The organism is Amycolatopsis sp. NPDC058340 (assembly GCF_042723975.1).
Lineage (GTDB): Bacteria > Actinomycetota > Actinomycetes > Mycobacteriales > Pseudonocardiaceae > Amycolatopsis.
On the sequence record NZ_JBHXIB010000025.1, the window covers coordinates 21,512 to 79,182 of the forward strand.

47 protein-coding genes (1 of these 47 cut by a window edge) are annotated in these 57,671 nt (G+C 70.1%); 26 read left to right on the forward strand and 21 right to left on the reverse strand.

Annotation, left to right across the window (positions count from 1 at the left end):
* The 6 genes from ACFWIW_RS25335 to ACFWIW_RS25360 form a co-directional block, all read right to left on the reverse strand.
* On the reverse strand, positions 1–503 hold a 503-nt coding region (locus ACFWIW_RS25335), incomplete at its 3' end, for a DUF6917 domain-containing protein (RefSeq protein ID WP_378370727.1).
* On the reverse strand, positions 436–1,380 hold the full coding sequence (locus ACFWIW_RS25340; protein ID WP_378370728.1) for a Gfo/Idh/MocA family protein: 945 nt from the start codon (positions 1,378–1,380) through the stop codon (positions 436–438). The genes ACFWIW_RS25340 and ACFWIW_RS25335, both read right to left, overlap by 68 nt.
* Entirely contained in the window at positions 1,377–2,426 is a 1,050-nt protein-coding gene (locus ACFWIW_RS25345; protein ID WP_378370729.1) for an Ldh family oxidoreductase, read from the reverse strand. Before ACFWIW_RS25345 ends, ACFWIW_RS25340 begins: the two co-directional genes overlap by 4 nt.
* The gene (locus tag ACFWIW_RS25350) at positions 2,423–3,643 is read right to left on the reverse strand and encodes a M20/M25/M40 family metallo-hydrolase (protein WP_378370730.1); all 1,221 of its coding nucleotides are present in this window, start codon (positions 3,641–3,643) and stop codon (positions 2,423–2,425) included. Before ACFWIW_RS25350 ends, ACFWIW_RS25345 begins: the two co-directional genes overlap by 4 nt.
* Positions 3,640–4,458 (reverse strand): sugar phosphate isomerase/epimerase family protein, encoded by an 819-nt coding sequence (locus tag ACFWIW_RS25355; protein WP_378370731.1) that lies wholly within the window; start codon positions 4,456–4,458, stop codon positions 3,640–3,642. The genes ACFWIW_RS25350 and ACFWIW_RS25355 overlap by 4 nt, the downstream gene beginning before the upstream one ends.
* Positions 4,448–5,467: a Gfo/Idh/MocA family oxidoreductase gene (locus tag ACFWIW_RS25360; protein ID WP_378370732.1), complete on the reverse strand. Its 1,020-nt coding sequence runs from the start codon at positions 5,465–5,467 to the stop codon at positions 4,448–4,450. Before ACFWIW_RS25360 ends, ACFWIW_RS25355 begins: the two co-directional genes overlap by 11 nt.
* A 154-nt stretch (positions 5,468–5,621) precedes the next feature.
* On the opposite strand from ACFWIW_RS25360, the gene ACFWIW_RS25365 reads away from it, so the two are divergent.
* From ACFWIW_RS25365 to ACFWIW_RS25405, 9 genes are read left to right on the forward strand one after another with little or no spacing between them, the layout of a single operon-like run.
* On the forward strand, positions 5,622–6,782 hold the full coding sequence (locus ACFWIW_RS25365) for a DegT/DnrJ/EryC1/StrS family aminotransferase (RefSeq protein ID WP_378370733.1): 1,161 nt from the start codon (positions 5,622–5,624) through the stop codon (positions 6,780–6,782).
* Positions 6,779–7,900 carry a DegT/DnrJ/EryC1/StrS family aminotransferase gene (locus tag ACFWIW_RS25370; protein ID WP_378370734.1) on the forward strand — a complete coding sequence of 374 codons (1,122 nt, stop codon included), beginning with the start codon at positions 6,779–6,781 and terminating at the stop codon, positions 7,898–7,900. The genes ACFWIW_RS25365 and ACFWIW_RS25370 overlap by 4 nt, the downstream gene beginning before the upstream one ends.
* On the forward strand, positions 7,900–8,541 hold the full coding sequence (locus ACFWIW_RS25375; RefSeq protein ID WP_378370735.1) for a class I SAM-dependent methyltransferase: 642 nt from the start codon (positions 7,900–7,902) through the stop codon (positions 8,539–8,541). Before ACFWIW_RS25370 ends, ACFWIW_RS25375 begins: the two co-directional genes overlap by 1 nt.
* A complete protein-coding gene (locus ACFWIW_RS25380; protein ID WP_378370736.1) occupies positions 8,538–9,461 on the forward strand; it encodes a UbiA family prenyltransferase in 924 nt (307 codons plus the stop codon). Before ACFWIW_RS25375 ends, ACFWIW_RS25380 begins: the two co-directional genes overlap by 4 nt.
* Positions 9,458–10,750, forward strand: a complete 1,293-nt coding sequence (locus tag ACFWIW_RS25385) for a protoporphyrinogen/coproporphyrinogen oxidase (protein WP_378370737.1) — start codon at positions 9,458–9,460, stop codon at positions 10,748–10,750. Before ACFWIW_RS25380 ends, ACFWIW_RS25385 begins: the two co-directional genes overlap by 4 nt.
* Positions 10,747–12,240 carry a class I adenylate-forming enzyme family protein gene (locus tag ACFWIW_RS25390; protein ID WP_378370738.1) on the forward strand — a complete coding sequence of 498 codons (1,494 nt, stop codon included), beginning with the start codon at positions 10,747–10,749 and terminating at the stop codon, positions 12,238–12,240. Before ACFWIW_RS25385 ends, ACFWIW_RS25390 begins: the two co-directional genes overlap by 4 nt.
* On the forward strand, positions 12,231–13,022 hold the full coding sequence (locus ACFWIW_RS25395; protein ID WP_378370739.1) for a class I SAM-dependent methyltransferase: 792 nt from the start codon (positions 12,231–12,233) through the stop codon (positions 13,020–13,022). The genes ACFWIW_RS25390 and ACFWIW_RS25395 overlap by 10 nt, the downstream gene beginning before the upstream one ends.
* Positions 13,019–14,392 (forward strand): CoA transferase, encoded by a 1,374-nt coding sequence (locus ACFWIW_RS25400; RefSeq protein WP_378370740.1) that lies wholly within the window; start codon positions 13,019–13,021, stop codon positions 14,390–14,392. Before ACFWIW_RS25395 ends, ACFWIW_RS25400 begins: the two co-directional genes overlap by 4 nt.
* On the forward strand, positions 14,389–15,843 hold the full coding sequence (locus tag ACFWIW_RS25405) for a class I adenylate-forming enzyme family protein (protein ID WP_378370741.1): 1,455 nt from the start codon (positions 14,389–14,391) through the stop codon (positions 15,841–15,843). Before ACFWIW_RS25400 ends, ACFWIW_RS25405 begins: the two co-directional genes overlap by 4 nt.
* Before the next feature lie 218 nt (positions 15,844–16,061).
* Here ACFWIW_RS25405 and ACFWIW_RS25410 read toward each other — a convergent pair whose 3' ends face one another.
* Positions 16,062–16,871, reverse strand: coding sequence for a S1 family peptidase (locus ACFWIW_RS25410; protein ID WP_378370742.1), 810 nt, complete (start codon positions 16,869–16,871; stop codon positions 16,062–16,064).
* A gap of 164 nt (positions 16,872–17,035) precedes the next feature.
* Between ACFWIW_RS25410 and ACFWIW_RS25415 the strand changes: the two genes are divergently transcribed.
* The 3 genes from ACFWIW_RS25415 to ACFWIW_RS25425 all read left to right on the forward strand — a co-directional run bounded on the left by ACFWIW_RS25415 (position 17,036) and on the right by ACFWIW_RS25425 (position 19,292).
* Positions 17,036–17,770 carry a helix-turn-helix domain-containing protein gene (locus ACFWIW_RS25415; protein ID WP_378370743.1) on the forward strand — a complete coding sequence of 245 codons (735 nt, stop codon included), beginning with the start codon at positions 17,036–17,038 and terminating at the stop codon, positions 17,768–17,770.
* 37 nt (positions 17,771–17,807) lie between these two features.
* Entirely contained in the window at positions 17,808–18,218 is a 411-nt protein-coding gene (locus ACFWIW_RS25420) for a VOC family protein (protein ID WP_378370744.1), read from the forward strand.
* 81 nt (positions 18,219–18,299) lie between these two features.
* The gene (locus ACFWIW_RS25425) at positions 18,300–19,292 is read left to right on the forward strand and encodes an RNA polymerase subunit sigma-70 (protein ID WP_378370745.1); all 993 of its coding nucleotides are present in this window, start codon (positions 18,300–18,302) and stop codon (positions 19,290–19,292) included.
* A 229-nt stretch (positions 19,293–19,521) separates the two neighbouring features.
* On the opposite strand, the gene ACFWIW_RS25430 is transcribed toward ACFWIW_RS25425, so the two are convergent.
* Entirely contained in the window at positions 19,522–20,106 is a 585-nt protein-coding gene (locus ACFWIW_RS25430; protein ID WP_378370746.1) for a dihydrofolate reductase family protein, read from the reverse strand.
* Positions 20,107–20,180: 74 nt separating this feature from the next.
* Positions 20,181–22,709, reverse strand: coding sequence for a tetratricopeptide repeat protein (locus ACFWIW_RS25435; RefSeq protein ID WP_378370747.1), 2,529 nt, complete (start codon positions 22,707–22,709; stop codon positions 20,181–20,183).
* 118 nt (positions 22,710–22,827) lie between these two features.
* Here ACFWIW_RS25435 and ACFWIW_RS25440 point away from each other — a divergent pair, with 118 nt between their 5' ends.
* Positions 22,828–25,323, forward strand: a complete 2,496-nt coding sequence (locus ACFWIW_RS25440) for a tetratricopeptide repeat protein (protein ID WP_378370748.1) — start codon at positions 22,828–22,830, stop codon at positions 25,321–25,323.
* A gap of 193 nt (positions 25,324–25,516) precedes the next feature.
* Here ACFWIW_RS25440 and ACFWIW_RS25445 read toward each other — a convergent pair whose 3' ends face one another.
* The 8 genes from ACFWIW_RS25445 to ACFWIW_RS25480 form a co-directional block, all read right to left on the reverse strand.
* Positions 25,517–26,062: a hypothetical protein gene (locus tag ACFWIW_RS25445; RefSeq protein WP_378370749.1), complete on the reverse strand. Its 546-nt coding sequence runs from the start codon at positions 26,060–26,062 to the stop codon at positions 25,517–25,519.
* Positions 26,063–26,323: 261 nt separating this feature from the next.
* A complete protein-coding gene (locus tag ACFWIW_RS25450) occupies positions 26,324–28,771 on the reverse strand; it encodes an ATP-binding protein (protein ID WP_378370750.1) in 2,448 nt (815 codons plus the stop codon).
* A gap of 87 nt (positions 28,772–28,858) precedes the next feature.
* Positions 28,859–32,281, reverse strand: a complete 3,423-nt coding sequence (locus tag ACFWIW_RS25455; RefSeq protein ID WP_378370751.1) for an ALF repeat-containing protein — start codon at positions 32,279–32,281, stop codon at positions 28,859–28,861.
* A gap of 215 nt (positions 32,282–32,496) precedes the next feature.
* Positions 32,497–34,350 (reverse strand): trypsin-like serine protease, encoded by a 1,854-nt coding sequence (locus tag ACFWIW_RS25460; protein WP_378370752.1) that lies wholly within the window; start codon positions 34,348–34,350, stop codon positions 32,497–32,499.
* Positions 34,351–34,388: 38 nt separating this feature from the next.
* A complete protein-coding gene (locus ACFWIW_RS25465) occupies positions 34,389–34,904 on the reverse strand; it encodes a hypothetical protein (RefSeq protein ID WP_378370753.1) in 516 nt (171 codons plus the stop codon).
* Positions 34,901–35,473, reverse strand: a complete 573-nt coding sequence (locus tag ACFWIW_RS25470; RefSeq protein ID WP_378370754.1) for a helix-turn-helix domain-containing protein — start codon at positions 35,471–35,473, stop codon at positions 34,901–34,903. Before ACFWIW_RS25470 ends, ACFWIW_RS25465 begins: the two co-directional genes overlap by 4 nt.
* A 162-nt stretch (positions 35,474–35,635) precedes the next feature.
* Positions 35,636–36,469 (reverse strand): peptidoglycan DD-metalloendopeptidase family protein, encoded by an 834-nt coding sequence (locus tag ACFWIW_RS25475; protein WP_378370775.1) that lies wholly within the window; start codon positions 36,467–36,469, stop codon positions 35,636–35,638.
* A gap of 141 nt (positions 36,470–36,610) precedes the next feature.
* A complete protein-coding gene (locus ACFWIW_RS25480) occupies positions 36,611–37,069 on the reverse strand; it encodes a hypothetical protein (RefSeq protein WP_378370755.1) in 459 nt (152 codons plus the stop codon).
* Between the two features lie 530 nt (positions 37,070–37,599).
* On the opposite strand from ACFWIW_RS25480, the gene ACFWIW_RS25485 reads away from it, so the two are divergent.
* From ACFWIW_RS25485 to ACFWIW_RS25500, 4 genes are all read left to right on the forward strand, one after another.
* Positions 37,600–38,142: a hypothetical protein gene (locus ACFWIW_RS25485; protein ID WP_378370756.1), complete on the forward strand. Its 543-nt coding sequence runs from the start codon at positions 37,600–37,602 to the stop codon at positions 38,140–38,142.
* The gene (locus ACFWIW_RS25490; RefSeq protein WP_378370757.1) at positions 38,139–39,248 is read left to right on the forward strand and encodes an MAB_1171c family putative transporter; all 1,110 of its coding nucleotides are present in this window, start codon (positions 38,139–38,141) and stop codon (positions 39,246–39,248) included. The genes ACFWIW_RS25485 and ACFWIW_RS25490 overlap by 4 nt, the downstream gene beginning before the upstream one ends.
* Positions 39,249–39,411: 163 nt before the next feature.
* Complete coding sequence (locus tag ACFWIW_RS25495; protein ID WP_378370758.1) at positions 39,412–39,873, forward strand: XRE family transcriptional regulator; 462 nt, start codon at positions 39,412–39,414, stop codon at positions 39,871–39,873.
* 209 nt (positions 39,874–40,082) lie between these two features.
* A complete protein-coding gene (locus tag ACFWIW_RS25500) occupies positions 40,083–42,893 on the forward strand; it encodes an AAA family ATPase (RefSeq protein ID WP_378370759.1) in 2,811 nt (936 codons plus the stop codon).
* Between the two features lie 213 nt (positions 42,894–43,106).
* On the opposite strand, the gene ACFWIW_RS25505 is transcribed toward ACFWIW_RS25500, so the two are convergent.
* Entirely contained in the window at positions 43,107–43,922 is an 816-nt protein-coding gene (locus ACFWIW_RS25505; protein ID WP_072026237.1) for a class I SAM-dependent methyltransferase, read from the reverse strand.
* Between the two features lie 184 nt (positions 43,923–44,106).
* Between ACFWIW_RS25505 and ACFWIW_RS25510 the strand changes: the two genes are divergently transcribed.
* Positions 44,107–44,796 carry a VC0807 family protein gene (locus tag ACFWIW_RS25510; RefSeq protein WP_378370760.1) on the forward strand — a complete coding sequence of 230 codons (690 nt, stop codon included), beginning with the start codon at positions 44,107–44,109 and terminating at the stop codon, positions 44,794–44,796.
* A 108-nt stretch (positions 44,797–44,904) separates the two neighbouring features.
* Positions 44,905–46,566, forward strand: coding sequence for a flavin monoamine oxidase family protein (locus ACFWIW_RS25515; protein ID WP_378370761.1), 1,662 nt, complete (start codon positions 44,905–44,907; stop codon positions 46,564–46,566).
* A gap of 63 nt (positions 46,567–46,629) precedes the next feature.
* Here the strand turns inward: ACFWIW_RS25515 and ACFWIW_RS25520 are convergent, their stop codons facing one another.
* A complete protein-coding gene (locus ACFWIW_RS25520) occupies positions 46,630–47,169 on the reverse strand; it encodes a DUF1453 family protein (protein WP_038510786.1) in 540 nt (179 codons plus the stop codon).
* A 177-nt stretch (positions 47,170–47,346) separates the two neighbouring features.
* On the opposite strand from ACFWIW_RS25520, the gene ACFWIW_RS25525 reads away from it, so the two are divergent.
* Positions 47,347–48,021, forward strand: coding sequence for a response regulator (locus tag ACFWIW_RS25525; protein WP_378370762.1), 675 nt, complete (start codon positions 47,347–47,349; stop codon positions 48,019–48,021).
* Between the two features lie 122 nt (positions 48,022–48,143).
* Here ACFWIW_RS25525 and ACFWIW_RS25530 read toward each other — a convergent pair whose 3' ends face one another.
* Positions 48,144–49,283: a sensor histidine kinase gene (locus ACFWIW_RS25530; RefSeq protein WP_378370763.1), complete on the reverse strand. Its 1,140-nt coding sequence runs from the start codon at positions 49,281–49,283 to the stop codon at positions 48,144–48,146.
* A gap of 199 nt (positions 49,284–49,482) precedes the next feature.
* On the opposite strand from ACFWIW_RS25530, the gene ACFWIW_RS25535 reads away from it, so the two are divergent.
* The gene (locus tag ACFWIW_RS25535) at positions 49,483–50,238 is read left to right on the forward strand and encodes a thioesterase II family protein (protein ID WP_378370764.1); all 756 of its coding nucleotides are present in this window, start codon (positions 49,483–49,485) and stop codon (positions 50,236–50,238) included.
* Between the two features lie 187 nt (positions 50,239–50,425).
* Here ACFWIW_RS25535 and ACFWIW_RS25540 read toward each other — a convergent pair whose 3' ends face one another.
* Complete coding sequence (locus tag ACFWIW_RS25540) at positions 50,426–50,917, reverse strand: hypothetical protein (RefSeq protein WP_378370765.1); 492 nt, start codon at positions 50,915–50,917, stop codon at positions 50,426–50,428.
* Between the two features lie 303 nt (positions 50,918–51,220).
* Here ACFWIW_RS25540 and ACFWIW_RS25545 point away from each other — a divergent pair, with 303 nt between their 5' ends.
* The 5 genes in view from ACFWIW_RS25545 to ACFWIW_RS25565 are tightly spaced (at most 35 nt apart) and all read left to right on the forward strand, a layout consistent with a single transcriptional unit that may run on beyond the window.
* Positions 51,221–52,561 carry a UDP-glucose dehydrogenase family protein gene (locus ACFWIW_RS25545; RefSeq protein WP_378370766.1) on the forward strand — a complete coding sequence of 447 codons (1,341 nt, stop codon included), beginning with the start codon at positions 51,221–51,223 and terminating at the stop codon, positions 52,559–52,561.
* A gap of 35 nt (positions 52,562–52,596) precedes the next feature.
* The gene (locus tag ACFWIW_RS25550) at positions 52,597–53,820 is read left to right on the forward strand and encodes a glycosyltransferase (protein ID WP_378370767.1); all 1,224 of its coding nucleotides are present in this window, start codon (positions 52,597–52,599) and stop codon (positions 53,818–53,820) included.
* Positions 53,821–53,824: 4 nt separating this feature from the next.
* Positions 53,825–55,390 (forward strand): AMP-binding protein, encoded by a 1,566-nt coding sequence (locus tag ACFWIW_RS25555; RefSeq protein WP_378370768.1) that lies wholly within the window; start codon positions 53,825–53,827, stop codon positions 55,388–55,390.
* Complete coding sequence (hemA, locus tag ACFWIW_RS25560) at positions 55,387–56,595, forward strand: 5-aminolevulinate synthase (protein WP_378370769.1); 1,209 nt, start codon at positions 55,387–55,389, stop codon at positions 56,593–56,595. The genes ACFWIW_RS25555 and hemA overlap by 4 nt, the downstream gene beginning before the upstream one ends.
* Before the next feature lie 12 nt (positions 56,596–56,607).
* A protein-coding gene (locus ACFWIW_RS25565) for a long-chain fatty acid--CoA ligase (RefSeq protein WP_378370770.1) crosses the window boundary here: on the forward strand, positions 56,608–57,671 show its 5' portion. The gene runs 472 nt beyond the window's last position; only the first 1,064 of its 1,536 coding nucleotides appear in the window; the start codon lies at positions 56,608–56,610; the stop codon falls past the right edge of the window.

Here is a 57,671-nt window from a genome sequence, read left to right on the forward strand (position 1 = left end):
CGTGCCGGGTTATGTATATAACCACCTCGCATTGTGTTCGGGGCCGGGGGGGGCAACGCCCCCGCGGGGGGGTGTGGGGCCCCCCGGCGCGGGGCCCCCACACCCCACCGGCCCCGGAAACAGACCTCCCGCTCCGGCTTCAAGCCGATCCCTTCACCGGTGACCGGCCGCTCGGTGTGGATGAGGATGTTGTAGTGGTTGGGGAAATGGCAGCCGTCGAAGCCGAGCACGGTGCCGACGAGTTCGCCGCCGATCCACACTTCGTCGCCCCTGTCGATCACGCCCGCGCGGGCTATTTCGGCGAAGCCGAGGAAGCCGACGTGGTCGATGCGTGCGCCCGGTTCCGTGTCGTCGTGGCTGGTCGTCACGAGCTCGTGCACCTCACCGGCGCGAACGCACCGGCTGGCGAACGGTTCGAGGCTCATGCCCCGGTCGTCACGCCGATGCACCAGCACCTTCACCACCGTGCCGGTGATCTCCCGTTTCGGCCCGTCTTCCCGCATCGTTCTCCCTCCGATAACAATCGTCCACAATGGACAGAGCGGTCAGGCCGTTGTCGCGCCAGGACCCGCCCTTGCGCACGGCCTCCTCGAACTCGTGCAGCAACCCGTCGTATTCGTGCCACAGCGATTCCTTGAACCCCGGGTAGCCGTCGAGCAGGTCGGCGTACCGGACCGTGCCGTCCGCCAGCCGGACCTCGACGTCCTTGACCTCGCCGGGAAACGACCAGTCGAGTTCGACGACCGCGCGTTCGAGCTCCAGCGTCGCCTGCCGGTCGATACCGTCCGGGTCGCGGCGGATCCGGACGTCGCGCGGCGTCAGCGTGCCGAGGAACAACTGGACGAGGTCGAGCGCGTTCGGTCCGTTGTCCGCCACGCATCCGCCGCCGCATCGCGTCGCGTCGAGGTACCAGCGATCACCGCCGACGTGCTCTTCGATCCGTTCCAGGTAGCGCACCCTCAGGGATTCGATCGGTGGCCCGCCCGCGATCTTCTCGCGCAACGCGCGCACGTTGCTGTTGTACCTGCGGTGGAAGGCCGTGAACAGCGCGACATCCCGCCGCGCCGCTCGCGCCACGAGGTCCTCGCCGTCGAGGAGGCTCGTGGCGATCGGCTTCTCCACGCACACGGGCAGACCCGCGTCCAGCACGTCCCGGCAGACGGCGGCGTGCACGTCGTTCGGCGCCGTGACGATCACCGCGTCGAGCCCTCCGGCGGCGAGCATCTCCCGATGGTCCCGGTAGCCGGGCACGGGGATTTTCGCAACGACCGCCGGATCGAGATCGCAGACGGCCGCGAGCCGGAACGACGGAGACCGTTCCACCGCGGAAAGGTAGAACCGCGAGATGACACCGAGCCCCACGACACCGACCCGGATCATCCCGCCGTCCTTTCCGCCGCCGTGCGGAGTTCCCGGTAGACCGCGTCGGCCACGGGCACGCCGTGCGCACGGTGGTGGGCCGCTCGCTCACCCTCGTGCCAGCCCGGATAGACGACCGGGGCCGCGGGATCGCGGGCGGGCCAGCCCCGCACCGCGGTGAAGAGGGCGGACGCGTCGGCGGCGAATCCGGTGCGCAGAACGTCCGGGGCGATCGCGAGCACCAGTACGCCGATGTCGTCGTCGCGGTTCCCGTCGGCGGATGTCGCGCCGAGCATCGCACCGGGTACCAGGGCGCCGAGTACCTCGACGAGCAGGCCGAGCCCGAATCCCTTGTAGGCGCCCGTTTCGGGAGCGCCGCCCAGCCATTGCAGATGGGCTTCGCCCCGGTCGAACGCGGCCGGATCGGTCACCGGCGAACCGTCGTCGCCCGCCAGCCAGCCCGGCGGGATCTCCCTGCCTTCCCGTGCCGCGGCGCGGATCCGGCCGGTCGGCACGACGGTGGTGCTCATGTCGAGGACGAACGGATGCGCGCCGCCGGCGGGACAGGCCAGCGCGAGCGGGTTCGTGCCGAGCATCGCGGCCGTACCGCCGGGCGGCGGGGCGATGCGCTGGCCGCCGCAGTTCGACGCGACGAGGCCGATCATGCCGTGGGTGACGGCACGCGCGGCATGATGACCGGCGCAGCCGATATGGGTCGCGCCGCGCAGCGAGACCATGCCGATGCCGTGCCGTGAAGCCCTGGCGCAGGCCAGTTCCATGGCCTGCGAGGCCGACCACAACCCGAGGGTGCGGCGGGCGTCGGCGAGGACGCACGCGCCGAGGTCGGTCTCGACGGCCATGTCCGCCTTCGGCTCGGCGCGTCCTTGGTCGAGCAGCGGCAGGTACAGCCTGGTCAGGTTCACGAGACCGTGCGAAGTCACCCCGGTCAGGTCGCCGTGGCACAACGCGGCCGCGGCGATCGCCGCCCGGTCTCCGGGAACGCCGCGGTCCTCGAAGACCCCGGCGACGAGCGAAAGCAGAACGGGATAGGGCACCAGCACGGTCATGCTCCTCCGTCGCGGCAGAACCGCACGACGATCTCTCGGACGAGATCGCCGAACCGGTCGAGTTCTCCGGCATCGGCGTATTCCCCGCGCGAATGCGCGTTGTTCGCTCCCAGCGAACCGGGACCGAGAACGGCCGTCTTGGTGCCGGGGACGCCGGTGAGCCACAGGGCGTCACACGTGAACCCGGGTTCGTCGTCCGGCCATCGGGGGACGAACGCGTCCAGCAGCGGGATGTCCTGCGCCGGTAGCGCCGGCAGGTCGCGTTTCAGCCAGCGCAGGCCGGTGATCGTCGCCGCGTCCGTCGCGGTGCGGGCGAAAACCGGGGACCGCCGGAACCGGGCGCCGAACGCGGTGACGCCGGTCCTCAGCCCGTCCTCCAGCGCCGAGGCCATCTTCGCCGCCGCTTCTCCGGAGTCGTAGGGAATGTTGAGCAGGAGTTCGCCACGGCCGTACACCCGGTTGTGCATTCGCCCCGTGTGCAGGCCCGCGACGCAGACCTGGCCGTGCTTCGGCAGGTCGTCCGCGAGGTGCTGGGCGAGGAAACCGAGCAGGACCGTCGCGTTGTGACCTCGGTGCGGCTCGTCGTCGATGGCGTCTTCGCCGTCCACCCGTACGCACGCGGTCATCGACGCCGAGCACCGGGGGAGGTACCGCAGTCCGGTCGGCTCGCAGAAGATGTTGAGTTCGCCGTGGAATCCCGCTTCGACGAGCGGCCTGGTCCCGAAGGTGCCCATCGCTCCGCCCTCCTCACCGGAGACGGCCTGGATGAGGACACCGACGTCCCGGCCCGCCGACGGCTCCGTCGCCAGTGCGGCCCGGACACCGGCCAGCAGGGCCACCGCCGGCCCTTTGGCGTCGATCGCGCCGCGGCCGACGAATCTGGTCCCGTCGAATCCGGCCGGTTCGAACGGGGCCACCGTGTCGAGGTGCACGTTGAACATGACGGCGGGGGAGGCGGGGCCGATCCGCAGCACGAGACTCGGCTGGCAGTCGAGGAATCCGGGCCCGGTATCGCGGAGCACGAGGGGAACACCCGGCCGGTCCAGCACCGACGGGTCCGGGGCGGCGAACCGCAGGACGTCGAAACCGATGTCGGTGGCGGCGTCGGCGTAGGTTCGCATCGCCTCCCACAGATGGACCTCACCGGCCGTCTCCAATGGCCCGGCCGTGGGGAGGCTGAGCAGCTTCAGCAGCAGGCTCCGATCCCCGGGAATCACCGGAGCAGCCCGGCCATCGCCCGGCCCGCCGCGACGAACGTGTCCGCCGCGCCGTCCGCCAGCACCCCTTGTTCGTGCGGTGTGATCGCGAGATGCGGTTCCAGTGCCCAGGCACCTCGGTATCCGTTGGCCCGCAAGAGTTTCACACAGTCGGCGACCCGCGCGGAGCCCTGGCCGGGGAGCGTGAAGCCGCGCTCGTCGGCGTCCTTGACGTGCACGTGTTCGACGTGGCCGACGATGTCGGCGAGCAGGTCGAACCCGTCGTAGCCATGGGCGACGCCGTTTCCGGTGTCGAACAACAGCTTCAGCGCCGGGCTCGCGACCTCGTCCAGCAGGTCGAGCATGCGCTCGGCCTTCGTGCCGGCCCAGCCCGAGCAGTTCTCGTGGAGCAGCGTCACCCCGTGCGCCGCGGCCCGTTCGGCGAGGACGGTGATCCTCTCGATGGCCAGTGCGCGCCAGGCGTGATCGCTCAGTCCGCCGTTGGGATAGGACATGATCCGCAGATAGCCGGTGCCGATCGCTCGTGCCCGCTTGGCGAGCACGTCGAGTTCCCTGAGGTCGTGCCGGAAATCGGTGCCCGCCGGACGGGACCAGCCACCGATCCGGGACGCCAGGCAGACCACGCGCACACCGCTGTCCGACAAGGCGGCCGCGACGGCGTCGAACCGTTCGTCGCTCAGGTCGGCGACGGCTTCCCTGTCGACCGTGCGCAGTTCGATCGCCTTCCAGCCCAGTGCGTCGAGCACCGCGAGCTGGCCACCGATGTCGTATGCCGCCTCGTCCGTGATGCCGGCGAGCACCGGGTCATCCGGCATGGCTCGCCACCGCGTCGGGTCCGGGGCTGGTGACCGGTTCCGCGCAGATGTTCTTGGCCACCGACAGCAGCCGCACCACCTCGGTGGCGAAGGTGAACCCCTGGGTCTGTTCCCCGTCCAGCTGGAACTTCCGGTATGCCTCGGACATCCATTCCGTCATGGCGTCGTCCCGCAGCACGACGTGCTCGGATCGCCCGTTCGCGCGCAGCGTCAGCTGCGAGTGATGGTCGTCGCCGCTCACCGCGAAATGCCCGACCGCGCCGCCGTGCTCGAACTCCACGGTGACCCGCCGCTCGCGGACGGGGGAGGTGAGATCCGAGCGGATCTCGGTGTGGACACCCGAGTTGTGCCGGAGACCGACGACGGCCCCGCCCATCCGCGGGCCGATGTTGCCCTCGACCTCGAGGTCGGTCCCGGACGCGTGGGTGACCCGCGCGGCGCCAGCGAGCCGCAACGCGAGCGCGACACCGTGCGGCAGTTCGACGTCGAAGGCGGTCGGGTGCCCCGGCCGCACGAGCGACCGGCGGAATCTCGGCTTGTTCTGCACGATGTCGATCGATTTCGCGGCGCCGAACCGGCCACCGCGGATGAGCCCGACCAGCCGCGCCGTGAGGCTGCTGGCGAGCCAGGGTTCGACGACCTCGACATGCAGTTTGTACTTGCGGCGCAGGCGGACGATCCTGGCGAGGTCGTCGATGTCGGTCGTGAGGGGTTTCTCCACGATCACCTTGCGAAAGCCCAGCGCGGCGAGATCGGAGAGCACCGCGAGACGCTGGGTCGGTGGCGTGCAGACGTGCACGATCGTGTCGGCGGGAGCCAGCCCGTCGGCCGCGGCGTGGAGGGTCGGCGCGACCACGAGACCCGGCCGCGAGACGACGGTCTCCCTCGGTTCGCAGGCCACGATGGGATCGTCGTCGAAGAGCTGTGGGGTCCGTTCACGGAGTTTGGCCAAGACGGGGAGATGCAGACCCGCGCCTGCCCTGCCGAGTCCCACGACGAATGATCGCACTGGCGAGCCCGCTCCTCGAGTTTCGCAATGAGAAATCCATTGAGAAACTGACATCGCCAAGATCAACTGTCAACAGTTCGGCCACGGGTTGACCAGGAAGTGCGAACGTGGGCGGACGAGCGGATTTCCTGTCCTACGCTCGGAAACGGTTCCTATGCCACCGGAGGTGGGTACGCTGTCGGTGTCTTTCTTCAATCAATCGGCCACATTCGAGCGAACGTGGGCCGGCACCAGGCGACATATTCTGGACGTCATCGAAAATGGCAAGTATTCGCACGGTGCCAAGGTGGCCGAACTCGAACGGGCGCTGGCCGCGTACACCGGTGCGAGGTTCGTCGTCGGGGTGAACAGCGGAACGGACGCGCTCGTCCTGCTGCTGAGGGCGGCGGGTCTGGAGCCCGGCGGGGAGGTGATCGTCCCCGCCTTCTCCTTCGGGGCATCGGCGACCTCGGTCGTGCTCGCGGGCGGCACACCGGTCTTCGCCGACATCGAGCCGGACGGGTACGGCATCGACCCCGCCGCGGTGGCGGACGCCGCCGGAGAGCGCACCCGGTTCGTCATGCCGACACATCTGTTCTCGCGGCTCGCGGATATCGACGGTGTGCTCGACGTCGCGCGACGTCTCGATCTCACGGTGGTCGAGGACAGCGCGGAGGCCATCGGCATGCGTCACCGCGGCACGCACGCCGGCCTGTTCGGCGCGGGCGGGGTGCTGTCGTTCTTCCCGACGAAGACGCTGGGCGCGCTCGGTGACGCAGGGGCCGTGCTCACCGGCGACGCCCGGATCGCCGCGACCGCCGACGCGCTCCGCCACCACGGCCGCTTCGGCGGCACGATCGCCGACTTCCCCGCGATCTCGACGGCGACCGGCCTGCCCGGCGTGAACAGCAAGATGGACGACATCCAGGCCGCCGTCCTGCTCTCGAAGCTCACCACGCTCGACGGCGACATCGCCCGGCGCGCGGAACTGGCGTCCCGCTACGGCGAAGCGCTCGCGGGCGTGGCCGGTGTGCGCAAGCTGCCGGAGATCCGGCCGGACAGCGTGTTCTACGTCTACGTGGTCGAGGTCGACGCGAGGGACGAGCTGGCGGCGCACCTGTCGGCGACGGGGGTGGAGACCGAGATCTACTACCCGGCCCCGCTGCATCTGCAGCCCTGCTTCGACGGCCTCGGCTATCGGGAGGGTGATTTCCCGAACGCCGAGAGCGCCTGCCGTCACACTCTCGCGCTACCGCTGTATCCGGACATGCCCGCCGGGGACTGCGACCGGGTCTGCGCCGCGATCCGCGGTTTCTACCACGGGCGGCGAGGATGACCCTGCCGTTCTTCCCGACGGATCTCTTCGACGACGACCGTGCCGAACTGCTGGACATCGTGCATCGGGTCGGCGTCGCACCGGAGCAGAAGTTCATCCTCGGCGAGCGCACGGCCCGCTTCGAAGCGGCCATCCGCGACTCGGTCGGCGCGGCGGACGCGGTCGCTTGCGGCAGCGGAACCTCGGCACTGACGCTGGTACTGCGCGCGATGGACGTCGGTGCCGGGGACGAGGTGATCGTGCCCGCCTTCGGATGCGCTCCGCTCGCGGCCGCACCCGCCCTGCTCGGCGCGACGCCGGTGTTCGCCGACATCGATCCGTGGACGATGGTCGTCGATCCCGCCGAGGTCGCCCGGCTGGTCACCCCGCGCACCAAGGTGATCATGCCGGCGCACATGTTCTCGGTCATGGCGGATATGCCGGAGCTGCGCCGGATCGCCACCGAAGCGGGCGCGCGGCTGCTGGAGGATTCCGCGGTCGCCCAAGGCGGGATGCTCGCGGGCACGCCCGCCGGGATGTGGGGCGACGCCGGTGTCTACTCGTTCGTGCAGGTCAAGACGTTCGGGATGCCGGGCGAAGGGGGAATGGTCGTCACCCGGGACGCCGGACTCGGCTCGGTGGTGCGGATGCTGCGCAACCACGGCCAGGACGGGAAGACCAGGTTCGTCTACCAGCGCATCGGCTACAACAGCCGGTTCGACGAGATCATGGCGGAATTCCAGCTGTACCGGCTCCCGGCGTTGCCCCAGCGGCTCGAACGCCGGGCACGGATCGGCGAGTACTACACCGGACGGTTCGCCGAACTGGCGGGCTGCGGTGTGCTCGCGCCTCCTCCCGCGCGTGACGGCCGGTGCTACTACGTCTATTCGCTCCTCAGCGAGCGCAGGGACGAACTCCGCGATCATCTCGCGGCGCGAGGGATCGGCTCGCATGTCTACTACCCGGCGCCGTTGCCGAGGCAACCCGCGTTCGCCCCCTACACCCGGCCGGGTGATACCTGGCCCGCGGCGGAGCTGGCCGCGCGGCGGACGCTGGCCATCCCGATCTACCCCCAGTTGACGGACGGGCAGGTGGAACGCATCGCGGACGCGGTGTGCCGATTCGCGAAGGAGCCGTGATGCAGCAGGTCACCCACACCCCCGCGCCGAGCGAGGTCGCCGACGAGTGGCGGAAACGCGCGGAGCGCGCCGGGCTGACCCGGGTCATGCGCGCCTCCCAGCCCGCCGAACTCGCGGCGGCGACGACCGCCCGCACCATCCGGCTCGTCACGGGGTTCCTGGAATCACTCGGCGAGGTGGGTTCCGCGCTGGAGATCGGCTGCGGGATGGGCAGGCTCACGCCGTCGATCGCGGCGCACGCCCGTGCGCTGACGGCGATCGACATGACCCCGCGGATGCTCGCGCTGGCCAGGGCGAACTGCGCACATCTGTCCACAGTGGACTTCGTGCGGACGACCGTCCAGCGGCTTCCCTGGAAGGACAAGCGGTTCGACGTCGCCGTCTGTGTGTGGGTACTGATGCACGTCCTGGACGACGACGAGATCGCCGAAGCGTGCCGGGCGATCGCCGCGGCGGCGCGGCATCTCGTCCTGATCGAGTACGAGGAAGCGGAGATCCCGGTCGGCCGGTTCTCGAGAGTGCGGACGGTGGAGGAGTACTTGGCCCTGCTCCCCGGCTCCCGCCTGCTCGAACGACGTGAGCTCGACTATGGCGGAGACCGGTCGTTCGCCGCGCTGATCGCCTTGGACGAACCGCGATGACCACCCTCGCCGTCTCCCGTGGCAAAGCGTATTTCAGGCTCGCGAAACTCGACATCGTCGACTACTACCTCGGCGTGGTCGTGGTGTGGACGTTGCTGGCATCGATGTCGAGGTTCGACCCGGGCGTCTTGGCGACCGTCGGGGTGTTCCTGCTCGGCGAGGTGTTCGTGATCGCGGCGATGGTCGCGCTGGACGATCTCACGGGTTACCGGGACGGCAGCGACATCACGAACTACTCGCCGGACGACGCGCGGCGAAAGCGGTACCGGAAGCCGCTGGTGGCGGGAACGCTGAACGAGAACCAGGTGCTGCGATTCGCGTGGGCGACCGGTGTCGTCGGTGCGGCGCTGTGGCTCGCGGCCGTCGCGATCGCGCCGCACCGTCCCTTGTGGACGGTCGGGCTGATCGTGGTCACCTACTTCTTCTCGTTGCAGTACTCGTGGGGGGTGAAGCTCAGCTACCACGGCTTCCAGGAGTTCTTCATCGCGGCGCTCGGCTGGGCGCTGGTCCTCGCGCCGTACGGTCTCGCGACCGGCGAGTTCACCGGGTTCGCCCTCGCCCAGGCACTGCTCTTCGGCCTGGGGCCGCTGCTGTTCGGCGTCTACTCCAACACCAACGACGTCGACGGTGATCGCCGGGTCGGCAGGCCGACCGTGGCCGCCTTGACTTCGGCGCGGGGCAACATGTTCTTCGTGATCGCCGTGTCGGCAGCCGAACTCGCCCTGATCCTCGCCGTCCCCGCGCTCGGTGGCCCGTGGTGGTTCCCTCTCGCGCTGGTGCCCACGATCGTGGCACGCGGATGGCAGGTGTGGCTCGGTTTCGCGCTGGGGGACATCCTGCGGGCGCGGATGCTCGGCATCCGGATCCACCGGCTCACCGTGCTGACGCTCGTCCTGGTGAACCTGGTGGTGATCACGTGACCGATGTCGACGTGGCGGTCGTGGGCGCGGGTGTCGCCGGGCTCACCGCCGCGTACGAGCTGGGCAAGGCCGGACGTGAAGCGCGGGTTTTCGAGGCGGCCGACGTGGTCGGCGGCCGGATGACGACCCTGCGCGAGGACGGCTACCTGATCGACACCTGTGCCGAGCAGATGGCCGAGCGGGGTTACGAGGAGACCTGGCGGCTGCTGGCGGAACTGGGCGTCGATCCCGCCGCCGCGCCCCCGATCGGACGGGGCATCGCGATGTGGCGAGGCAGGGCCAGGCCCGGCGTCGCGCAGACGCGGGGGCTGGTCACCGGAGCCGGGTTGTCCCTCCGGGCGCGGCTGGACGCGGCACGGCTGCTCAGGGGGACTTTCGACATCGAACGGCCGGAGCATTCGAGGCTCGGCGAGGCCACCGTCGCGGAGTTCGCCGCACCGCATCACCCGGATCTGCTGGATTACCTGCTGCAGCCGGTCGTCTCCGGCTTCTTCGGCTGGGATCCGGCCCGGTCCGCCGCGGCGCCCTTGCTGGCGCTGCTCACGGCGGTGGGGCCACCGCCGACGTGGCGGGCGTATCGCGACGGGATGGACACCTTCGCCCGTGCCCTCGCCGCTAAAACGGACGTCACCACGGGTTTTCCCGTCGACGAGATCGTCGACGACGGTTCCTCGGCGCGCGTTCGCGGCGGCGCGTGGGAGATCAGCGCCCGAGCGGTCGTACTGGCCGTACCGGCTCCGGTGGCGGCCCGGCTCCATCCCCGGCACGGTTCGGCCTTTCTCCGCGAGTGTTCGTTCACGCCGGTGGTCAAGGCGCATCTGCTGCTCGATCGCCCGCTCGGTGGGCCCGACTACGCCTTGGTGGTGCCGACCGCCGAGAACGGCACGGTGTCCACGGTCATCTTCGACCATCTGAAACATCCCGGCCGCGCGCCGGAAGGGCGCGGGCTGGTCACGCTCATGGCCCATCCGGCCGTGGTGCCGGAGCTGCTGGAAGCCTCCGACGAAGCCGTGGCGAGCCGGTTGACCGGCGCCGCCGAACCGCTCGTTCCCGGTCTGGGATCGGCGACCCGCCGCGCGATCGTCCGGCGGGTACGGCACGCGTTGCCCGAAGCGACGCCTCGGGCGCTGGCCTCGCGTTCCGGGTTCGAGGCAGGCCTCGGTCGCGGCGTCGTCGACTACGCGGGTGACTGGGTGTTCCTGAGCCCGTGCAGCGAGGCGGCCGTCCGCTCCGGTGTCCGGGCGGCGCTACGGCTGGCCGTTCGCCCGGCGAAGGAAAGGGCCCGATGAAGCCGCACGACATGGGCACGTTGTTCGACGAATGCGCGGGCTCCCGGACGTGGGTGTATCTCGACCGGCCGTTCGACATCGCCCCGGAGCGCGGGACGGCCTACCCGGTCGCCGGGCTCGCCAGGCTGGTCCGGGACGCCGCGGGATGGTTGTCCGAAGCCGGGGTGGGGCCGGGGGACCGGGTGGCCATCGTCAAACGCGGCCACTGGGACTACGACCTGCTCGCCTGCGCCGCGGTCCGGATCGGGGCCGTTCCGGCGAAGCTGTCCGGCGCGCTGCCGGACGACACCGTGGATCTCCTGCTGCGCCGTCTCGGCCCGGCGGTGCTGGTCACCGACCGGCCTTCCCTGCGGGCGGACCGGATCCTGCGCGTCGAAGACTTCGCCGCCGCGCCGCCGCCCCCGGTACACCGCAGGCACGCCGACGAGCCGCTGCTCGTGTGCCACACCTCGGGGACGACCGGGACACCGAAACTGGTGGTCCACACGACACGGACGATCATCGACCGGCTGGCGCGCCCGGAGGCGATCCGCTGGCCCGTCCTCGGTGTCCGGAGGGACGACGTGCTGGCCAACGCCAGCGCGTACGCGCACGGCCGGACCTTCTGCTGGACGGCGTCGGCGTTGTGCCTCGCGCCGCGGGAGATCGTGATCCTGAGCGACCCCGCCTCGGCACCGTCGATGTTCGGCCGTCATCGGCCGACCGTCATCGAAGCCCTCCCGTCGGCATACGTGCGCTGGCGGCCACTGGCGAACTCGCCGGGGAACCCGTTCCTCCGGGTGCGGAGATTCGTCAGCACGTACGACGCGGTGCACCCGCCGGTGATCCGGACGATGCTCCACGCCAGCGGCCGGAAGTGTCCACTGTGGATGCAGGGCTGGGGTCAATCGGAGACGGGGCCGCTGTCGTTCCGGTTCTTCACCAGGCGCACCGCGCACACCACCCGCGATCTCGGCAGGCCGTTGCCCGGCCTCGCCCGGCTGCGGGCCGTCGACCCGGAGACCGCCGAACCGGTGCCGCGCGGCACCGCCGGGCTGTTGCTGGCCCGCACGCGCGCGCGATGCGTGGCGTACGTGGGTGAACAGGACCGATGGGAGGCCAAGGCGTACGGGCGGTGGTGGAACACCGGTGATCTCGGCGTGGTGGACCGCGGTGGCGCGGTGACGCTGCTCGACCGCGAGGTCGACACCGTGCCGGGGATGAGCTGTCTCGCCGTGGAGGACGCGATCGAAGACCGTCTCCCGGACATCGCCGAGTGCGTGGTGCTCTCCGCGGCCGGGCGCGCGCCGATCCCGGTCGTCGTGACCGACACGGGGCTGGACGCGGCGGAGTGGAGGAAGGCGGTGCTCGGCCTGCCGCCGCTGGGGGAGCCCGTCGTGCTCTCGTGGGACGAAGTCCCGAGAACCGGGACGGGGAAGGTACGGCGCCTGGAACTGCTGGCGCGGCTGACCGGCACGGCCGAAACGAACGGTTCGGGAAGGTGGACGTGAGCACGGCCTACGCGTTCGACAACGACAGCGGGCACGCCGTCGAGCAGCATCGATGTCTTTCCGCGGCGTACGACCCCGTCACCTTCGCGCGGCTGGCGGGGACCGGCGTCGGGGCGGGCTGGTCCTGCCTCGAAGTCGGTGCGGGTGGCAGCGGCGTGGCACAGTGGCTCGCCGCGCGGGTGGCGCCGACCGGCACGGTACTGGCGACCGACATCAAACCCCACCACATCGCCCCGGCACCGGGATTGACCGTCCTCCGGCACGACGTCGTCCACGATCCCTTGCCACGGGCCGGGTTCGACCTCGTCCACACCCGGTTGGTGTTGCAGCATCTGCCGGAACGGGAGGCCGTACTCCGTAAGCTCGTCCGCGCGCTGAAACCGGGCGGGTGGATGCAGATCGACGAGTTCGACATCTCCTACGGTCCGGTGCTGCTCGCACCCGGCGTGCGGGCCGCGAACCTTTACGAGAAGTTCCTCGCGGCCAAGGAAAAGGCGTTCACCATGGCGGGCGGGGACGGCACGTGGGGCCGTCGCGCCGCCGCGTCCATGGCCGCCGCGGGTCTGGCCGACGTCGATCCGGTGCCGTCGGTCTTCCCGTGGCGGGCCGGTTCGCCCGGTCTGGAGCTGCTGATCCATCACACACACCACCTGCGGGACCGGTTGATCGCCGCGGGGATGACCGACGGCGAGCTCGCCGAAGTGCGTGCGGTCATGCGGGATCCGGGGTTCCGGGCGTCGTCGTGTGTCGTGTATTCGGTGCTGGGCAGGCGTCCGGAATGAGCACCGCGCTGGACACCGTGACCGTGGCGGGGCCACTCGACCTGCCGCTGGCCGGCGAGCTCGACGTCCAGGCCGCCTGCGGGATCATGCATGTGCACGGCCGGAGGTTCGGCGAGCCGACCCGGCTCGGTCTCGACTACGCGTCCATCGTCGCGGCCGAGCTGTCGGCACTGGGCGCCGTCGCGCTGAAGCTCGCGCGTGGCCGGGGCATCCCGCTGCGCGGTGTGTCCACTTCACTGGCGCAGGCGGCGTTGCTGGCGATCTCTCAGTATCTCGCGGCGGCGACGACCGGGGACGAACACCACGAGCCGTTCGTCCCCGGCGGGCCGCCTTTTCGTTCGGCCGACGGCGTCCCGTTCGAGATCGAGACACTCGAACCGGCGGTCTGGCAACGATTCTGGACGAAGCTCGGAGTCGGTACCCGAGCGATTTCGAGTGGCTGGCATCCGTTCATGCACCGCTTCGCGACCGCGACCTGCCCGCTGCCGCCACACCTGCCGGAGGCGCTTGCGGCACGGCCGATCGGAGAGCTCGAACAGATCGCCCTCCTGACGGGTATGACGCTGGTGCGGACGGCGGAGCGGCCGCTCGACCGGGCTCCCGCGTTCGTCGTGCGCGGGGAGGGCCGCGGGTACCGTCCGGTGCGGGCGGTGGAGCCGCTTCCGTTGTCGGGCTTGGTCGTACTCGAATCCTGCCGCCGGGTGCAGGGCCCGCTCGCGGGTCACCTGCTCCGCCTTCTCGGCGCGACGGTGCTGAGGATCGAGCCGCCGGGCGGCGATCCGCTGCGGTGGGTTCCGCCGATCGCAGGCCACACCTCGGCCAGGTTCCGTGCGTTCAACGACGGCAAGGAGGTCGTCGAAATCGACCTGGGCACACCGGACGGCAGGCGGCACCTGCTCGACCTCGCCGCCGCGGCCGACGTGTTCCTGCACAACTGGGCCCCGGGCAAGGCCGAACAGTGGTCGTTGAGCGCACTCGACCTCGCGCGTGCCCGGCCGGGGATCCTGTACGCGCACGCGTCGGGCTGGGGGACGGAACTGGGGCCGGAACCACCGGTTGGCACGGATTTCGTCGTACAGGCCTACGCCGGGGTCCCGCCGTCGCTGATGACGATCGTCGACGTCTTCGGCGGAGTCGTTTGCGCGCACGGGATCGTGACGGGTTTGGCCCAGGGTTCCACGCGGGTCGCGTCGTCGCTCCTGTCCGCGGCGTACCGGCTCAACGCGGGCGCCCGCCGCCGATGCGACCGTCCCTTGTCGGTGCCGGTATGCGACGACCTCGCGGCACTCGCCGCTGACCCTCGGTTTTCCCCCGCCCTCATCCGGGCCGACTGCGCGCTCGTCGCTTCACCGTGGGAATTCACGTCGTGATCTGGGTGTCGGAGACCGGAGTGGTCCTGCGTGACCTCGTGCCCGCCGGACTGCGCCGCGAGTGGGTCCACTGTGGACACTGCCCGGACCGCGACCTGTACTCGTTGTTCCGCGACCGGGTACGCGAACATCCGCTTCGGACGGCCGTGATCGACGACGAGGGCGTGCTCGACTACACGACGCTGGACGTCGCGGTGCGGGGGATGGCCGCCCGGTTGTCGGCCGCCGGATGCGGTTCGGTGGAGATCGTCGGGGTGCGGGAACCCGACGGACGGGACGCGGTGGTCGCCGAACTGGCGATCCTCGCGCTCGGTGCCGTGGTGCTGCCCTTGCCGCGCGGGGCGGACGGTCTCCTCGAACGCGCCGGCGTCCGGTTCGTCGTCGAGGGCGGAAGAGTGTCGGGTTCGGCGAAACCGAGCCGCGTCGCCGACGTCCACCCGGACGCTCCGGCCCGGATCCTGGTGTCGTCCGGCTCGGAATCTGAACCGAAGATGGTCGCCTACTCGCACAATGCCTTCGCGGGCGGCCGGGCCAACTACGTCCGTGCCGTCCACGGTCAGACTGCGGTCCCGCGTGACCTGGTCCTGGTGTCCCTGACCTCGGGGTTCGGCTCGTTCGGTGTCGCGGTGACGCTTTGCCGTCTCGGTGGCACGCTGATCTTGACCCGCCGGTTCGACGCGGGCGCGGCACTGCGGCTGATCACCGAGCACCGCCCGACCCACGTGTTCGGCGTGCCCGCGATGTGGCGGCGCATGGTCGAGCATCCTTCGGCCGCGGACACCTCCGGGCTCGTGGCGATCGTGTCGAGCGGCGACACCCTGCCGCCCTCGACGCGCGACGCCTGCCGACGGCGGTTCGGTGTGGAGATGATCGACGTCTACGGCTCCTCGGACGGGGTCAATTGCCATACGACGACACCGGAAAACGGTGTCGGCGTCCCGGATCCCGCGGTCTGCGACGTCCGCGTGGTCGACGGCGAGATCCGCGCGCGAGGCCCGATGACACCGCTGTGTTACGTGGGCGCGCCCGAACTGGACGCGGCGTATCGGCTCGACGGGGGCTGGGTGCGGACGGGGGACGACGGCCGGTTCGACGACCAGGGCAGGCTCCACGTCACCGGCAGGCGCAAACGGGTGGTGATCCGCGGCGGGTACACCATCAGCCCGGCCGAGGTGGAGCTCGCGCTGGGCGACCATCCCGCGATCCGCGAGGTCGCTTGCGTCCCGGTGCCGGACGGTGTTCTGGGAGAACGGCTCTGCGCGTGTGTGTCCGTCCGGAATGGACACTCGCCCGGTCTGCCGGAGATGCGGGCGTTCCTCGCCGCCAAGGGGCTCGCCGTCGCGAAGATGCCGGAATTCCTGGTCGCGCTTCCCGAGCTGCCGCTGGGGCGTACGGGGAAGGTGTGCCATCGCACGTTGACCGAGATCGCGGTGAGGCGATCAGGGTTATAGAGGGCAAGGCAAACGTGGCGTGTCGCGTGCCAGGGGGGTCGTGAGTGGCAATGGTCGTTCTAACCCTCTTTGCCACTCACGACCCCGCCGGGCCGCTGCGAGTCGCCCGTCCGGACACGCGTGTCGTCCATCTGATCACGCGTGTCGTCCCTGCAGTCACGCGAACCCGCCCGAACGCCATGCACGATCAGCCCACCTTCGGACCCGGCAATGAAGGATCAGCGGTGCCCGTAGATGGTGCGGTGGATCCACCCGGCGTAGGCGGGCACGCTCGTGTAGAGGCCGGGGCCGTTGGCGCAGGGCACGTCGTCGTCGCCGGGTCCGGAGGTGACGCCGATCAGTTCCCATCGGCCGCCCTTGCCGCGCTGGACCTGCGGTCCACCGGAGTCGCCCATGCACGCCATCGCGCCCGGCTTGCGGCTCACCGTGCACAGCCGGGTCGAATCCGCGTAACCGGGCGAGCATTCGGACTCGGCCCCGCGGCGGGTGTCGAGTTGCTGGAGCCGTTCGGGGAACGCCACTTCGGTGAGGTCGGCGGTGTCGACCGTGGTCCCGAAGCCCAGCAAGCGGGTCGGCGTGCCCGGGCGGCCGGGGCGGGCGGCGATGCGGATCGGCTTCTCCGAGACTGGGCGGTTCAGGCGTACCAGCGCGATGTCGTTCTCGTTCGGCGCGCCCGGCCGGTAGCCAGGGTGACGGACCCAGCGGTCGATCGTGCGGACGGTGCCGCCGGCCGTCCGCCGTTCGCTGCCGACGCGCACGGTTCCCTCCGGCCTGGCCGGGTTGCGTTCCGGGTCGACGCAGTGCGCCGCGGTCACCACCCACTGTGGATGCACCAGCACGGCCCCGCAGACGCCCTTGGCGTTGTTCAGCTCGGGCACGACCTCCGGGATCGAGGCCATGAACTCGTAGCGCTCGGTGGAGTTCTCGCCGTTCACCACCGCGCCTGCGCTGCCGGGCACCGCCATCGCGCAGAACACCCCGGCCAGCGTGACAGCGGCGGCACGAACCAGATTGCGTCGTAGGGTCATGCTTTTCCCTTGTTCGAGGACTTTCGGATCGATCGGGTCCAGCCTCGTCGTCCACCGGGCCCACGACCATCGGGCAGACCCCCGAGCCGCGGTGGTGGCGGCTCGACACCGGCCGGTAGCGCTGGTACCACCCGTGGCTCGCAGCCGGTGCTAGCTTTTTGGCCGTGAGCCTTGATGGCGTCGAGCAGCGGCAGTCCGATTCCCCGTACGTGGAGCGGATCTACCGTGCCGGTCAGGCTGCCGTGGTGCCGTCGCGGATGCGGTCGATCGCGAACTCGAACTGGGAGCTCGTGGTGTGGCGCGAGCGGGGTGAGACGCAGGTGGCGGTGCGCGGCCCCGAGACGAGCCCCACGGTGCTGGAGCTGGGCCCGGGTGAGGGCGAGACGATCGGGATCATCTTCCGGCACGGCGCGTATCTGGCGCCGATGCCGGTTCCGGGACTGGTCGACACCGCGGTGGCGAGCCCGCACACCACGGCCCGTTCCTTCGTCCTGCAGGGTGAGGAGTGGGAAACACCGGCCTACGACAACGCCGACGTCTTCGTGGACCGCCTCGTTCGTGCCGGATTGCTGATCCGCGACCCGCTGGTCACCGACGTGCTCCGCGGCGAAGTGCCCACTTTGGTCACACCGCGGTCGGTGCAGCGGCGGGTGGCCGCGGCGACCGGGCTGACCCAGGGCACGATCCGGCAGATCGAGCGGGCCAGGCAGGCCGTGATGCTGCTGGGGCAGGGGATGGCGGCGATCGAGGTCGCGCAGCGCGTCGGGTATCACGACCAGCCGCATCTGGCCCGCTCGCTGACGCGGTTCACCGGACGCACGGCCACCCAGCTCAGGCGGACCGGCGAAGACGAGGTGCTGTCGCTTCTGTACAAGACCGAGGTCGCGGTGCGCCCTTAGGTTCTTGGTGACGCACCGACCTACTGGAGGACATCCCATGGCAATCTCGCAGATCTACGTCAACCTGCCGGTCTCCGACCTCGAGGCGAGCACGAAGCTGTACACGGCGATGGGCGGAACGGTGAACCCGGACTTCAGCGGTGACACCTCCGTCCAGGTGGCGTTCTCCGAGACGATCCTGGTGCAGCTGATGACGCGCGAGACCTTCGCGTCCTTCACCAAACGGTCCATGACGGATGGCCCGATCGAGGTGATCAACGCGCTGGCCGCCGGGTCGCGTGAAGAGGTCGACCGGCTGGCCGACGCGGCGCTGGCCGCGGGTGCCACCGAGCCGCGCGCGGCCCAGGACATGGGCTGGCTGTACAACCGGGCGATCGACGACCCGGACGGCCACAGCTGGGAGCTGCTGGCCTACGACCCGGCCGCCATGGGCGACGGCCAGGAGTGATCTCGGGGTTCCACCGATCAGAAATCCTCCGCCACGTCGTCTCTTCTGGTGGCTCACTCACCGGTGGAAGGATCGACGACCATGACCGACGCCGGATCGCCGGGCGCGGACGAGACCACGTTCATCGAGGTGGTTCGCTCCGGCGATCCGGCGCGGTTCGCGCTCGTCACGGAACGTCACCGGCGTGAGCTGCAGGTGCACTGCTACCGGATGCTCGCGAACTACGAGGACGCCCAGGATCTGACACAGGAGACTTTCCTGCGGGCGTGGCGCAAGCGGGAGTCGTTCAAGGGCCATGCCGCGTTGCGGACCTGGCTGTACCGGATCGCGACGAACGCCTGCCTCGACTTCCTGGAGAAGCGCGAGGACCGCACCCCCGTACCGGCCGGGCTGGAGCACTCCGAGGTGCTCTACCTCCAGCCGTACCCCGACCGGATGCTCCCCGAGGACCCGCAGGAATCGGTGGTGGCGCGGGAGACGATCGAGCTGGCGTTCATCGTCGCCGTCCAGCACCTGCCGCCGCGGCAACGGGCGGTGTTCATCCTGCGCGACGTGCTCGGCTGGCCGGCGTCGAAGGCGGCCGACGCCCTCGAACTGACCGTCGCGTCGGTGACGAGCGCGCTGCAGCGGGCGCGCGTGACGATGCGCGGGCGGCTGCCCGGCCGCCGCCTCGACTGGCGGGGCGCGGAGCTGTCGAAGGACGAGCGCGGCGTGGTGAAGTCGTATATCGAGGCCCATGAACGCAACGACCTCGACGGGCTGGCGTCCTTGCTGCGCGAAGACCTGCGCTTCGCGATGCTGCCCGAGGCGGGCACCACGACCACGACGGCCAAGGACGCGGTGGACGGCTGGGTCTCCGGCGGGCTCTTCCGGCGAGGCCACGACGACTGGCGCGGTATCGCCACGACGGTCAACCGCATGCCGGCCGCCGCGCTGTACCTGCGCACTCCGGGCGACCCGGAGTACCGGCTGTTCGCCATCGCGGCCCTGCGCGTCGCCGACGGGAAGATCGCCGAGCTCACCGGCTTCGACGCCACCGGCAAACCATGGCTGGGCCTCCCGCCGACACTGTGATCACTCACGTGCCAGGGCCCGATCCGGGAGTTTCGCGTGACCGGCCGGACGGCACGCGTGATCAGACGGACGGCACGCGTGTCTGGAGGGACGACACACGTGTGCGGCCGGGTTTGCGGCGAGCCGTCCCCCTGGACACAAGTGTCGTCCGTCTGATCACGTGTGTCGTCCCTCCAGACACGCGAAACGACCTGGGGCACCAGCGCGATGGGGCCGAATCAGGCCCCCGTCAGCGCCTCGTCTCGTAGCGGGTCAGCACCACGCCGCCGGGAAACGTCCGGGTCTCCACCAGGGCCAGGTTCACCCAGCCGTCCAGCGCGGTGAAGAACGGCGTGCCGCCGCCCACCAGGACCGGCATGGTGACCAGCACGTACTCGTCGATCAGCCCGGCGCGCATGGCCGCACCGGCGAGGGTCGCGCCGCCGATGTCCATCGGGCCGCCGTCCTCCGCCTTGAGCCGGGTGATCTCGGCGACCGCGTCGCCGGTGACCAGCCGGGCGTTCCAGCCGACCGCGCCGGTCGCCGAGGAGAACACCACCTTCGGCATGTCCCGCCAGCGGCGGGCGAACTCGATCGCCGCCGGGGTGGCGCCGGGCCGCCGGTCGGCGGTCGGCCAGTGGGAACTCATCACCTCCCACAGTTTGCGCCCGTACAGCGCCAGGTCCGTCGCCGCCACCCGGTCGGACCACCACCCGAACAGCTCGTCGTTCGGCGACGAATCCGGTCCGTCGCCCGCGCTCCAGCCGAGGTCGTCGCCGGGCGCGGCGATGTAGCCGTCCAGGGTCACGTTCATGGCAAAGGTCAGTTTCCGCACGTCGGCCTCCGGTGAGTCGATCTCTCACCCGTACAGACGGGCGCGGCGCGAAAAACCGATCGGTCGGCAAGCCGTCAGAGGACGGCCGGACTCGCGACACGCTCACGGACTTCGCCGGCCTCCGGCACTCCCATCTCGGTGTACGCGGCGTGCGCGGTCTGCCAGTGTTTCCGCGCGGCGACCGGATCACCGTCGGCGAACAGCGCGTCGCCGAGTCCACTCTGGGCTCTGGCCAGCTCGTAGCGGCTGTCGGCCGCGGTGGCCGACTCGATCGCCGTCCGCAGGCAGCGCACGGCGTCGGCGGCCCGCCCGGCGGCGAGCAGGGTGGCCGCCATGTCGGTGCTCGCGGCCAGCGCTCCTTCCCGGCTGCCGATCTCCCTCGCCAGCTCGATGGCCTGCCGGTGATGCGCCAGCGCCTCGTCGAACCGCCCCGCGGCGACGAGCAGGACCCCGAGATGGTTGAGCACCTTGCCTTCGTCGGCCCGGTTGTGCGTCTGCCTCGCCACGGCGAGCGCCTGTTCGTAACAGGCCAAGGCGTCGGTGTCCTTGCCCATTCGCCGGAACGTGGTGCCGAGACCGTCGAGCGTCCGGCATTCGCAGAGGTGGTCACCGCTCGCCCTGGTCGCGTCGAGGGCCTCGGACAGATGATCGACGGCGGCGGAATGATTCCCCAGTCGCATCTCGGCGACGCCGATATTGCACAACTGCCGTGCCCGGAACGACTCGTTGTTCCTCTTGACGGCGAATTCCATGGCCCGCCGGAAACAGGGCAACGCGGCGCGATAGTCACCGAGACCGGCCAGCAGCAGGCCTACGTTCCCCGACAGGTTGAGGACGTAATCGGATTCGCCGGCGGCGTCGAACTCCTCGATCGCGTCCTGCAGGACGGCGAGCGATTCGGCCGCGTTCCCCCGTTGCCAATGGGTCATGGCCAGCCCGTTCAGCACATGCCCTCGGGTGGCGCCGGCCGCGACCCGGACGGCGTTGCCGAACAGGGCGAGCGCGTCACTCACGTGCACGCGGGCCTCGAAATAGCTCGTCATCACGCACGCGAGCCGTGTCACGTGGTCGTCACGTCCCTCGCTCAGCGCCCACCTGGACGCGACGACGAGGTTGACCCGCTCGGCGTCCAGCCAGGCCATCGCCTCGTCCGCGCCGTCGAACACGAGAGCCCGCGCCGCCGGGGTGGGCAGATCCTCCCAGCGCTCCGCCTCGTGCTGATAGCAGGTGACGAGCGCGGCACGGGCGGTGGCCAGCTGGAAGTCGAGCAGCCGGCCCGCCGCGGCCCGGCGCACCCGGGCCTGGACGCTCTCCCGGACGCGTTTCTCGGCGAACACCCGGACCAGATCGTGCAGTTCGAACCGGGCTCCGCGGGCGGTGACCATGTTCGCCGCCACCAGGTCGTCGAGCTGACGGCGGACGACGCCGACCTCGGCACCGGCCAGCGCCGCCGCCGCGTTGTCGTCGACATCGCGTCCCGGATACATGGCGAGCAAGCCGAGCAACACCCGGTCCGGCCCGGCCAGTTCGTCGTACGACGTGCGCAACGCGACTTCGACCCCGTCGTCCAGCCGCAGCATGGTCCGCAGGTCGGCGAGGCGGTCCCGGTGGTCGGCCATCGTCCACTCGTCCGCGGCGGCCAACCGGCGGGTCACCAAGGCGAGGGCGAGCGGCAGCCTGCCGACCAGTTCGACGATGTCGGCCGCTTCGCCCCGTTCCGCGTCGACACGTTCGTCGCCGATTCCGTCGCGGAGCAACTCGACCGACTCTTCCGGGGTGAACACGTCGAGCGCCACGTGCCGGGCCGCGTCCAGTTCGGCGAGGCGGCGCCTGCTGGTGATCAGCACCAGGCAGGACGGACCGGCGGGCAGCAGCGGCAGCACCTGGTCGACCGACGCCGCGTTGTCCAGCAGGATCAGCGCACGCCGTCCGTCGAGCAGCCGCCGGAACAAGGCGCTCCGGTCGGCGAGGGTGAGGCAGCCGATCTCGCTGCCGGACGCCCCGAGCCGTCGCAGGAAACCTTCGAGTACCGCGGCCGGGTCGGCGGCGGGCCGGTCCGCGTCGAAACCGCGCAGATTCACCACCAGCCGCACGTCGGTGAACCGGCCCCGCTCGGCCAGGAGCCGCGCGACCTCGCTCGCGAACCGGGTCTTGCCGACCCCGGCCATTCCGGAGATCGCCCACACCCCGGCGTCGTCCGGCCCGGCCTCCAGCACCCGGCGCAGCTGCGCCTGCCTGCCGACGAACCTGCCGTCCCCGGCGGGAAGGTGATCGGCCACGCTGATCACGGCCGCCTCGGTGGCGTCTCCGGTGATCACCCGGTGCGCCTGCCGCCATTCCGCCGCGACGTCCATCCCGAGCAGCACGGCCGCGATGTCGACGACCAGTTCGACGTCCAGCCGCTTGCGTCCCGGCAGCAGGCAGCGGTACACGGTGTTGTAGGCGGGTAGGTCGGCCGTGCCCCGGGCCGTGCGCAAGCGCCGCACCCGCCGGTGCAGTTCCCGGTGGGACAGCCCCGCCCAGGCCAACGCCTGCCTCAGCCGCTGGGAGAGCTCGTCGTACGACCGAGCTCCCACCGGACTCGGGCGCTGTTCCTCCGTCACGGGACCCCCTGGACACGCGAACCGAATGCCGAGCGACCATAGCCGAGAGCGACGACCGATGGGCGATCTCTCCCATTTGGACAGTGCCGAGCATCCACACGCACTACCCTTCCCGATCGTGACTCCCGACCGAACTCCGGCCGAGGGCGGAGCGCCGCCGGAGCCGCTCGGCGCCGGTTCGTTCGACGAGCTGGCGGCCCGGCTGAACACGCTGCGCGGCTGGAAAGGCGTGTCCTACCGGGAGCTGCACCGGCGGGTCGTGCGGGGGCGGCGGGCGGCGGGGAACCCTGATCTGCCGGTGTTCAACACGGTCTACCGCTGCCTGCGGCCGGGGCGGCGCCGGGTGGACGCGGACCTCGTCGCGGACATCGTGCGGGTGCTCACCGCCGACGAGGCGGTGGTGGCCAGGTGGCGACAGGCGTGCCAGGTGATCGCGGGGGTCACGGCCGATTCGTCGTGGGTGACCGTGGCGGGTGAGCTTCCCGCCGACGGCACGGACTTCGTCGGCAGGCACGCCGAGCTGGCCGCCATCACCGGGCGGTCACCGGTGGTGGTGATCGACGGTATGGCCGGTGTCGGCAAGACCAGTCTCGCCGTCCGCGCCGCGCACCGGCTCGCCAAGCGGGACGGCGCCGGCGTCCGGTTGTGGGCGGACCTGCGCGGCTACGACGCCGACCGCGCGCCCGCCGACCCGCTCGCGGTGCTGGACGAGTTCCTCCGGCGGCTCGGGGTGCCGGGCGGGGAGATCCACCGCCTCGGCCCCTCGGGCAGGCTGACGACCTATCGGCGACTGCTCGCGGACCGGCGGCCGGTCGTGGTGCTGGACAACGCGGCGGACGCCGACCAGGTGCGCCCGCTGCTGCCGGACCGGCCGGGCGGCATCGTGCTGATCACCAGCAGACGGCGCCTGACCGGTTTGGCCGGCGCGCGGCCCGTGCACCTGGAGGCGTTTCCGGGGACCGAGTCGCTCGACATGTTGCGCACGCTGGTCGGGGCGGACGAGGTCGCGGGGGATACCGAGGCCGCCGCTCGGATCGCCGAGCTGGTCGGTCATCTGCCGCTCGCGTTGACGGTGGTGGCGGGCCGGATCCGGAACCGGCCCGGCTGGACGCTGCGCGACCACGCCGCCCGGCTCGCGGAACGCCGGGACAGCCTGCGGGTCGAGGACGAGCTGGAGAACGCCATCGGCCTGTCCTACGCCGACCTGCCCGCCGAGGCGGCGCAGCTGCTGCGGCTCCTCGCGATCCATCCCGGCCGCGACGTCGACGCGCGCGCGGCGGCCGCGCTCGCCGGGGTGGACCTGCGCACGGCGGAAGAACTTCTGCGCGAACTGGTCGCCGTCAGCCTGGTGCAGCGGAGTGTCCAGGATCGGTTCGGCCTGCACGACGTGGTCCGCGTCTACGCGGCGGGACTGGCGCGTGACGTGGACGCCGCTTCCGCGCGGCGGGCCGCGCTCGGCCGGTTGTTCGGCTACTACCGGCACACCGCCTGCCGCGCCATGGACCACTACGCCCCGCACGAAAGCGACCGCAGGCCCGTCGTGTCCACTTCGGACATCCCGCCACCGGACTTCGCCTGCCTCGCGGCGGCGACGGCGTGGCTGGACGCCGAGCGGCACAACCTGGTGGGTATCACCGCGCTGACCGAGGAGCAGGGCGGACGCGAGGACGCGGCCATGATGTCGCCGATCCTGAACCGGTACCTGTACAACACGTTGCGCTTCGCCGACGCGGAGATCGTGCACGGCGTCGCGGTCCGCGCCGCCGACCCGCTGCTCCAGGCGAGCGCGCATATGAGCCTCGGTGCGGTGTACCTGCGCTCCAACCGCTACCAGGAGAGCATCGACCAGCTCAAGCAGGCGCTCACGCGATACGACGCGGCCGGTGACCGGGCCAGCTGGGCGCGGGCGCTGAACAATCTCGGGAACGCGTTCGACCGGCTCAGCGACTTCGCGGCGGCCGAGGACTGTTACCGGCGGGCGCTGCTCGTGCACCGGGCGACCGGCAACCGCACCAGCGAGAGCCGCGCGCTGGGCAACCTCGGCAACAGCGCGATGCGCGTCGGAGACTGGGACAAGGCCGAGACGTACCTGGACGAGGCATTGGCGATCATGCTGGAGGTGGGGGACCGCGTCGGGGAATGCCTGACCTACGGCAATCTCGGCACGGTGCACGAACAGCAGGGGCACTCCGCCGAGGCACTCGGCCATTACCGGCGGGCACTCGGCAAAGCACGCGAGTTCGGCTACCCGTTCCCGGAAACCGAGGCGTTGCTTCACATCGGCGTGCTGCTCGCGCGGCTGGGGGAGCACGACGACGCACTGGCGCACCTGACCGAAGCGCTGGACCTCGCGCGCCGGAACAGCTTGGGGGAGTTCGAGATCAAGGCGCTCAACGGTATCGGCACCGCGCTCGGCGGCCTGGGTGACGCGGCGGGCGCGATCGCCAGGCACCGTGAAGCGCTCGCGGTCGCCGAGAAACTTGGCGACCGCTATGAACAAGCACGGGCGCACAAGGGAATCGAACAAGGCGCGGCGGTCTCCGGTGACACCGGCATGGCCGACGAGCACGGACGGAAGGCGCGGGCCCTGCTCAGCGAGATCGGCCTGCGCTAAAGGTGGCGTGTCGCGAAAGCCACTTTCGAGACGTGTGATGTCCCGAAAGTGGCTTTCGCGACATGACGCCGACGACGGGGACGGCAAAGAGAGCCGCGCCGATTCGCCTTACCCACGGATCCGGGGCGCCGTCGAGGGGGAATGGCGGTTTCCCGGATCCGTGGTGGCCCTCGTCATGACTGCGCGAGCCGGCTCACTTCCAGCTGTACGCCGCGCCGCCGAAGCCCGGCTGGACCTTCGCCCGCACCCTGGGGGTCGAGGCGAGGCCGAGATAGCCGCCGCCCTTCTTCGGCGGGCCCGACCAGCGCACGACAACGGTGCCGCCGGTTCCGCAGCCCGCCGTCGTCCAGGTCGAGACGCTCTTCTTTTTCTTGGTGCTCCAGTAGTGGCCCTCCGCCTGGACGCAGACCCGGCCGTTGCTGCCGGCCGGGATCTTCCACGTGTAGCGGCGGTGCTGCGGGTTCTTCTTCGAATCCGGGCTGATGTAGCCGCAGCTCGCCTTGCTCACCGACCACTTGCCGTAGCCGGCCAGGGCGCGGCGCCAGTCACCGCAGTCGGCGGTGCCGGCTTCCGAAGCCTCTTCGGTCAGCGTGACCTCGGCCGTGCCGCCGTCGGCCTCCGAGGCGGCGACCGCGGCGGTGTCCGCCTCTTCTTCGGCCATCGCCGGCGCGCTCTGCGCGGCGAGTGCCATTCCCGCGACCACCAGGCCGGTCGTGACCCGTGTCGTCCATTTCTTCACTGGTGTTCTCTTTCTCGTCGTTCGGCTCGAACGCCACGGCGAATCGCGCCGGGCCTTCTTTCGAATTCGGCAAGTCGTCGGCCTTCTGAGTGTTTTCCGCAGGGTGAAGCCGCGTGCCGGAAGGAAGACGACTTGTCCGAGCGTTGATTTCTGTCGGCCGATCGTGGGGCCACGTCAGACATTAACGGCGACGCGGGAAACCGGACAGTGATCTTGTGCGGTGACTTTGATCGAGGTTGTTCGAAAACGCCGGATCGCCCGTCACGACGACACCATCGCGATCCCCATCGCGTCGTACAGCGACCGCGCGCGTTCGCGGTACGGCCTCGCCTTGTCCGTGGCACCGACGTCGTCGTGGGTCGCGGCGATACCGGTCAGCGCGCGGGCCTCCTCATGCGGTTCGCGGGTGAGCCGGGCGAGCTCGGCGGCGCGCGTGTAGTGCGCCAGCGCGGCCGTCCGGTCACCGCGCGCCAGCGCGCTGTCCGCGAGCCCGTTGTGCACGAGGGTTTCCAGCGGCCGGATACCGGTCGCCACTGCGATGTCGAGCGCCGCCTCCTGGTGCAGGCGGGCCGTCGCCACGTCGCCCTGCCGGAGGTGCACAAGCCCGAGATAGGCCAGTGCGTACCCTTCGGCTTCGCGGTGGCCCTCGGTCCTGCTGACCGTCAGCGACCGTTCGAGATGGTCGTGGGCTTCCGGCCACCGGCCCAGCGCGCGGTACACGTCGCCGAGATTGTGCAGCGCGATGGCCTCGCTCAGCCGGTCATCGATGCTCCGGGCGTTGGTGAGGCACTGCCGGTAGCAGTCGAGCGCGGCGTCCAGCTCGCCCCGGCGTTCGTGGACGAAGCCGAGGTTGGACAGCGAACGGCCCTCGTTGAGGCGGTCGCCGTTCTCCCGGGAAACGGTCACCGCCTTGCGCAAATGGTCCGCCGCGGCGGCGTACCGGCCCAGCTGCGCGTACACGGTGCCGAGGATGTTCAGCGCGCGTCCGGCGACGACCGGGCTCCCGTCGACGTCGAGGCAGCGGGTCAGATGCGTCACCGCCTCGTCGAAATGACCGAGCCTGGCGCAGGTCGAGGCCAGGTCGACGAGCGCCTGCTGGGTTCCGATGGCGTCGCCAGCCCGCTGTGCCTCGGTGAGCGCGAGACGGTGCAGTGTGCGCAGGACGCTGTAGTGACCGTGCACCCGCAACACGTGCCACAGCACGGTCGAGAGGTCGCGGGCGTAGGTGTCGCCGTCGGCCGACGACTGTTCCGCGATGGCGATCAGGGTGGGCAGCTCCGCCGCCAGCCAGGTCGCCGCGTCTTCGGCACCGGTGAACCTGACGTTCTCGGCGACCGGGGTGAGCAGCGGTCTTCGGTTGGGGTCGCCTGCCGCCATCGACCCGGCCGCGTCGGCCGCCCCGGCCACATAGTGTTCGGCGAGGCGGCGCAGGGCCGCCGATCTTCGCCGCACCGGTTCCTCGACGGCGCGGCCGCGCGCGTAGTCGCGGACCAGATCGTGGAATTCGAACCGGCCGTCCGCGCGGTGCGCGAGCAGCAGGTGGCTGTCGACGAGCGCGTCGAGGAGCCCGCGGGTCTCCGGCGGATCCGTGCCCAGCAGCGCCGCCGCGGCGGCGGTGTCCCAGTGCGGGCCGGGATGCAGCCCGAGCAGACGCAGCGCCGAGGCGACGTCGCCGGGCAGCGCGTCGTAGGACCAGGACAGCACGGAGGGCAGGGAGGTGGTCTTCTCTTCGGTGGTCAGCGCGGCGAGCCTGCCGCCGGCCGAACGCATCGAGGACGCCACGTTCGCCAGGTTCCTGTTGTGCGCGAGCCGTTCACCGACGATGCGCAGGGCGAGCGGCAGGCCGCCGCATCCCGACACCATGTCGGCCAGGGCGGTGCGGTCGGCGAACTTCCGTCGCTCGCCCGCCAGCCGGTCGAGCAACGAGAACGACTCCTGTTCGGTCAGCAGCGGCACCCGGACCCGGTGCGCGTCGGCGCTGATCGTCAGCCCGTGCAACGCCGCGCGGCTCGTCACCACCACGGCGCAGCCCGCGTGGCCGGGCAGCAGCGGCCGGACCTGGTCCGCCGAGCGGGCGTTGTCCAGCACGAGGAGCACCGAACGGCCGGCCAGCACACTGCGCAGCGACGCGGCCCGGTCGTCGAGGTCGGCGGGCACGTCCGCCACGGGAACGCCGAGCGCCCGCAGGAACGACCGCAGCACCTCACCCGGGTCGGCCGGCGCCCCCGGCCCGTACCCCCGCAGGTTCGCGAACAACTGCCCGTCGGGGAAGTCGTGTTTGACCCGGTGCGCCCACTGCACGGCCAGGGAGGTTTTGCCGACCCCGGCCATGCCTTCCAGCACCGCCACGACGACACCTCCGCCCGCCCCCTCGCCGTGGAGGGCGTCGAGCGTGTCGATCTCCCGCTGCCGCCCGATGAACGACGTGATACCGGCGGGCAGTTGCGCGGGCACCGAAACGACCGGCGTTCTCGTGGGCGACACCGCGTCCGGGCAGTAGTGCCGCACGAACCGGTTCGCCTGCTCGCCCTGGAGACCCAGGCCCAGCGCCAGCGCCTCCACCGAATGGCGGCGCGGCCGGGCGACCCGGCCGCGCTCGATGTTGCTGATACTTCGCACCGTCAGCCCGGTGCGTTCCGCCAACTCCTCCTGGGTGAGCCCGGCAGCCCGCCGTGACTCACCCAGCAACGAACCAGGCCGCCCGTCCATTTCGCGGATGTTAGAGCGGTCTGACGACGAAAAGCGGTGGTTCGCCGGCGATTTTGATCGAAATTGGTCGAAAACGCCGCCGTCGTGTCAGTCGAAGAGCCGGTGCACCCAGCCGATGGCGTCCTCCGCCCGGTGATCCGTCCAAGCACCGATCTTTTCGTAGTGGTGCTCGAGCAGGTTCTTCCCGATGGCCGTCGTGCCGATCCGGAGGCTGCGGCCGCCGATCTCGATCGATCCGATCAGGGTGAGGCCGTGGTTCACCATCGCCTTGCCGAGTGCCGTGTGGAACTCCTTGCTTTCCCAGCCGTACGCGTAACCGGACGTACCCGCGGCGAGATATCCGGCGTTGATGGACATGATCTTGAGGACGCCGCTGACGACGTACACGGGCCAGGGCTTCACGGTCATGCCGAACGTGGCGATCCCGATGATGCCGTCGATCATGCCGGTTATGTCGGAAAGCCCGTTGTAGTAGCGCGACATGAGCGCGGCGATATCCCTGCTGTTCCAGGATTCGAACGGCCACACGGCGAAGATCGAGCAGTCGCCGCGCGCGTTGGGATCGTCGGTGCAGAGGTCGCTGGCGGCGTCCTTGTGTTCCCGGGCCTTCATCCATGCCCGCTGCGCGGCGAGCGCGGCCTCGGCTTTCGCGGCTTCGATGGCGACATGCCGTGCCCGGCTCGCCGCTTCCGCCGCCGTGACGGCGTCCTGGCCTGCCTGGATCGCGGAGGCGCGGGCGTTGTTCGCCGAGACCTGCGCGCTCCCGGCGTACCCGACCGCCCGGTCGGCGGAGTCGATGGCACGCAGCATCGAGTAGTTCGCCGCCCGCCGTGCCCGGTTCGCGACGGCCGCCGCTTCCGCCGCCCGGTCGGCGGAGCGACGGGCGTCCGCGGCGGACTGTTCGGCCGCGGCGGCGTTGTTCGCCGCTTCGGTGGCGGACCGCTGGGCGTCCTCCGCGTATCCGGCCGCCCGGTTCGCCCAGGTGACCGCCTCGGCGGCGGCTTTCCTGGCCTCCGCGGCGGCCTTGGACGCGAGGGCCGCGTCCGCCAGCGCGTTCGACGCGACCCGTGCCGCGTGCGCGATGGCCGCCCGGATCGCGGCGACGTGGGCGGCCAGATCCTGGTCGAGCTGAGTGGTGTCGAACGCGGTGCCGGCGACGAAGTTGTGGCGCATGCTGGTGGTGCCCGCGAGCGCGATCCGCGCCGCCGCCTTCGTGTACGGGCCGCCTTCGTTGAGCAGCCGGTAAGCCTCGACCTGTGCGTCCTCCGCGGCCGCGTCGACGATGGCCACCTTGAGGAAGTGGTGCATCGCCGCGGCCGATCCGTCGTCCAGTGCCGCCTGCGCGGCGGTGCGCGTCGCCGTCCCGGGATTGCCGGCGAGGATGTCGAAGATCGCCACCCTGTTGTCCTCCGCCGCGGCTTCGATGGCGCCTGTCGTGAGGAACGCGGTGACCGCGGCGGGATCGTCGTTCTGCAGTGCCCGGGCGGCGGCGTCGGCGACCGCGACGGTCGCCACACCGGCGACGGCGGCGACGGATTCGCTGTCGTCCTGGCGCTGTGACAGCACCCTGTCGGCGCGGAGCCAGGCCAGCACGTCCGCGTCACCACCGGCGACGGCGAATTCCGCCGCCGATCTCGTCCAGCTCCTGGTGGCGGCGTTCGTGCTCAGCTTGAGCGCGGCCTGCCGTCCCAGCGTGACCGCTCGGCCGGTGTCGCCCCCGCGCAACGCGGTTTCGGCGTCCGTGATCAAGGCGCGGGTCGCTTCGTCGGTCAGCGCGCTCTGCGTTTGCTGCCGGGCGATCCTGGCCCTGCCTTCCGCCTCGGCCCGGGCGTCCCGCTGGGCGAGCTCGACACCGAGTTCGGTCTCCTCGGCCAGCGAGGCGGCCTCGGCGTCCCTCGCCGCCTGTTCGACGGCTCGTGCCTGGTTGACCGTGTCCATGGCCAGGGTGGCGGCGGCGACCGCGCGCTGGGCGGCCGCCGTGGACCGGTTGGCGTAGTCGATCGCCTGACCGGCGTGGGCGGCGGCCTCCTCGGCGGCGGCCGCCGCGGCGTCCGCGTGGTCGGCCGCGCTGTTCGCGGCGTCCCGCGCCGCCGCGGCCGCCGAGGAGGCCTGGTTGGCGAACGCCCGTGCGGCGGCCGCCGCACGGTTGGCCCGCGCCGCCGCGGCGTTGGCCGCGGCGGCGGCTTGACGGGCTTCCGCGGCCTCGGCCTGTGCCACCCCGGCGGCCGAAGCCGCGTCGGCCGACGCGTTCGCCGCCGATGCCGCGTCGGTCGCCGCGGCCGCCGCCGATGCGCCCGCCGAGACCGCGCTCCAGCTGGCGATTCGTGCTTGTTCGGCGGCTTTCGCGGCGTTCCGCGCCTGTCCGGCGGCGTTGCGGGCGGTGACGGCGGCCTGCCGCGCGGCGGCCGCCGCACTCGCGTTCTTGGACGCGGAAATGGCGGCGTTGTACGCGCGAGCGGCCGCCCGGCCCGCCGCCGCCGTGGCGTGCGCGGCGGCCTGGGAGGCGTAGGCGGCGCGGCGCGCGGCCTCCTGCGCGGAACGGGACGCGCTGATGGCGGTGGCCGCGCAGGAGGCGGCGTTCTTCGCCGCGCGGGCGGCGGCATTCGCGGCCTTCGCCGAGCGGCGCACGTCGTTCTGCGCGGCGCGGGCCTCTTCCAGCGCGGCGAGGGCGGCCCGTTTCGCCTTGGCCGCGGCCTCCTTCGCGGCGTTGGACAGGGCGACGGCCTGATCGGTGCACCGTTGCGCGACCCGGCCTTCCCGTTCGACGATCCCGACCAGCTGCTCGATGGTGGCGGCCTCTTCGTCGCGAGCACGCGCGATGTACTGACCGGTGCGCAGGAACCAGTCGATGGCTTCCGCGGTACCGGCGTCGAGCGCCCGCTCGGCGTACAGCTTCACCTGCGGCGACGCCGTGGCGAGCATTTTGAAGACGAGGACCCGGTTGTCCTCGTCGTGTGCCGGGTACTGGCCGTTGTCGATGAACGCGGTGAACGCGGCGAGGGTGTTGGTGTTCAACGCCTCGGTGGCCGCCCGCTGCACCGAGGTCCCACCCGTGTTCTTGATGGTCAGCACCTCGACCCGCTTGTCCTCGGTGACCGCGGCGGCGTAACCGTCCCGCAGGAAACCCGACATCGTGGCGCCGCCGCCGTCCAGCGCGCCGCCGATCGCGGTGGCGGCGGCGCGGCCTGCGAAGGGCAGCGCGGCGAACAGGGCGAACTGGTTGTCCTCGTGGATCGCCGGCTGGAGCCGGTTGTTCAGGAAATCCGTGATGTCCGCGTCGGAACCGGCGAGCGCGGCCATCGCCTCGCGGCGCACCGCCTTGCCGCCGATCTTGTACTGCCAGACCGCCCGCCCCCGGACGGTGTCCGGCAGCCCTGTCGTGGCCGGGTCGGCGTCGGCGAGCGCCGAGCGCGCGGTGGCGAGCGAGAGCCCGGCGGGCAGTGCGGTCAGCGCGGCGGCACCACCGAACGCGCGGAGCGCCTTGCGTCTGTTCCATTCGTTCGAGGACATCATGGATTCCTTTCCGGAGCGGAGCTTGCTGGTGACGGGGACTTGTCGAGGGGTGAGGCGAAGGCGGCCGGGCGGGGTCGTGAGTGGCGTTTCGGGGCTCTAGCGACGAAGAAGGCGAATGTGGCGTGTTGCGAAAGCCACTTTCACAACGTCGAAGGTTGGGAAAGTGGCTTTCGCAACGTCAGCGGTCTGCCCACGCACCTGGCACGTTCGGCTTACCAGCCGAAATTGCTCAGGCCGGTGCCGTACTGGATCTGGTTGAACCCGGCCGTGTTGACCGTCTTGGTGTGGGTCAGCGTGATCGCGCCGACCTCATCGACGGCCACCGCGGGCTCGACGTCGGGGCCGGAGTTGGCCACGGGGGTGGTCCGCACCACCGGCAGCCTGCCGGTGGTGGTGCCGTCCGGGTTCACGCCTCGCACATACACGTCGCCGCCGTACCGCCAGGCGACGACGGCGCGCCGCTGGCCATCGATGCCGACCTTCGGTTCCGCCCCGTTCGGGCCGAGGTTGACGGCACCCCCGGCACCCGCCGCGGTGTAGGACCGGACCGCGACCTGCCTGGTGCCCGCGCTGTCGTTCTGCCAGCCGACGACGAAGTTGCCGGCGAAGTCGGCGGCGATGCTCGCGTCCCGCTGATCCCCGGTGCCACCGGGGGAGCGGTATCCCAGTGACTCCGAGCCGTCCGGGGCGAAGCCGCGGATGCGGATGGCGAAAACACCGCTGCCGTTGTCCATTTCCCAGACCACGACCGCGTTCCCGTTCGCGCCCATCGCCACGTCGGGGTTCTGGCTGGGACCGGCGCCGGGGCTGATGATCTGTTCCCACTTCTTGAGGGTGATGGCGGAATAGAACGCCAGGCGAACCTGTTTCGGGGCGCCGTTCCACGTTTCGAAGGCGATGGCGAAGCCCGTGCCGTTCGGGTCGGCGGCGATGCGGGGGTTCTGCTGCTGTCCGGCCGCGTTCGCGTTGACCACGGTCGAGCCGGTCTCGCGCGCGGCGGCGTCGAACGTCTTCACCCTGACGTCGTAATACCCGTTGCCGTCATGGTCGTCCGCGTAGGTGACGATGGTCGTGCCGTCGTCGCGGACCGCGACGTCCGGCTGGATGTGTTTCCAGTTCGCCGTTCCGGTCCCGGTGACCGCGCGGGTGAACTTGGGCTGCCCGTTCTGATACAGCCGCAGGTAGACGTTGGTGCCGACGGTGTCGGCGGGATTGGTGCCCAGCCGGTCGTCCTCCCACACCACCGCGGTCATCGCGCCGTTGTGCGAGGTCGCGACCGCCGAGTCGGTCTGGTTGTCGCCGGCGACCGCGGCCGCGGCGGTCCACTGGACGCCCTGTGCGACGCTCGCGATCCACGGCCGCACGTCGTCGACGCGGGTGTCGACGGCCCCGGTCCTGGTCTCGGTCGACGGCGTCCCGAAGCAGCCGCCTTGCCAGGAGCGGCTGTTCACCGCGGCCACCTCGACGCCGGAGCCGGTGGTGCGGAGCGCGGGTCCGCCGGTGTCACCGGCGCAGACGGCGGCGCCGTTCCGCCCGGTGAGCGCGACGTCCCCACCGGTGACCGCGTCGACCGTGAAGGTGCCCGCGTGCTGGTGCAGCGGCGCCCATTCGGTGGTGGTGCGGCCGTAGGCGGGGAGTGTCAGCTGCTCGCCCGCCGTCGGCGCGGTCGAGCCGACCGCGACCGGGGCGACCCCCGGGACGGACAGGTCGAGCTGGGCCATCATCAGGTCCCGCGACTCGTGCGGCACCAGCCGGAGCACGGTCCGCACCACGCCGGTGGTGGTCGTGAGATCGGGGCGGCCGATGGTCGCGGTGACGGGCTGAGGAGGGGTGCCCGCCGGCGGGAGGCCCGTGCCGGGGGTGGCGGCGAAGCAGCTCGAGGCGGTGAGCACCCAGGCAGGCGCGACCAGTGCGCCCGTGCAGGCGCGGGCGCCGCCGCCGATGTCGAGCCGCACGACGAACGGGTGGCCGGCGTTGCCTCCGACGACGGCCGCCGCGGGCGCGGCCGTCACCGCGGTGGCGGCCAGGACCAGGCCGGCCACCAGGGCCAGGGTGGGTCTTGTCATGGCTGAGTTCCTCACACGGTGCGGGAAGCGGTGGCCGGTCAACGGGAGACCTTGATTTCCAGGAGCATGTACTCGCCGCCGGTGCCGCCGGGGTCGGTCTCGCCGACGCCCGCGTAGCTGTTCGGCGGCACCTTGTACGTCTTCTTCGTCGCCCCGTCGTCGGGGGTCAGCACGACGTCGGTGGTGAAGTCCCCGGTGTCCACGCCGTAGACGGACGGCATCTCGACGGTCAGGTGCCCGGTCTTCCCCGAGACGCGGAAGCACACGTAACCGGAGCCGGGCTGGCCCCGTTCGGCGATCCGCAGCAGATCCGGATCCGTCGTGTCGGCCGGGCAGGTGGCGAGCAGCACGATGTGGCCGTCGCCGCGTTTGAGCAGAAACCCGCGCTCCGCCTGGATCTGGGCGGCCTGCGGGTATTCGAAGTCTTCGATCGCGAGTGGTGGCAGGTCGGCGGCCTGTGGGGTCACGTCGGCACCGGCGGGCGCGCCGCCGATGGCGAAGGCGGCGAGAGCGGCGAGTGTGGCGGCCATCGCCGCTCTCAACGGATGCTTCATACGGGTCTCCTCTTGCGGTGTGTTCCCGGCGCTGACGTGCCGGTGGTCGGTCGATACGCGGCCGCTGCCCGTTCGAAGTCGGCGCGGGCCTGGCCGGACAGGCCGAGTCCGGCCGCGATGAGCCGGACCGTGTCGCGGCGGGGCCTGACGACCCGGCCGTGCTCGAGATCCCGGATCGCTCGGACACTGACGGTGGAGCGGGCGGCGAGAAGCCGCTGGGTCGTGCCGAGGCTTTGCCGGTGGCTCCGCAGCAAGTTGCCGAAGTGGGCCGGACTCTCGTCCTCCGGGTTCATCGGCTCCAGCGCGGGGGCGACCTCGGTCACCCGCATGAGGTACCCGGGCGGCTCGGCGACGATGGCCGACGGCAGCCCGATCCTGCCGAGGTTCGCTCGCAGCGCGGACACGCAGATCCGCACCTGGGCGCGCGCGGTGGCGGGCGGCTCGGCGGCCCAGACGGCGTCGACCAGCCGGTCGATGCCGACCACCCGGTTCGCGTTGCGCAGCAACACGTGCAGCACGATCGCTTGCCTGCCGGGCAGGATCGGTTCTGTGTGAACACCTCGGGTCACCGGCGTCCTCCGCTCCGCTCGGCGACTCACGTCACCGATGCCGCATCATGGTCGGAAAGCGGCAGGGGAGGAGCAACCGGAAACTTCACCGAAGAAGTTCCGGTTCACCGGGTGACCGGAGAAGCCCGCCCGGCCCGGCCGAGCGGAGCGGGCTCGACCGCGTTATCCGCAGCAGATGTTGTAGCCGTGGTTCCGCCAGAACATCGACGGACTCGGGTTGTCGAGCACCGGATCGCCGGTGCTGTCCGACGCGCTCTCGTGCCTGCCCGGCCGGTACTCGACATGCGTGTGCGTGGCGGTGGCGCCGCGATATTCCTCGGTGCCGATCTGCTGACCGCGATTGACGAAATCACCGGCCGCGAGCCCGTTCGACGGGTTGAGATGCAGATAGACGATGGTGAAATCCTGGTCCCGGTTGTAGATCGCCAACGTGGACAGGCCTCCGCTGCCGTTGCTGCCCTCGGTCTTCCTGATCACGTAGCCCTGGGTCATCGAGTACACGGGAACACCGAAACCGCGGGCGAAGTCGATCCCCTCGTGCCTGCCCGACGTGCTCACGTAGCCGTCGAAATAGGAACTGATGCGGCCGGTTTCACTGTGGTACAGCCCGGTTTCCAGCCAGTCGTTCCCCACCAGGCCGAGCAGATGCCCGGCGTTTTCGTTGTACGTCGAGGTCAAGTTGGCTTTGGCGCCGTGCGGGAACGAATCGATCTGGCCGGTCCAGCCGCTCTTGAAGAACACCGTGACCACCGCGTCCCGCCGGTTCCACACCGAGGCCGCTTTGTTCTTCACGCACAGGCCCTTTCCCGCACCCGCGCCGAGGAAGTGATAACAGCCGGAGCCCGTGCCGTAGTCACCGACCGACGCATCGAAATCGCTGACCGATCCCTGCTGATTGCTGTTGTAATACAAACAGAACTCGCCGTCTTCGCAGACGCCGTTCCGTGCCGTCGCGGCTTGTGCCGACGGGGTGACCAGGAGAGTGCCGCTCAACATCAGTGCCACGCCGAATAGTGCGACCATCAATCTTTTCAACGACGTTCCCTTTCTCCTTGAACGCGGCGGATCAGCCAGTGCGCGACGCTACGGACGGGATGGAGGCCAGGGAAGTCATAAAGGCCAAACTGCCGCCGGGGATCACCGGTACCGCTGGGTGAACCGGACACCGTTGAAGGTGTGGGTGCAGCACGGGCAGGCCGGTGCCAGGTCGCCGGCGCCCAGTTCGGGGTTGACGACCCGCAAGCGGTTGTCGTCGTCCAGGTAGAGGCCGCTGTAGTAGCTGGTCTCGCCGAGCCGTACGTAGTCACGCCGTTCGTGTGGCTGCCGGGCGACCAGCCAGTAGATCGGTTCGGGGGAGTCGAGCCGGGCGGTGGCTTCGTCGCGCACCTCGTCCCAGTCCGCGCCGACCTTGCCGAGCAGGAACCGGAACAACGGCGTGTAGTCCAGGCCGCGGCGTGCCCGCCGTCCCATGGGCCCGCGCGTCAGATCGGAGGCGCGTTCCCTTTTGGTGTTGCGCTGGTGCCGGTAGTCCCCGCCGTGGTCGTGGTGGACGTGCCTGGCCCGGGTGTTCACGCGACGGTACAGCGGCTCCTTCATCGCGACTGCTTTCCTTCCATTCCGGAGCCCCAGTGTCCCACTGGTTCCACAGGACGGGAAATCACAAAGAATTGACGTCTCCACGCGGTCGGGCGAAGCCGTGGTGTGATTGGCCCTTGTGTTCCCGGGCCACCCACGGCGTTCGGCGGGCGAGCGGGATCTCGACGTCAAATGGCCGATCTGACGCTTAGCAATCGATCGATTACTTAGTGGCAATAGGGACAATGGTGTCCGGACAACGGACGCGGAGTAAGCGGGCGGCGGCCTTGTTCCCGCTTTGGAGACGGGGGCTCTTCCTGCTGTTCGCCACGTGTTCGGCGGCTAATATTTTCCGGAGTTGATCCGTTCAGGTGATGCGCTGACGCGTGCTGATCACTCGTGTTAGCCTGCCGCTGGTTGCTCGCGAGGGTCTGGCGTTTCGGGTGTGAAGCCCGCGTCATCTGGGGATGCGAAACAACTGGGGTGCAGCATTTCCTTCCTCGCTGCGGGTCTGAACGGACCCGTGGGTATCGAGTGGTCCAGGGGGTCGGGTGAAAGCGATTCATGGTTTCGTCAGTACCGTTGCCGGTGAGCGGAAACTTCGCCGCGGCCTGCGTAAAGAATTGGTCAAGGTCGGGATCGACGGGCCGGTCGAAATGGCCGAACTCTGCCGCCGCGTCGGGGAAAGCCGAGGTCGGCCGATCAAGCTCATCGCGTTCCCGATGGAGGTTCCCGGCCCGTGTGGAGCGTGGCTGAGCACGGCTTCCGGCGACTACATCGTCTTCCAGTCGGAGACGACGCGAATTCATCAAGAGCACATCATCGCGCATGAGCTCGGTCATATTCTGTCCGGGCACCAGGCGGAACCGGATGAAGAGGAAACCTGGTCCCGGTTCATGCCCGACATCGACCCGGGGGTAATTCGGAGGCTGTTGAAAAGAACGCAGTACGACTCGGTCCGGGAACGGGAGGCCGAGACGATCGCCACCCTGCTCCTCGAACGTTCCGTGGTCGCCCGGCTGCTCGCCGGGCCGGGTCCGTCGCGTACGAGGCGGATGCGGCACGCCCTCGGTGAGGCACGGGGCTGGCTGTGAGCCTGGCCAAGGAGTTCGTGATCGCGGCGCTGGTGTGGTTCTCCTTCCGGCTGGCGCGATCGCCGCGCGACCCGGCGATCTGGGCGCTGGTCGGCTGCCTGGTGCTGAGGTTGCTGACCGCGCCCTCGACCATGGTGGCGCTGCACGAGTTCACCGGCGGCGCGCTCGACGTCGCCACCTTCCGCCTGGTCCAGACGGTCGCGCTCGACGCCAGCCTGTTCTGCCTGCTGGTCTTCTTCCTGCTCTCCGCTGGCGGCGCCCGGCGGCGGGTGGCCCTCGACGCCGGGCTGCTGACGCTGGTCTGCGTGGTCTTGGCGGTGGCGATGTTCGTGGTCCCGGCCGCGTCGCGAGAGCAGGCCTTCGGTGTCGGCGCGGCGCTGCCGTCGGTGGTGACGGAGCCGGGGGTGGCGGTCTTCTACCTGGTCGACGCGGCTTACGGCACCTATACGACGGTGCAGGCGGCGAGCTGGGCCCTGCGTGACGCCGCGGGGACCCCGCCCCGGGTCCGCTGGGGGCTGCGGATCGCCGCCGGCGGCCTGATCGCGCTCGCGGTGACCTCGGTCGCGCGGTTCGGCACGATACTGGTGCGCTGGTCCGGCGGTGACGTGCCGTCGTCCGTCCCGGAGGCGACGGCCGCGCTGGTCCACCTCGGCATCATCCTGTTCATGGCCGGGATCACCCTGGTCGGGCTGCTCGCCGTGCTCGCCGCGGCCCGGCTGTGGCTGCGGCATCGGCGGCGGTACGGGGACCTGCGTCCGCTGTGGGGGCACCTGCACGACGTGTTCCCCGGCGACGCGCTGTACGACGGCCAGCGGCACGGATGGCTGGAGGAGCTCGCGTTCTGGCGGATGCATCGCAGGTACTGGCGAAGAGTCGTCGAGATCCGCGACGGGCTGGTCCGGCTGAGCCCGTACCTTGCCGACTGCGGTTTCGCCGAAGGCCGGGAACGGGTGTCGCCCGAGGTCTTCCGCGAGGCACTGGCCCGGTTGCGGTCGGGGGAGCGGCCGACCTCGCGCACCGCGGTGGCGGTGGCACGCCCGGAAGGGCAGGACATCGAGGCCGACGTCGGTGAGCTCGTCGCGCTGTCGAAGACCTTGCGCGCCTGATCGTCCGTTTTTCCTCAGTTGCACGGAACCGGGAGTGATCCTTCACGTCAGTTGATGAAAAGGAGGTGGCCGCCTATACTCCGGTACTCGGGGGGACCTGCACCGCCATACGGCAGCGCGGCACGGGTTCATGAGGAACTCGGCGGTGCTCTTGGGAGGCAGCATGTCCGGGCAGGACGAACCAGGCCGGAGTCTGGCCGAAAAGCTCGACCATCTGTTCGCGCATGTCACTCGGCGCAACGGCACCGAATTCACGTACGAAGAGGTCGCGTCCGCGATCACGGCCGAGGGTGTGACGATCTCCCAGAGCTATGTCTGGCAGCTGCGCAAGGGAAAGAAGGACAACCCGACGCTCAAGCACCTGCAAGGGCTGGCGGATTTCTTCGGCGTTCCGGTCACGTACTTCTTCAACGAGGGCGTGAGCGACCGGGTGGACCGGCAGCTGAAGTACCTGCGTGCGGAACAGGCGCGGTTGCGTGAGCTGGCCGACACCGACGAGGTCCGTCTGATGGCCATGCGGGCCGGTGAACTCACGACCGATCGCCGCGAACTGGTGAAGAACCTGCTCGACGTGGTCTGGCGGGATCAGCAGGCCATGCGAGAGCGTGGGTCCAAACAGGACTGACGCCCGTTGTGCTTGTCGTGCCTGGGTTTTCGCTTCGTCCACAGTGGTCATCCACTGAGAAAAACGGACGAACCTCTCATTTGTTCTCTTGGGTCGACACGATAGGGTGACGTCCTCTAGGCTCTCGGCAAGGGGTTCCTGCGTGGAATGGACGATGTCGGTCCGCCGCCGGACTCCACATTGCGGGTTTGCCATGGGGGCGACGAAGAATGCACGTGAAATCAGTGAGCAGAGCGGACGGCGACTTCCGCGCGGGGGCGTACCCTCGCGCGGAACTGCTGGTACTGCGGGACTTCTTTACCGAATCCAAACAGGGAAACGCCGTCGCGGCGGTGGTCACCGGAACCGCCGCGAGCGGGAAAAGTGAACTCTTGCACGCATTCGGGCAACAATGCGCTGAAGCGGAAGCGACGGTATTGAGCGCGCTTTGCGTGGAAGCGGAGAAGGACCTTCCGTTGACCGCGCTGTTCCAGCTTTTCCGCGGCCCGGCATTGTCCGAAGAGCTGCGCGCGAAGGCCGCGGACCTGCTCACAAGGGCCGAGCGGACCGGGCTGACCGGGCGGCCCAGCACGCACCTGATGCTCGACCTGTTGGAGCTCGTGCGCGAGCTCTCCGTCCGCCGCCCGGTCGTGGTCCTGGTCGACGACTTCCACCATGTGGACACCCCGTCGTTGCACTGGCTGATGTTCCTCATGCGCCGCATGCGCACGATGAACGTGCTCGTCGTGCTGACGGAGTCGTTGTCCGCCAAGCAGACGTTGCCCTTGCTCGGCGCCGAGTACCTCCGGCTCCCGCACTGCCGCCGGATCCGGCTGAAGCCACTGGGCCGCGACGAGGTGGCCCGGTTCGTCCCGCCCGGCCAGGACGACACCCTGGTGCGGGGCCTGCACGAGCTCAGCGGCGGGAACCCGTTGCTGGCTCAGGCGCTCCTCGAGGATCTCCGTGCCTCGGGCGTACCCCTCGCGCCCGAGACACGGCCCATCCCCGGCGATCACTACTGCCAGGCGGTGGCGGCGTGCCTCCAGCGCGGCGACCAGGACACCCGGACCCTCGCCGGGGTACTCGCGGTACTGGGCAAGGGGGAAACGGTCTGTCTCGCCGTCCGGGTGGCCGGGATGGACCAGCGCACCGCCGGCCGCGCGATCACCCTCCTGCACCAGGTCGGCCTGCTCGACGCGGGCCGGTTCCGGCATCCGATGACGGTGACCGCGGTACTGGCCGACGTCCCGGTCCCGGAACGCGCGCGGCTGCACGAACGCGCCGCCGTGCTCCTGCACCACGACGGCGCCGGCGCGCTGGAGGTCGCCCGTCATCTCGTCGCGGCCGACCGGGCCGAGCGGCCGTGGGCGGTGCCCGTGCTGCGCAACGCGGCCGAACTGGCCAAAGTGGACAACCAGACCTCGTTCGCGGTCCAATGCCTGAAACTGGCCTGCCGGTCGTGCGGGGACGAAGCGCTCGAGGTCGAGATGGTGACCCAGCTCGCCGGTCTGGAATGGCGGAACAACCCGGCCATCGGCGCCGTGCACACGGACCACCTCTACGAGATCTTCCTCGCCGGGCACCTCCCGGTGCGGGCCGCCGCCATCCTGGTGCGGTTCCTGCTGTGGCACGGCCGGACCGGGGAAGCGGGCGAGGTGCTCGACCGGCTCGCCACCATGGAGCCTTCCGCCGACGATCGCACCGAGGCGGAACTGCGCATCACCCGGCTGTTCATCCTCTGTTCGTATCCCGTTCTGCGCGACAGGCTGCCCGCCCCGGCCGCGAAGGATCGCGCTCCCGCGCAGTCCTTCGATCCCAACGTCCAGGCCGCGATGGCACTGAGCCGGATCGTCACCAGCGGCCCGGACGACGACGCGATCGCCTCGGCCGAGAACGTGCTGAAGAGCATCCAGCTCGGCGACACGATGGTCGAATCCGTGCGCAGCGCGCTGTTCGCGCTCATCTACGCCGACCGGCTGGACAAGGCGGTGCCGTGGTGCGAGCTGCTGCAGCGGGAGGCCGCCGACTGCGACGCACCCAGCTGGCAGGCCGTGTTCGCCGCGGCCAGGGCGGAAATGGCGCTGCGCCAGGGAGATCTGGTGACTGCGGAGAAGCAGGCCAAGGCGGCCTTGACGTTCATCACGCCGCAGAGCTGGGGTGTGGCCGTCGGCGTCCCGCTGGCGACGCTGTGCCTCGCCGCCGCCGGGATGGGAAAATTCGAGGAGGCGGCCGCGCATATCAACCAGCCGGTGCCCGCCTCGATGCTGCAGACCCGGTTCGGCCTGCACTACCTGCGCGCCCGCGGCAGGCTCTACCTGGAGACCGACCGGGTGCACGCGGCGCTCGGCGACTTCGTCCTGTGCGGGGAACTCGCCAAGAGCTGGGACTTCGACCTGCCGGTGCTGGTGCCCTGGCGCGGCGACACGGCCGAGGCGTACCTCCGGCTCGGCATGCCGGAGAAGGCCAAGTCCCTTTTGGACGAGCAACTCGCGAAGCTCGCCGGCTCGACCTCGCATGTGCGGGGAACCTCGTTGCGGCTCAAGGCCAAGATCGCCGAACCGCAGAAGCGGCCCGAATTGCTGCGTGAAGCGGTGAAGATCTTCCAGGCGGGCGGTATCCGCCTCGAACTCGCCCGCGCGCTCGGCGATCTCAGCCGCGCGCACTACACCCTGGCCGAATCGGGCCGTGCGCGCACGGTGGCCCGGCAGGCGTGGCATATCGCGAAAGGCTGCCACGCCGAGGTGATCTGCCGGGAGCTGCGCCTCGACGGCACAGGCGACGAGGGAAAGCCGGCCTCCACCGCGGCGGACATCGCCGTGTCGGGCGTCGAACGCGAGCTCATCGAGTCGCTGAGCGAGGCCGAGCGACGGGTCGCCGGGCTGGCTTCCCTCGGTCACACGAACCGGGCGATCGCGAGCAAGCTCTACATCACGGTGAGCACGGTCGAACAGCATCTCACCCGCGTCTACCGCAAACTGGACGTCAACCGGCGCCGGGATCTCCCGTCGTGGCTCCAGATCTCGGTCGTCAACAGCGCCTGAGCTCGATCAAGCGTGACTGGACGGACGACACACGTGTCGTCCGTCCAGTCACGCGTGTCGTCCGACTGATCACGCGCGCCGTCCGTTCGATCACGCGAAACCGCCGGCGCCGGTTCGCAGCCGAGCGGGGAGGATTCCGGACACCGAACGTCCGAAATCCTCCCCACTCGCCGACATCTTCCGCTACGGCAGCTCGGCGGGGGACCCGCCCGGCTACTTGACGGCGGTCACGGCCGCCATCGTGCCGGCCCACCAATAGGTACAGTCGGCCGGCGGCTTCAGGCCCCGGACGACCTCCACCCGGAACGAGCTGAAATGCTCGAGCAGGGCACGCTGGTGCGCCCGGCTCAGTGAGTCGATTTCGTTGGTGTAGTAAGAGAAAACGCCGCCCGGGCGAAGATGGGCGGCGGCGTGCTCAAAGAATTCGGCCGCCAGCACGATGGCCTTCGGGCCGAGGGTACGGGCGAATTCCCGTTCGTCCGTCGGGTAGGTGTCGTACAGGATCGCGTCGTACTGGCCGAGGCCACCGAGCACGTCCTGCCAGGCGCCGAGTTCCAGCCGGATATCGCGGTCCGGCCACTGGGAACGCCATTTCTCGAACTCCGCCTTCACCTCGGAGTTGATTTCGATCAGGGTGTGCGACCGGACGCCCGCGTCCTGGACGTAGGTGGCCGAAATACCCATCCCGAAACCGACTTCGAGCAGATCCCCGCCGTTCGCGGCGGCGTTTTCCGCCAGCACCTTCATCAGCGGCCGTTCCCAGTTCTGCATCACCTGCTGGCCCTGGATGAGCAGCTGCGTCGGATCGCTGTAGTCCGCGGTGCTGTCCTGCCAGTTCTGGCGGATCAGCGGCCGGTGCGAGCCGTCGACGAATTCCTGCTGGATGGTGTCCAGGTGCTCCAGGTCGCTGGCGAACTCGAACACCGCGCGGCCGAGAAGGAGGTTGCGCTGGCCGGGCCCCTTGGCCCGGAGGAAGTCGTCCCTGACCGGGTCCACCGTTATCTTGAATTCCTTGAAGTTCCGTTGCATTCTGGTATATCTCCTACGGTCACGCCGGTTCCTTTCGTCCCCACGGTATCGGTGATCTTGGTGTCGTAGCCGAAATGCAGGGGGTGACTTGCCCACTGAACGGCACCGACGTCGGGAATAGGGGTTCGGAGAATAGGGGGTGAAGTTCCCCGCACGGGCGGTTTCCCCGTGATAGGAACTTCACATGCCGGGGGAAACGAAGAACCAGGAAACCGACGGCCGCGGCGCGCGCAGGCGTTCCGTCGTCTCGTTGATCGCCGACGTGACCGTGCCGGTCGTCGTCTACTACGCGCTGCTCGCCTTCGGGTGGAGCAGCGGCTCCGCCTTGGTGGCGGCCACGATCGCCATCGGTGTACTCGTACTCGCCGTCGCGGTCAAGGAACGCAAGGTCGACGGTTTCGGAGTGTTCGTCCTCGTCGTCTGCGCGGTGACCTTGCTGGTCTCCTTGGTGAGCGGGGACGAACGCCTGCTGCTGGCCAAGGATCCCTTCACCAGCGGGCTCGCCGGGATCGCCTTCCTCGGCAGCCTCGCCTTCGGGAAACCGGTGACCTTCTTCATCTCCCGCCGGATCCGGGCGCTGACCCCGGCTCGCCGGACGGGCTGGGACAGGCTGTACGCCGCGGAACCCGAGTTCCGCAAACTGCACCGGGTCTCCACCGCGGGCTGGGGTGTGGTCCTGGTCACCGAGTCCGTCGCGCGGCTCGTCCTGATCTACCTGCTGCCCGCGTCGATCATGGTCGGCCTGCCCACCGCGATCGAGCTGACCGCGATCACCGGTGTGGTCGCGTGGACCGTCTGGTACCGGCGGCGTTCCGCAGGCCGTGGCCTGGAAAAGACGCTCCACACAGGGGATACCGCGCCCGCCGCTGTCTAAAATGGACTAGGGGATACTAGGGGACGGTGAGGGGTTGGTCCCCGCGATCCCCCGTCGTACGTTTCGGTCGAGACAGTGTGGCCCCGATGACCAGGGAGATCCGCCACGATGACCGCAGCCGACTTCGCGCCCCCGCTGACCACTCTCTGCCCCGATTTCCCTTTCGCCTACGACGATTGGCTGGCGCATCCGGCCGGGCTCGGTGAACTGCCGCCGGACCGCCTCGGTCAGGAGGTCGCCGTCGTCGGTGGCGGGATAGCGGGTGTGGTCGCGGCATACGAACTGCTGCGCCTCGGCCTGAAACCGGTGGTCTACGAAGCGGGCCAGATCGGCGGGCGGATGCGCTCGATCCCCTTGGCGGGCCGGGACGGCGCCGTCGCGGAAATGGGCGCGATGCGGTTCCCGCCCTCGGCCACCACCCTGTACCGGTACATCGACGAGGTCGGACTGGAGACCAGGCCGTTCGCGAACCCGTTGTCCCGCAGCACTTCCACCACGGTGATCAACCTCGACGGCGTGACCTACCGCGCGCGGACCCCGGCGGACCTCCCCTCGGTGTTCCACGAAGTCGACGACGCCTGGCACAAGGCCCTGCAGGAACTGGCCGATCTGTCCACCATGCGCGACGCCATCCGGATGCGCGACACCGCCATGGTGAAGGCGATCTGGAACCGGCTGCTGCCCGAACTCGACGACCAGTCCTTCTACGGTTTCCTGGCCAGGTCGACGGCGTTCGCCTCGTTCCGGCATCGCGAGATCTTCGGCCAGGTCGGTTTCGGCACCGGCGGCTGGGACACCGACTTCCCCAACTCCGTGCTGGAGATCCTCCGCGTCATCTACACCGGCGTCGAAGAGGGGCCGCGGCGGATCGTCGGTGGCTGCCAACAGCTTCCGCGGCGATTGTGGGCGCACGCACCCGCTTCGCCGCGCTTCTGGCCGGCCGGGACATCGGTCGCGTCGCTGCACGATGGAACCCCGCGTCCCGCCGTCCTCGGGCTGCGGCCGGCGGCGGACGGGTTCGCCGTCGAGGACGCGAACGGTGACGTGCGGACCTATCCGGTCGTGGTCTTCACCGCGCAGCACCGGGTGCTGCTCACCAAGATCGCCGGGGTGCGCCCGCTGCTGCCCGCGAACGTGTGGACCGCACTGGAACGCACGCACTACATGGGCGCTTCGAAATTGTTCGTCCCCGTCGACCGGCCGTTCTGGCACGACGTCGATCCCCGCACCGGCGAGGAACTGATGGGGATGACACTGACCGACCGGACCCCGCGCAGCGTCTACCTGTTCGACGACGGACCGGATTCGCCAGCCGCGCTGTGCCTTTCCTATACCTGGAACGACGATTCGCTCAAATTCGCGACGCTCGGCCCGGCCGACCGGCTCGAACTCGCGCTGGACGCGCTCGCCGACATCTACCCGGGCGTCGACATCCGCTCCCACATCACCGGTGACCCGGTCACCGTCACCTGGGAGAACGAGCCGAACTTCCAAGGCGCGTTCAAGGCGAACCTGCCGGGGCAGTACCGCTACCAGCGCCGCCTGTTCACCCATTTCCGGCAGGACGACCTGCCCGCCGCCCAGCGCGGCCTGTTCCTCGCCGGTGACGACATTTCGTGGATGGGCGGTTTCGCCGAAGGGGCGGTCACCAGCGCGCTCAACGCGGTGTGGGGGACGCTGCGCCATCTCGGCGGGGCCACCGATCCGCGTAATCCCGGACCCGGCGACGTCTTCGACCATATCGCGCCGATCGAACTGCCCGAGTCCTGAACGGGTGAAGGCCCGGTCCGGCGACTGGGGGATTGTCGACGGACCGGGCAGGCGAGGCAAGGCTCAGCTCGCGTAGCTGGGGGTTCGCTGAGCCTGCCTGAGTACCTTGGCCCGGTACACCCAGACCCCGGCGGTGCGGAAGATGACCATCGTCAGCGCCATGGTGACGAAGAAGGCGGAGACGCCGCCCGCGTCGATCCCGGTGTCCATCAGGAACTTGCCGAAATCGGCCGCGAACGAGTGGCTGTGCTCCAGCGTGTAGACGAAGATGAGCCGTCCCACCAGGACGAACAACCACAGTCCCAAGTAGACCCAGCCCGCCCTCGTGTAGACGGCGGATTTCTCCTGGTCCCACTCGACCTTCGTGCCCTTCAGCAATCCCCAGCCGATCAGGACGCCCGCCGCGATGCCGACCAGTCCGGCCAGTGAGTTCGGCGTGGTCAGCTTGAGGTCGTAGAGGACCGCCCAGCCCACCAGCGCGCAAGTGAAGAACGGCAGGATCAGGATGACCAGGTGGGCCTTGTGGCGACCGATGTGCGTGAACAGCACCAGTGCCAGCAGTACGCCGCTCAGGATGAGGGCGTTTCGCATGGCTTCACTCATCAAAACTCCTTCGAAAGACTCCCCATCCGGCAGTTCGGTGCCGGTTGTCCCGAAATCTAGGGCGGACGGCCGGTCCGATCATCGGCGCGCGGGTGGGAATCCGGTTGGAGATCGGCGTCCACCTCGAGGTGGAGTGCCGTGTGGCGCGGACAGGTGAGGACAGGAGATGATGCGGGCATGGTCGAAGAAGTGCCCCCGGTCCGGATCGTGATCGCCGAGGATCAGGCGGCGGTGCGTGAAGGGCTGGCCCTGCTGGTGGGGACGGTCGCGGGGATCACCGTGGTCGGCCAGGCGCCCGACGGCGAGGTCGCCGTGCGGCTGGCCGGGGAACTGCGCCCGGACGTCGTACTGATGGACCTCTCCATGCCCAGGTGCGACGGCGTCGAGGCGACCCGGCGGATCAAGGAACACCATCCGGAGATCGAGGTCGTCGTGCTCACCACCTACGCCGACGACGATTGGGTGCTGCGCGCCTTGGAGGCCGGAGCGCTGGGATACCTGACGAAATCGGCGAACAAGCACGAAATCGGGCGCGCGGTGCACGCGGCCGCGGCGGGACAGGCCCTGCTCGACCCGCGGGTGCAGCGGCGAGTGCTCGGCGCCGCCTTGTCACCCGCGCCCGCGACGCCTTCGGCGCCCCCGCCGGAGGACGACGCGAAGCTCACCAAGCGGGAAGCCCATGTGCTGACACTGATCGCGGCGGGACGCAGCAACAAGGAGATCGCCGCGGAACTGTTCGTCAGCGAGACGACGGTCAAGAGCCACATCAACCGGATCTTCGCCAAGACGGGAAGCCGGGATCGCGCGCAGGCCGTCCGCTATGCCTACCAAGCGGGCTATGTGCGGGACTGACGCGCGTAACTCGCGTGATTGAAGGCGTAACTCGGTGTTCGCCGTCCAAACACGCGAGTTCCGTGTCTGATCACGCGAGTTACGCCTTCGAACACGCGAGATCCGCCTGACGGCACTTCGCCTCAGCCCGGGACCCGGGCGGTGACGTCCCAGAACGGGCCGTCCGGGCCGGTGACCAGGGTGCCGTCGACGAGTTCGATCCGTTCACGCATCCCGGTCAGGCCGTAGCCCGGCGGACGGCCGGGGTCCGGTGCGGCGGCGAGAGGGTTGCGGACGTGCAGCCGGACCTCGTCCGGCGGGTACGCCAGTTCGACGCTCACCGCTTCGCCGGCGGCGTGCTTGGCCGCGTTCGTCAGCGCCTCCCGGCAGATCCGCAGCAGCGCGATCGTCTGTGCCGACGGGAGATCGCGGTGCTCGCCCAGCATGGTGAATTCGGCAGGGGTGTCGTGTTCCCTGCCGAAGGTCCGCACCAGTTCGTTCAGCGCGTCCGGCAGGGCGCGGACGTCCTCGCGCAGGGCCGCCACGGCGTCCCGGACGTCGCTGAGCCCCTGGTCGGCGAGACTCCGCGACAACGCGAGGGAACGCAGGGCGCCTTCGGTGTCGTTTTCCTCCACCAGCAGGGTGTGCATCACCTCCAGCTGGACCCGCAGCGCGCCCAGGGAATGGGCGACGACGTCGTGGATCTCACGGGCGATGCGGGTGCGTTCGTCGAGCGTCGCCGCGCGCACGCCCCGGGTGTGCGCCAGCCGTTCCTGGTGCAGCAACCGTTCCGCCTGCGCGACCCTGGTCAGATGACCGCGGCGGGTGAAGCCGACTAGGACCACGATGACGACCGCGCCGAGCGCGCCCAGCCAGGCCTCCGAGGGGCGGTGGCCGAGCAGGCTGGAGGCCACGATGGCGGCGGAGTCGAAGACCATCAGCGCGATGATCGCGACGGTGCCCGGTTCCAGCCGTGAGGCGAACGCGGCGAGGGTGATGCAGGTCATGATCACCGCCGTGCCGTCGGTGGCGGCGCCGGTGCCGAAGGCGGGGACCGCGCTCGCCATGGCGAGCGGGAGCAGCGCGGCGCGAGGGAAACGCTCGCTGATCCCGATCCACAGCAGCCAGCTCGCCGACGACACCGCGTAGAGCACCCACAGCCAGCCGGCGCCCGCCGGTACGGTCGCGGTCAGCTGGGTGACGGCCAGCAGCACCGTCCCGGCGGCGGGCGCGGCCCATCGCCAGCGACGTTCCTCGGCCTCGTCGGACACTGCGTCGGTCATACGACGATCGTAGGGCCACCACCGCTTTCTGCTCGCGGGTGATCATTCCGAGGGTGGAAATACCGTCACCGTTGGTAGGAGGTCGCTCTCTCGCGGTTGTTTCCGCAGGAAGCGTCCGGCTAGTGTTCGCCGAGGCGAAAGAAAGCGGCCTCCCGCCCCTCCGCCGAACAATTCCCATCCCTTTCGGAGGAATCCTGCGATGACCGCTCCAAGCGGGGATACCGGGGACTGGGTCCGTGTTTTCCGGCCCGGAGGACCGTCGGTACCGCGTCTGATCTGCTTACCCGACGCCGGTGCGGCCGCGAATGCGTTCTTCCCGCTTTCCGCCGCGCTCGCGCCGGGGATCGAGGTGCACGCGGTGCAATATCCGGGACGTCAGGATCGGGTGGCGGAACCGTGTGCCGAAGACATCGGGGAATTGGCCGACCGGGTCACCGGGGCGCTGTCGCTCTGGGAGGGCGCGCCGTTCGCGGTGTACGGCCACGGAATGGGCGCGGTCGTCGGTTTCGAGGTGGCCAGGCGGCTGGAGCAGGTGCTGACCGGTAGTCCGGTCGCGCTGATCGTGTCCGGCTGCGCGGCCCCGTCCCGGTCGGGCGCCGCCGGGCTCCACCTGCTGCCGGATCAGGATCTCGTGGCCGAGCTGTACTCGCTCAGCGACGCCGGCTCGCCGGGCGCGCGGGACGCGGAGCTGCTCAAGGCCACTTTTCCGGCGATCCGGGCCGACTTCCGGGCGCTGGCCGCGTACCGGCCCGAGCCGGCGCCTCCGCTGCGCTGTCCGGTCACGGTGCTCGTCGGCGACAGCGACCCGGCGGTGTCCCTCGACGAGGCACGCGCCTGGCACGAGTACACGACCGGCCCGTTCGACCTCCAGGTCTTCCCCGGTGGGCACGGCTTCCCGGAGGCCCGGCCCGGCGAGTTCGCCGAGGTGGTGACCGCCGCGGTCCAGCGACGGTGAAGGGTCACGGACGTCGCGCCGAGACCAGGTGGGCTGAAGGCTCCCTTCACCGAGTCTGATGCGGCGAAAGGAGCCTTCGGCCCGGGTCGAGGGTGGTGTTCCGGCGGCTGAGATGCCGAGTGGGGAGGATTCCGGACGGAACCCTCCCCACTCACGACCACCGGCGCCCAAGCGTGGCTTTCCGCGGTCAGCGCTGCTGCGGGCTGCCGCCGGGGATCTTGGCGCCGCCGAGGCGGGCCGACAGGACGAGCGTCATCGCCATCAGGTTCGCGCCCAGCGAGAGCAGGATGGTGCCGCCGCCGGAGGTCAGCGTCGCGCCGGCGAAGTGCCCGATCACCCCGAGCACGCCGCGGACGAGCAGCAGGCCCACCCAGACGGCGAGACCGAGCGCGCCGATCCGCTGGTAGATCTTGTCGCCGCGCCGCTGCAGCTGCGTCATCGCGCCCATCGCCGCGCCACCCAGGAGCGAGACCAGCAGACCCGCGCCAAGGAAGACGATGTCGGTGACGCTGATGGAGGTGTCCAGATGCCGCATCTGGATGACCCCGATGGCGACCAGGGTGAGCGGTCCGCCCCAGATTTCCACGTTCTCCAGCGGCTTCCAGCTCATGCGCTGGTAGATCACGTAGACGACGACCGCGATGGCGACCGCGATGTTGATCAGCGTGCTGGTGTCCACTGCGCACTCTCCTCGGCTGTGGGCGACCTGTTCCTTCGGTATCGATCACGAGCGTAGGAGCCGGTGCCCGCCGCGGCGACCAACCACGGGTTGACGTCCGGGTGGAATTCCCCGATCCACCCGAACCGGGGATCCGGCGATTAGGGGTGGGCACCGGTCGCTAGGGGTTGTTGGCGCTTCGAGGCCGATCCTACTGTCGGGTTCATCGGCCGGACCGCCAATTCCCGGCCCGATCGGCTCTCGCTTTCGAATCCGTTTCCCGGAATTCGGAGCCGGATTTCGCCGACTGAAAGGTGTCTCACGTTGCATTCCTACCAAGTGGCCGTCGTCGGCGCCGGATACGTCGGGCTGACCACCGCGGCGTGTCTCGCCTCGCTCGGGCACCGGGTCCGATGCACCGATTCCGATCGCGGCAAATTGGCCCGGCTCCAGCGCGGCGAGGTCGACATCCTGGAAAAGGGCCTGCCCGGCCTGGTCGCCGAAGGGATCGCCGCCGGACGGCTCGGTTTCGTCGAATCGGCCGCGGAGGCCGTGGAGACCGCCGAGGCCGTCTTCCTTTGTGTACCCACTCCGATGGGCGAGGGCGGGATGGCCGATCTGTCGGCCGTCATCGACGTCGCGACCAAGGTCCGTGACGTGCTTTCGCCGGGTTGCGTGCTGGTGAACAAGTCGACCGTGCCGGTCGGGACCGCGGCCAGGGTCGCCGCGCTGCTCGGCCGGGACGACGTCGCGGTGGTGAGCAATCCGGAGTTCCTGCGCGAGGGCACCGCCGTCCACGACTTCCTCAACCCGGACCGGATCGTCGTCGGCTCCGACACCCGCGGCCCGGCCGAACGGGTCGCGGCGCTCTACGCCCGGCTCGGCGCCCCGACGGTGCTGACGGACGCGGCGAGCGCGGAGATGGTCAAGTACGCCGCCAACTGTTTCCTCGCCACGAAACTGTCCTATGTGAACGCCATCGCCGAACTGTGCGAGCGGCTCGACGCCGACATCGGCGACGTCACCGAAGGAATGGGCTACGACCGCCGCATCGGCCCGACGTTCCTCTCGCCGGGTCCGGGCTGGGGTGGTTCCTGCCTGCCCAAGGACACCATGGCGCTCAAACAGGTCGCCGAGGTCGCGGGGTTCGAGTTCGGCCTGCTCGACGAGGTCATCTCCGGTAACGCGAAACAGGCGTCCCGGGTGGTCGAGCGGATCGCCGTCGCCTGCGGGCTCGACGCGGACGCGGACCTCACCGGCCTGCGCATCGGCCTGCTCGGGCTGACCTTCAAGGCGGGCACCAACGATCTCCGGGATTCCCCGGCGCTCAGCGTCGCCCGGCTGCTGGCCGAGCGCGGTGCGGAGCTGACCGGATACGACCCCGGCCTCACCGGCGCCGAACCGCCGATCCCCGGTGTCCGGGTGGTCGACGACCCCTACTACATCGCGAAGGACGCGCACGCGCTGGTCCTGCTGACCGACTGGCCGCAGTTCCGTGCCCTCGACTGGCCGCGGATCGCCGGTCTGCTCGAAGGGCCGGTCGTGGTCGACACCCGCAACCACCTCGACCCGGACGCGCTCAGCCGGTCCGGGATCGCCTGGCGCGGATTCGGCAGGCCCCCGGTCGACCCGGTGCGCACGCCGTCCCTCGACCCCGTTCCCTGACCGTCCTCAAAGGACAGAAACGAAAGGTGGAACCCATGCGGGTTTTGTGCACCGTGACCGGCTCGCAGGGCCACGCACGGGCGGTGCTGCCCTTGGCCAGGGCGGCGGCGAAGGCGGGCCACGAAGTGCTCGTCGTGACCCCGCCGGAACTGGCCGACGTCTTCGAACCCGGCCTGATGCGGATCGAACCGGTCCTGCCGGGAATGGTCGAGGCGATCGGGCGGATGGTCCAGGAACGCCAAGAGGCCGAAGCGGCCGGGACCCCGCGCCGGGTGCTGGACACGCGCGAACAGCTGATCGCCACCGCGAGCGGCCCGCACGTCACCACCGCCTACCAGAAGCTCTATCCCCTGGCCAAGGAGTTCCAGCCCGACATCGTGGTGCGTGACGGCGCGGAGTTGTCGGGCGCGCTGGTCGCCGAGCAGCTCGGCGTTCCCTACATCAGCGCGCCTTCGGGTGCGGGCAACCTGATCGACCCGGCGGGCCTCGTGGAGCCGCTGAACGAGCGTCGCCAGGAGCTGGGTCTCGCCGCCGAATCCGACGCCGGGATGGTGCACCGCTACGGCCGTTTCGACTGCCTGCCCGCCGATACCTCCTTCGCCGCCTTCGACCTGCCGACGCCGTTCACCTACCGTCAGCCGTCGGAGGTGGCCACCGGCGAGGTCCTGCCGCCGGAGATCGCCGCGCTGCCCGCGGACCGGCCGCTGGTGCTCGCCTCGGTCGGCACCGCGCTGCCCATGCTCGGCGCGTTCAAGGCGTTCGGCATCGACCCGCCGGAGGAGATGGAAGACCCCGACGTCACGGTGCGCGCCCTGATCGAAGGACTGTCCAGTGTGGACTGTTCGGCGGTGGTGGCGACCGCCGGGTTCCCGATCGGCGACGTCGAGGTCGGTGACAACGTGCTCGTCGTCGAACGGATGCCGCAGCCGCTGCTGCTCGAATGCGCGCAGCTGTTCCTGACCCACGCCGGGTACAACAGCATCCGTGAGGCGTTGCGCGCCGGAGTGCCGATGGCCACGCTGCCGCAGTTCGGCGACCAGCCGCACAACGCCCGCCGGATCGAGGAGCTCGGCTTCGGCAAGCAGATTCCCGCCACCACACCGGAAGCGGTCGCCGAGACCTGCCGCGCGGTGCTGGCCGACACCCGGATCGCGGCCACCGTCGCACGGGCCCAGCGGCGGAGCCTGACCATGCCGGGCGTGGAGTCCGCCGTGGCGCACCTCGAAGAGCTCGCCGGCCGGGCCGCGGGAACGGAGTAGCGCGGTGCAGATCGACCATTACGTCAGCCAGCTGCTGGACGTGCTTTCCACCAGGCCGGACGAGATCGCGTTGCGTTACGGCGACGAAGCGCTGACTTCGGCGGAATTCGCGGCGGCGATCACCGGAGCCGCCGCCGCGCTCCGCGACCAAGGGACCGGTGAAGGCGGGGTAGTGGCCCTGCTGACCGTGGGGAACAGCCCGGCGACGCTGATCGGCCGGTACGCGGCCAACCTGATCGGTGCCACCGTGGTGCACCTGCGCGGGATCAACGCAGCCGATCCGCTGGACGAACTCCCGATCGCCACGCAGGTCGAGATCGTCGACGACACCGGCACCACCGTCCTGCTCACCGACGCGGCGAACCTCGACCGGGCGAAGAAGATCCGTGACGCCATGGCGGAACCGGCGGCACTGGCGGCTTTCGGTGACTTCGGCGACGGCGTCGCGGACATCACCGGGACCGCGAGCGAGGTCGAGCCGCGGGCCGAGGGCACCGCCGTGCTGACCTACACCAGCGGGACCACCGGCAGGCCCAAGGGCATCGGCCGCGGATTCGGCGGGCTCGGCGCGGTGGTCACCAAGGCCCGGCACATGACCGAACGCTGCACGATGCTGGTCACCACGCCGCTCAGCCATTCCGTGTCGTCCACAGTGGACGACGCGGTCGCCTCCGGCGGGATGATCGTCCTGCACGAGGGATTCGACGCCGGCGCCGTGCTCGAAGCCGTGGAACGGCACCGGGTCAACCGGGTGTACCTGGCCACCCCGCAGCTCTACGACCTGCTCGACCATCCGGCACTGGGCACCACCGACCATTCCAGCCTGCGGGAGCTGTACTACGGCGGGAGCCCGGCCTCCCCGGTGCGGCTCTCCCGTGCCGCGGAGGTGTTCGGCGCGAAGCTGATCCAGATCTACGGCACCACCGAAAGCTGGGTGATCGCCGCGCTTTCGCCGGAAGAGCACCTGAAGCCGGAACTGCTCACCACGGTCGGCAAGGCGGTCCCGTTCGTCCAGGTCGGCATCCGCGACCCGCACGTGCGGCACGAACTGCCCGCCGGCAAGATCGGGGAGATCTGCGTCCGGTCGCCGATGATGATGGACGGCTACTGGAAGCGTCCCGACCTGACCTCACGGGTCCTCATCGACGGCTGGCTGCACACCGGCGACGTCGGCTATCTCGACGAGAACGGCTACCTGTACCTGGTCGACCGGCTCGCCGACATGATCAAGACCAACGGTATCAAGGTGTACCCGGCCGAGGTCGAGAACGCGCTGCTGGCCCATCCGGACGTCGCGCAGGCCGCGGTGTTCGGGGTCGCCGACGAGGACAACGTCGAGTACATGCACGCGATCGCGGTACCGCGCCGGGGCAGGGACGTGGATCCCGCCGACCTGGCCGCGCACGTCGCGCGGGCGCTGTCCCCGAGCCACGTACCGGCGGAGATCCGGCTCCGCGCCGAACTTCCGCTCACCGACGCGGGGAAGCCGGACAAGCTCCGCCTCCGCGACGAGGCGAAACCCGCCACCAAGCCCAGCCACGCCGAGCCAGAGAGCGAGTTGACGTCATGACCACCTACCTGGAGTCCTTCCAGCGCACACTGCAAGGCGAAGTGCTGCAGAAACGCGACTTCCTGGAGATCGGGCGGCAGGCGGGCCGGTTCCCGGCGGCCAGCCGGTACGAGGAGGCCGAAGCGGTCGCCGAGATCAACGTCTGGTGCAGCAACGACTACCTCGGCATGGGCCAGCATCCGGACGTGCTGTCCGCGATGAAGGAGGCCGTCGAGCGGTTCGGCGCCGGGGCGGGCGGTTCGCGCAACATCGCGGGCACCAACCACTATCACGTGGCGCTGGAACGCGAACTGGCCGAGCTGCACGGCAAGGAGGACGCGCTGCTGTTCACCTCCGGCTACACCGCCAACGACGGTTCGCTGACCGTGCTGGCGGGCCGCCCCGAGGACTGCATCGTGTTCTCCGACGAGAAGAACCACGCCTCCATCATCGACGGGCTGCGGCACAGCGGCGCGGAGAAGAAGATCTTCCGCCACAACGACGTCGCCCATCTGGCCGAGCTGCTCGCCGCCGCACCGGCGGACCGGCCGAAGATGATCGTGTTCGAGTCGGTCTACTCGATGAACGGCGACATCGCGCCGCTGGCCGAATTCGCCGCGCTGGCACGGCAGTACGACGCCATGACCTATGTGGACGAGGTGCACGCCGTCGGCATGTACGGTCCTGAAGGCGCCGGGATCGCCGCGCGCGAGGGGATCGCCGACGAGTTCACCGTCGTGATGGGCACGCTGGCCAAGGGTTTCGGCACCACCGGCGGGTACATCGCCGGGCCGGCCGCGCTCATCGACGCCGTGCGCACCCACTCGCGTTCGTTCATCTTCACCACCGCGCTGCCGCCCGCCGTGGCCGCCGGGGCGCTCGCCGCCGTCCGGCACCTGCGCTCCTCGGAGCGGGAGCGCGAGATCCTCGCCGACAACGCGCAGCTGCTGCACAAACTGCTCGCCGAGCGCGGGATCCCGTTCCTCTCGGACGAGTCGCATATCGTGTCGATCCTGGTCGGCGACGACGCGCTGTGCAAGAAGGTGCACGAACTCCTGTTGCAGCGGCACGGGATCTACATCCAGTCGATCAACGCGCCGAGTGTCCCGTTCGGACAGGAGATCCTGCGCACGGCCCCGTCGGCGGTGCACACCGGCAGCGACGTGCAGAAGATGGTCGAGGCGCTGGACCAGATCTGGCTGGACCTCGGCCTGCCGCGCGGCTGAGAGGGGAGTCCGGTGTCCTTGTCGCTCGCGGCCGTCCTCGCCGATTCGGCGGGCAGGCGGCCGGACCACCCCGCGCTCGTGTTCGACGGGGAACCGTTCTCCTACCGGGAACTCTGGGCCGGGGCGAAGAGGTACGCCTCCGCGCTCCGGGACCAGGGGGTCGCCGCCGGTGACCGGGTCGTGCTGCTCCTGCCGAACACCCCGGAGTTCCCGATGGTCTACTTCGGCGCGCTGGCGCTTGGCGCGGTGGTCGTGCCGGTGCACACGTTGCTCGTCGCGGAGGAGATCCAGTACATCCTCGCCGACTGCGACGCCCGGGTGCTGATCTGCGGAGCCGCCCTGCTGGAGCAGGGCGGCGAGGCCGCCGCCGCGGCCGGTGTCGAAGTACTGACGATGCTGGAGGACGAGGAAACCGGCCGGATCCGCCTCGACGTCCTCGCCGGGGCGGCCGCCGAGATCGAGCGGTACGAACCGCGCGAACCCTCGGATCTCGCGCTGATCCTTTACACGTCGGGGACCACCGGCAAACCCAAGGGCGCGATGCTGACCCACCTGAGCATCGTGCTGAACGTGGCCACCACGATGCTGTCGCCGTTCGACTTCCACGCCGACGACGTGCTGCTCGGCTGCCTGCCGCTGTTCCACACCTTCGGTCAGATCTGCGGGATGGCGACCTGTTTCCGCGCCGGCGCGACGATGGTGCTGATGTCGCGGTTCGACGCTCGGCAGGCGCTGGAGCTGATGGTGGAGCAGAACTGCTCGCTGTTCATGGGCGTGCCGACGATGTACGTCGCGTTGCTGGAGGCCGCCGCGGAGGATCCGCGAAGGCCCAAACTCGATCGGGCCTTCTCCGGTGGTTCCTCGCTGCCGGTGGCGCTGCTGGAACGGTTCGAGGCGGAGTTCGACTGCCCGATCTACGAGGGGTACGGCCTCACCGAGACCTCGCCCGTGGTGGCCTACAACCAGCGCGCGTGGCCGACCCGGGCGGGTACCGTCGGCAAACCGATCTGGGGCGTGGACGTCGCCATCGCGCGCGCCGAGACCGAGGACCGGATCGAGCCGGTGCCGCCGGGCGA

What these genes read in the sequence shown, in the direction of transcription:
- ACFWIW_RS25340 (WP_378370728.1), bottom strand. Translation starts at nt 1,380, where the DNA reads ATGATCCGGGTCGGTGTCGTGGGGCTCGGTGTCATCTCGCGGTTCTAC.
- ACFWIW_RS25345 (WP_378370729.1), bottom strand. Translation starts at nt 2,426, where the DNA reads ATGACCGTGCTGGTGCCCTATCCCGTTCTGCTTTCGCTCGTCGCCGGG.
- ACFWIW_RS25355 (WP_378370731.1), bottom strand. Translation starts at nt 4,458, where the DNA reads ATGCCGGATGACCCGGTGCTCGCCGGCATCACGGACGAGGCGGCATAC.
- ACFWIW_RS25365 (WP_378370733.1), top strand. Translation starts at nt 5,622, where the DNA reads ATGCCACCGGAGGTGGGTACGCTGTCGGTGTCTTTCTTCAATCAATCG.
- ACFWIW_RS25370 (WP_378370734.1), top strand. Translation starts at nt 6,779, where the DNA reads ATGACCCTGCCGTTCTTCCCGACGGATCTCTTCGACGACGACCGTGCC.
- ACFWIW_RS25375 (WP_378370735.1), top strand. Translation starts at nt 7,900, where the DNA reads ATGCAGCAGGTCACCCACACCCCCGCGCCGAGCGAGGTCGCCGACGAG.
- ACFWIW_RS25380 (WP_378370736.1), top strand. Translation starts at nt 8,538, where the DNA reads ATGACCACCCTCGCCGTCTCCCGTGGCAAAGCGTATTTCAGGCTCGCG.
- ACFWIW_RS25390 (WP_378370738.1), top strand. Translation starts at nt 10,747, where the DNA reads ATGAAGCCGCACGACATGGGCACGTTGTTCGACGAATGCGCGGGCTCC.
- ACFWIW_RS25400 (WP_378370740.1), top strand. Translation starts at nt 13,019, where the DNA reads ATGAGCACCGCGCTGGACACCGTGACCGTGGCGGGGCCACTCGACCTG.
- ACFWIW_RS25410 (WP_378370742.1), bottom strand. Translation starts at nt 16,871, where the DNA reads ATGACCCTACGACGCAATCTGGTTCGTGCCGCCGCTGTCACGCTGGCC.
- ACFWIW_RS25420 (WP_378370744.1), top strand. Translation starts at nt 17,808, where the DNA reads ATGGCAATCTCGCAGATCTACGTCAACCTGCCGGTCTCCGACCTCGAG.
- ACFWIW_RS25425 (WP_378370745.1), top strand. Translation starts at nt 18,300, where the DNA reads ATGACCGACGCCGGATCGCCGGGCGCGGACGAGACCACGTTCATCGAG.
- ACFWIW_RS25450 (WP_378370750.1), bottom strand. Translation starts at nt 28,771, where the DNA reads ATGGACGGGCGGCCTGGTTCGTTGCTGGGTGAGTCACGGCGGGCTGCC.
- ACFWIW_RS25455 (WP_378370751.1), bottom strand. Translation starts at nt 32,281, where the DNA reads ATGTCCTCGAACGAATGGAACAGACGCAAGGCGCTCCGCGCGTTCGGT.
- ACFWIW_RS25460 (WP_378370752.1), bottom strand. Translation starts at nt 34,350, where the DNA reads ATGACAAGACCCACCCTGGCCCTGGTGGCCGGCCTGGTCCTGGCCGCC.
- ACFWIW_RS25465 (WP_378370753.1), bottom strand. Translation starts at nt 34,904, where the DNA reads ATGAAGCATCCGTTGAGAGCGGCGATGGCCGCCACACTCGCCGCTCTC.
- ACFWIW_RS25475 (WP_378370775.1), bottom strand. Translation starts at nt 36,469, where the DNA reads ATGTTGAGCGGCACTCTCCTGGTCACCCCGTCGGCACAAGCCGCGACG.
- ACFWIW_RS25480 (WP_378370755.1), bottom strand. Translation starts at nt 37,069, where the DNA reads ATGAAGGAGCCGCTGTACCGTCGCGTGAACACCCGGGCCAGGCACGTC.
- ACFWIW_RS25495 (WP_378370758.1), top strand. Translation starts at nt 39,412, where the DNA reads ATGTCCGGGCAGGACGAACCAGGCCGGAGTCTGGCCGAAAAGCTCGAC.
- ACFWIW_RS25500 (WP_378370759.1), top strand. Translation starts at nt 40,083, where the DNA reads ATGCACGTGAAATCAGTGAGCAGAGCGGACGGCGACTTCCGCGCGGGG.
- ACFWIW_RS25505 (WP_072026237.1), bottom strand. Translation starts at nt 43,922, where the DNA reads ATGCAACGGAACTTCAAGGAATTCAAGATAACGGTGGACCCGGTCAGG.
- ACFWIW_RS25510 (WP_378370760.1), top strand. Translation starts at nt 44,107, where the DNA reads ATGCCGGGGGAAACGAAGAACCAGGAAACCGACGGCCGCGGCGCGCGC.
- ACFWIW_RS25515 (WP_378370761.1), top strand. Translation starts at nt 44,905, where the DNA reads ATGACCGCAGCCGACTTCGCGCCCCCGCTGACCACTCTCTGCCCCGAT.
- ACFWIW_RS25520 (WP_038510786.1), bottom strand. Translation starts at nt 47,169, where the DNA reads ATGAGTGAAGCCATGCGAAACGCCCTCATCCTGAGCGGCGTACTGCTG.
- ACFWIW_RS25525 (WP_378370762.1), top strand. Translation starts at nt 47,347, where the DNA reads ATGGTCGAAGAAGTGCCCCCGGTCCGGATCGTGATCGCCGAGGATCAG.
- ACFWIW_RS25530 (WP_378370763.1), bottom strand. Translation starts at nt 49,283, where the DNA reads ATGACCGACGCAGTGTCCGACGAGGCCGAGGAACGTCGCTGGCGATGG.
- ACFWIW_RS25535 (WP_378370764.1), top strand. Translation starts at nt 49,483, where the DNA reads ATGACCGCTCCAAGCGGGGATACCGGGGACTGGGTCCGTGTTTTCCGG.
- ACFWIW_RS25550 (WP_378370767.1), top strand. Translation starts at nt 52,597, where the DNA reads ATGCGGGTTTTGTGCACCGTGACCGGCTCGCAGGGCCACGCACGGGCG.
- hemA (WP_378370769.1), top strand. Translation starts at nt 55,387, where the DNA reads ATGACCACCTACCTGGAGTCCTTCCAGCGCACACTGCAAGGCGAAGTG.